The sequence below is a fragment of the Haematospirillum sp. H4485 genome (assembly GCF_012102745.1).
Lineage (GTDB): Bacteria > Pseudomonadota > Alphaproteobacteria > Rhodospirillales > Rhodospirillaceae > Haematospirillum.
Genome location: NZ_JAAVSY010000011.1, coordinates 56,039 through 97,975, shown reverse-complemented (window position 1 = coordinate 97,975; position 41,937 = coordinate 56,039). Strand labels below are relative to the sequence as shown.

At 57.3% G+C, this 41,937-nt stretch carries 40 protein-coding genes and 1 tRNA gene (1 of these 41 running past the window's edge); 23 read left to right on the top strand and 18 right to left on the bottom strand.

From position 1 onward, the window contains the following. Window positions 1-8: 8 nt before the first annotated feature. Entirely contained in the window at window positions 9-89 is an 81-nt protein-coding gene (locus HEQ61_RS09050; protein WP_415877248.1) for a hypothetical protein, read from the top strand. A gap of 375 nt (window positions 90-464) precedes the next feature. Then, window positions 465-1,226, top strand: coding sequence for an FkbM family methyltransferase (locus HEQ61_RS09045; RefSeq protein ID WP_168020858.1), 762 nt, complete (start codon window positions 465-467; stop codon window positions 1,224-1,226). 74 nt (window positions 1,227-1,300) lie between these two features. On the opposite strand, the gene HEQ61_RS09040 is transcribed toward HEQ61_RS09045, so the two are convergent. The 5 genes from HEQ61_RS09040 to HEQ61_RS09020 all read right to left on the bottom strand — a co-directional run bounded on the left by HEQ61_RS09040 (window position 1,301) and on the right by HEQ61_RS09020 (window position 5,620). Further along, window positions 1,301-2,056 (bottom strand): M48 family metallopeptidase, encoded by a 756-nt coding sequence (locus HEQ61_RS09040; protein WP_168020857.1) that lies wholly within the window; start codon window positions 2,054-2,056, stop codon window positions 1,301-1,303. A gap of 3 nt (window positions 2,057-2,059) precedes the next feature. Continuing rightward, complete coding sequence (locus HEQ61_RS09035; RefSeq protein WP_322099235.1) at window positions 2,060-2,542, bottom strand: YcgN family cysteine cluster protein; 483 nt, start codon at window positions 2,540-2,542, stop codon at window positions 2,060-2,062. Continuing rightward, window positions 2,532-3,785 (bottom strand): polyhydroxyalkanoate depolymerase, encoded by a 1,254-nt coding sequence (locus tag HEQ61_RS09030; protein ID WP_168020874.1) that lies wholly within the window; start codon window positions 3,783-3,785, stop codon window positions 2,532-2,534. Before HEQ61_RS09030 ends, HEQ61_RS09035 begins: the two co-directional genes overlap by 11 nt. A 367-nt stretch (window positions 3,786-4,152) precedes the next feature. After that, complete coding sequence (locus HEQ61_RS09025) at window positions 4,153-4,743, bottom strand: SCO family protein (RefSeq protein WP_245183221.1); 591 nt, start codon at window positions 4,741-4,743, stop codon at window positions 4,153-4,155. A 31-nt stretch (window positions 4,744-4,774) separates the two neighbouring features. Then, on the bottom strand, window positions 4,775-5,620 hold the full coding sequence (locus HEQ61_RS09020; protein ID WP_322099234.1) for a sulfite exporter TauE/SafE family protein: 846 nt from the start codon (window positions 5,618-5,620) through the stop codon (window positions 4,775-4,777). 112 nt (window positions 5,621-5,732) lie between these two features. On the opposite strand from HEQ61_RS09020, the gene HEQ61_RS09015 reads away from it, so the two are divergent. Continuing rightward, a complete protein-coding gene (locus HEQ61_RS09015; RefSeq protein ID WP_168020853.1) occupies window positions 5,733-6,725 on the top strand; it encodes an ankyrin repeat domain-containing protein in 993 nt (330 codons plus the stop codon). 13 nt (window positions 6,726-6,738) lie between these two features. Here HEQ61_RS09015 and HEQ61_RS09010 read toward each other — a convergent pair whose 3' ends face one another. Then, window positions 6,739-7,284, bottom strand: a complete 546-nt coding sequence (locus tag HEQ61_RS09010; protein ID WP_322099233.1) for an HAD family hydrolase — start codon at window positions 7,282-7,284, stop codon at window positions 6,739-6,741. Window positions 7,285-7,440: 156 nt separating this feature from the next. On the opposite strand from HEQ61_RS09010, the gene HEQ61_RS09005 reads away from it, so the two are divergent. Both HEQ61_RS09005 and HEQ61_RS09000 read left to right on the top strand, forming a co-directional pair. After that, a tRNA-Thr gene (locus HEQ61_RS09005) sits at window positions 7,441-7,516 on the top strand. A 340-nt stretch (window positions 7,517-7,856) separates the two neighbouring features. After that, the gene (locus tag HEQ61_RS09000) at window positions 7,857-8,579 is read left to right on the top strand and encodes a J domain-containing protein (RefSeq protein ID WP_168020851.1); all 723 of its coding nucleotides are present in this window, start codon (window positions 7,857-7,859) and stop codon (window positions 8,577-8,579) included. Here the strand turns inward: HEQ61_RS09000 and HEQ61_RS08995 are convergent. After that, window positions 8,536-8,901: a 4a-hydroxytetrahydrobiopterin dehydratase gene (locus tag HEQ61_RS08995; protein ID WP_168020850.1), complete on the bottom strand. Its 366-nt coding sequence runs from the start codon at window positions 8,899-8,901 to the stop codon at window positions 8,536-8,538. The genes HEQ61_RS09000 and HEQ61_RS08995 overlap by 44 nt on opposite strands. Window positions 8,902-9,216: 315 nt before the next feature. Between HEQ61_RS08995 and HEQ61_RS08990 the strand changes: the two genes are divergently transcribed. The 3 genes from HEQ61_RS08990 (at window position 9,217) to HEQ61_RS08980 (ending at window position 15,823) form a co-directional block, all read left to right on the top strand. Beyond that, window positions 9,217-11,715 carry a Lon protease family protein gene (locus tag HEQ61_RS08990; protein WP_168020849.1) on the top strand — a complete coding sequence of 833 codons (2,499 nt, stop codon included), beginning with the start codon at window positions 9,217-9,219 and terminating at the stop codon, window positions 11,713-11,715. A 289-nt stretch (window positions 11,716-12,004) separates the two neighbouring features. Continuing rightward, the gene (locus HEQ61_RS08985) at window positions 12,005-14,479 is read left to right on the top strand and encodes a DNA translocase FtsK (protein ID WP_168020848.1); all 2,475 of its coding nucleotides are present in this window, start codon (window positions 12,005-12,007) and stop codon (window positions 14,477-14,479) included. Window positions 14,480-14,584: 105 nt separating this feature from the next. Beyond that, window positions 14,585-15,823, top strand: coding sequence for a UbiH/UbiF/VisC/COQ6 family ubiquinone biosynthesis hydroxylase (locus HEQ61_RS08980; RefSeq protein ID WP_168020847.1), 1,239 nt, complete (start codon window positions 14,585-14,587; stop codon window positions 15,821-15,823). Between the two features lie 4 nt (window positions 15,824-15,827). On the opposite strand, the gene HEQ61_RS08975 is transcribed toward HEQ61_RS08980, so the two are convergent. The 3 genes from HEQ61_RS08975 to HEQ61_RS08965 all read right to left on the bottom strand — a co-directional run bounded on the left by HEQ61_RS08975 (window position 15,828) and on the right by HEQ61_RS08965 (window position 17,727). Then, complete coding sequence (locus HEQ61_RS08975) at window positions 15,828-16,514, bottom strand: fumarylacetoacetate hydrolase family protein (protein ID WP_168020846.1); 687 nt, start codon at window positions 16,512-16,514, stop codon at window positions 15,828-15,830. A 327-nt stretch (window positions 16,515-16,841) separates the two neighbouring features. Then, window positions 16,842-17,492, bottom strand: a complete 651-nt coding sequence (locus HEQ61_RS08970) for a LolA family protein (protein WP_168020845.1) — start codon at window positions 17,490-17,492, stop codon at window positions 16,842-16,844. 61 nt (window positions 17,493-17,553) lie between these two features. After that, window positions 17,554-17,727: a hypothetical protein gene (locus HEQ61_RS08965; RefSeq protein WP_168020844.1), complete on the bottom strand. Its 174-nt coding sequence runs from the start codon at window positions 17,725-17,727 to the stop codon at window positions 17,554-17,556. A gap of 527 nt (window positions 17,728-18,254) precedes the next feature. On the opposite strand from HEQ61_RS08965, the gene HEQ61_RS08960 reads away from it, so the two are divergent. From HEQ61_RS08960 to HEQ61_RS08930, 7 genes are all read left to right on the top strand, one after another. Next, window positions 18,255-18,443, top strand: coding sequence for a bacterioferritin-associated ferredoxin (locus HEQ61_RS08960; protein ID WP_168020843.1), 189 nt, complete (start codon window positions 18,255-18,257; stop codon window positions 18,441-18,443). 91 nt (window positions 18,444-18,534) lie between these two features. Then, window positions 18,535-19,023 (top strand): bacterioferritin, encoded by a 489-nt coding sequence (gene bfr / locus HEQ61_RS08955; protein WP_168020842.1) that lies wholly within the window; start codon window positions 18,535-18,537, stop codon window positions 19,021-19,023. Between the two features lie 100 nt (window positions 19,024-19,123). Beyond that, complete coding sequence (gene gpmI / locus HEQ61_RS08950) at window positions 19,124-20,707, top strand: 2,3-bisphosphoglycerate-independent phosphoglycerate mutase (RefSeq protein WP_168020841.1); 1,584 nt, start codon at window positions 19,124-19,126, stop codon at window positions 20,705-20,707. 25 nt (window positions 20,708-20,732) lie between these two features. Then, window positions 20,733-21,923, top strand: coding sequence for a murein hydrolase activator EnvC family protein (locus HEQ61_RS08945; RefSeq protein ID WP_168020840.1), 1,191 nt, complete (start codon window positions 20,733-20,735; stop codon window positions 21,921-21,923). Between the two features lie 9 nt (window positions 21,924-21,932). Then, window positions 21,933-23,279, top strand: a complete 1,347-nt coding sequence (locus HEQ61_RS08940; RefSeq protein WP_168020839.1) for a S41 family peptidase — start codon at window positions 21,933-21,935, stop codon at window positions 23,277-23,279. 98 nt (window positions 23,280-23,377) lie between these two features. Next, complete coding sequence (locus HEQ61_RS11535; RefSeq protein WP_168020838.1) at window positions 23,378-25,345, top strand: divergent polysaccharide deacetylase family protein; 1,968 nt, start codon at window positions 23,378-23,380, stop codon at window positions 25,343-25,345. 44 nt (window positions 25,346-25,389) lie between these two features. Beyond that, window positions 25,390-25,869 carry an RNA pyrophosphohydrolase gene (locus HEQ61_RS08930; RefSeq protein WP_168020837.1) on the top strand — a complete coding sequence of 160 codons (480 nt, stop codon included), beginning with the start codon at window positions 25,390-25,392 and terminating at the stop codon, window positions 25,867-25,869. 13 nt (window positions 25,870-25,882) lie between these two features. Here HEQ61_RS08930 and HEQ61_RS08925 read toward each other — a convergent pair whose 3' ends face one another. After that, complete coding sequence (locus HEQ61_RS08925; RefSeq protein WP_168020836.1) at window positions 25,883-28,300, bottom strand: DUF4175 domain-containing protein; 2,418 nt, start codon at window positions 28,298-28,300, stop codon at window positions 25,883-25,885. Window positions 28,301-28,404: 104 nt separating this feature from the next. Beyond that, complete coding sequence (locus HEQ61_RS08920; protein ID WP_168020835.1) at window positions 28,405-29,097, bottom strand: response regulator transcription factor; 693 nt, start codon at window positions 29,095-29,097, stop codon at window positions 28,405-28,407. Between the two features lie 211 nt (window positions 29,098-29,308). On the opposite strand from HEQ61_RS08920, the gene ribA reads away from it, so the two are divergent. Together ribA and HEQ61_RS08910 are read left to right on the top strand one after the other, a co-directional pair. Further along, entirely contained in the window at window positions 29,309-30,454 is a 1,146-nt protein-coding gene (gene ribA / locus HEQ61_RS08915; RefSeq protein WP_168020834.1) for a GTP cyclohydrolase II, read from the top strand. Window positions 30,455-30,590: 136 nt separating this feature from the next. Then, window positions 30,591-31,571 (top strand): hypothetical protein, encoded by a 981-nt coding sequence (locus HEQ61_RS08910; RefSeq protein WP_168020833.1) that lies wholly within the window; start codon window positions 30,591-30,593, stop codon window positions 31,569-31,571. A 13-nt stretch (window positions 31,572-31,584) separates the two neighbouring features. Here the strand turns inward: HEQ61_RS08910 and HEQ61_RS08905 are convergent, their stop codons facing one another. Both HEQ61_RS08905 and HEQ61_RS08900 read right to left on the bottom strand, forming a co-directional pair. Continuing rightward, window positions 31,585-31,947, bottom strand: coding sequence for a histidine triad nucleotide-binding protein (locus HEQ61_RS08905; RefSeq protein WP_168020832.1), 363 nt, complete (start codon window positions 31,945-31,947; stop codon window positions 31,585-31,587). Between the two features lie 54 nt (window positions 31,948-32,001). Next, window positions 32,002-32,331, bottom strand: a complete 330-nt coding sequence (locus HEQ61_RS08900; RefSeq protein ID WP_168020831.1) for a phosphoribosyl-ATP diphosphatase — start codon at window positions 32,329-32,331, stop codon at window positions 32,002-32,004. Between the two features lie 214 nt (window positions 32,332-32,545). Between HEQ61_RS08900 and HEQ61_RS11530 the strand changes: the two genes are divergently transcribed. After that, window positions 32,546-33,895, top strand: a complete 1,350-nt coding sequence (locus HEQ61_RS11530) for a S1C family serine protease (RefSeq protein WP_168020830.1) — start codon at window positions 32,546-32,548, stop codon at window positions 33,893-33,895. On the opposite strand, the gene HEQ61_RS08890 is transcribed toward HEQ61_RS11530, so the two are convergent. From HEQ61_RS08890 to lptG, 3 genes are read right to left on the bottom strand one after another with little or no spacing between them, the layout of a single operon-like run. Continuing rightward, the gene (locus tag HEQ61_RS08890) at window positions 33,850-34,578 is read right to left on the bottom strand and encodes a phosphatase PAP2 family protein (RefSeq protein ID WP_168020829.1); all 729 of its coding nucleotides are present in this window, start codon (window positions 34,576-34,578) and stop codon (window positions 33,850-33,852) included. The genes HEQ61_RS11530 and HEQ61_RS08890 overlap by 46 nt on opposite strands. Then, window positions 34,575-36,098, bottom strand: a complete 1,524-nt coding sequence (locus HEQ61_RS08885) for an ArnT family glycosyltransferase (protein WP_168020828.1) — start codon at window positions 36,096-36,098, stop codon at window positions 34,575-34,577. Before HEQ61_RS08885 ends, HEQ61_RS08890 begins: the two co-directional genes overlap by 4 nt. Before the next feature lie 7 nt (window positions 36,099-36,105). Then, complete coding sequence (gene lptG, locus HEQ61_RS08880) at window positions 36,106-37,215, bottom strand: LPS export ABC transporter permease LptG (RefSeq protein ID WP_322099232.1); 1,110 nt, start codon at window positions 37,213-37,215, stop codon at window positions 36,106-36,108. Window positions 37,216-37,336: 121 nt separating this feature from the next. On the opposite strand from lptG, the gene HEQ61_RS08875 reads away from it, so the two are divergent. The 5 genes from HEQ61_RS08875 to HEQ61_RS08855 all read left to right on the top strand — a co-directional run bounded on the left by HEQ61_RS08875 (window position 37,337) and on the right by HEQ61_RS08855 (window position 41,764). After that, window positions 37,337-37,936, top strand: coding sequence for a cob(I)yrinic acid a,c-diamide adenosyltransferase (locus HEQ61_RS08875; RefSeq protein ID WP_168020827.1), 600 nt, complete (start codon window positions 37,337-37,339; stop codon window positions 37,934-37,936). Window positions 37,937-38,084: 148 nt separating this feature from the next. Continuing rightward, entirely contained in the window at window positions 38,085-38,834 is a 750-nt protein-coding gene (locus HEQ61_RS08870) for an electron transfer flavoprotein subunit beta/FixA family protein (protein WP_168020826.1), read from the top strand. A 1-nt stretch (window position 38,835) separates the two neighbouring features. Then, on the top strand, window positions 38,836-39,771 hold the full coding sequence (locus HEQ61_RS08865) for an electron transfer flavoprotein subunit alpha/FixB family protein (protein WP_168020825.1): 936 nt from the start codon (window positions 38,836-38,838) through the stop codon (window positions 39,769-39,771). A 201-nt stretch (window positions 39,772-39,972) separates the two neighbouring features. Next, window positions 39,973-40,842, top strand: coding sequence for a 3-hydroxybutyryl-CoA dehydrogenase (locus tag HEQ61_RS08860; protein ID WP_168020824.1), 870 nt, complete (start codon window positions 39,973-39,975; stop codon window positions 40,840-40,842). A gap of 223 nt (window positions 40,843-41,065) precedes the next feature. Beyond that, complete coding sequence (locus HEQ61_RS08855) at window positions 41,066-41,764, top strand: helix-turn-helix transcriptional regulator (RefSeq protein WP_168020823.1); 699 nt, start codon at window positions 41,066-41,068, stop codon at window positions 41,762-41,764. A gap of 127 nt (window positions 41,765-41,891) precedes the next feature. Here HEQ61_RS08855 and HEQ61_RS08850 read toward each other — a convergent pair whose 3' ends face one another. Beyond that, on the bottom strand, window positions 41,892-41,937 hold the 3' portion of the coding sequence (locus tag HEQ61_RS08850) for a helix-turn-helix transcriptional regulator (RefSeq protein ID WP_322099237.1). Its footprint extends 632 nt past the window's final position; the window shows 46 of its 678 coding nt (coding positions 633-678); its start codon lies beyond the right edge, outside the window; the stop codon is at window positions 41,892-41,894.

Below are 41,937 nucleotides of genomic sequence, written 5' to 3'. Positions count from 1 at the left end.
ACTACAGCATCAGCGATCTGGCCGAGCTGTTCTCCGTCTCCAGGCCAACCGTGTACCGCACCCTCACACGCACCGAGCACGCCAAATAGCAATCAAAATTCAAAGCCATTTAGCGATCAAGCTCACAGCCAACCTTCCTTAGCTTGTACTCTTTTGACCAAAGAGCATACATGTCGTCTAAAAACATCAATTACAACAAAATTTATTCATAAATATTAGTATTATTAAACGTATAGATAAGCACATGTTTAAGATTGACGATTATAAATAAATGAATTAAGTGTAAATGAAGTAAATTCTCACATATAAAGGTTAATAATACCATTGATACAGACGAATTATGTGAATATGAAATCAAAAATTATAATATATCTACAATAGCTACACATCACCCTATATTCAGACATTACAAAACGTGGTCTGGTCTCGTTGACATAAACTATTATCGATTTTTTTCCGGGAGTATGATGCGCAGATATTTTAAGGACCATTCATACAAACAAAAAACTGGTCAGGTCTTATTTCATGGTGGATTTCCTAGTATTGATGAGGATTATTTCGAGTGGATTGATGTGCTCGAAGCCGTTGAGGATGCAATCGATGAGTTGGTCGTTGTAGAACTAGGTGCCGGTTTCGGAAAGTGGTCCGTCGCAGCAGCATGCGCAGCGCGAACAAGAAGACCTGATCTCAAGGTGAAACTGGTCACTGTCGAGGCAGAACCAACACACTTTGAATGGATGAAACTCCATTTCTCTGATAACGGTCTTGACCCTACTTCTCATCGACTGATTGAATCTCCCGTAAATGGAACAGGAGGAAAGGTATCATTCGTGATTGGCCACCCCCAAGAGTGGTATGGACAATCTATCATACCTTCTGGATCAAGATTCGGGAACTGGCCAGAGGGAAAAGAGGTTCAAATGACGGCCATTACCTTGGAAGAAGCCGTAGACGGTGTGGGTACTATCGACCTCCTGGATATGGACGTACAAGGCGTGGAAGCCGAAATCATTACCGGGTCTGTGTCATTGCTGAATTCCAGGGTTCGACGCATCCACATCGGTACGCACGGTCATAACATTGAAGACACGATCTACCGGACATTAATCAACGAAGGCTGGTTTTGTACGCGCGCCTATCGGGCGTCCTCTACAGTCAGAACCGAGTTTGGCGATGTGTTCTTTCTGGACGGAGTTCAAAGCTGGCTCAACCCCAGACTCTTCTAGTATATCCGGGGCCATAGGACAGAAATAATCAACAGAATCTGGGGTATCTCTCCAGCACCAATACACACACTCAATCAGACAGGGCCACTATGGGACGGTCCATACCTGAGAAGGCTGGAGCCGTTGCGGCGCAGCCAGTCACGTTCGTCACGGCAGGAGCCGACCAGGCTATCAACCACGAACCAGAACTGCCGGGAATGATTCATTTCCACCAGATGCGCAACCTCGTGCGCAACAACGTAGGTCAGCACCTTTTCTGGTGCCAGGATCAGGCGCCATGAAAAAGACAGATCCCCCGTAACCGAGCAACTCCCCCAGCGCGTACGGGTATCACGCACCGTAACTGACCGGACACGCTGGCCCACACGCTCGGCCATGACACAGGCACGTGACCGAACCTCCCGAAGGGCATACTGGCGCAACCAGTCCCGAAGGCGGTTGGCGGGCGATACAACAGGGCCAGTCACAATAATCCGTCCTTCCTCCAGAATAACACTCCGCCGTCCTTCAGGGCGTATACACAGGGTCCGGGGAATTCCCAGCACCGGGATTACCTGCCCATCCGTAAAGGGGATAGAGGGGGAAACACAGCGCAATCTCTGCCGGATCCAGCCCACATGATCCGAAACAAAGCCCATAAGCTGGCGACGGGAGATCTGCGGGGGATGTGTTACCACAACAGTGGAATGATCCTGCTCTAGACGCAGGGTCAGATTGACCGCCCGAACCAAAGGGCGGAAGCGAACGGCCAGCCTGTCTCCGTCCACCTCAACAAAAGCCTCCGGACATTGCAGGGCCGAAGCACGCCCCTTCAGAGACACATGCCCCATGCCCTACAGATCCGGCCAGTCAACGATATGATGCTCCAAGGGACCCGCCCGCCGCTCCGACACCACACGACCCCGAACGCTGACGCCGGCTTCGTGCACGCTGTTGGGATCCCCCGATACCAGCGGATGCCACCAGGAGAGATCCTTCCCTTCGTGTATCAGGCGATAGGCACAGGAGCGTGGCAACCAGGTATGACGGCTGATGAACTGGGGAAACAGCTGAACGCAATCCGGCACAAAGTCAAAGCGTCGCTCGTAGTTTGAACACCGGCACGAACCCGGATCCAGAAGGTGGCACGCCACGTTGGTGTTATGAATAGCCCCTGGCGTTCCGTCAGCATCATCCTCATCCTGCAGCTTGTGCAGGCAACATTTACCGCAACCGTCACACAGGGATTCCCACTCTTCGCGGGTCATCTCCTCCAGTGACTTGCTCTTCCAGAATGGCTCGGACCCAACAACAGGGGATACCGCATCACAGGACACGGCGATGTGTCTGCTCTTTCTCTGCGAAACGGAAGAACTCTCGGACATGGGGCAAAATTTCCTCGCGCCAGCGGCGCCCGTTGAAAATACCATAATGCCCCACTTTGAGAGCATAATGATGAAGGTGCAAGCGTTCCGGAACATTACAGCACAGATCGTGGGCGGCCTTGGTCTGGCCGGCGCCGGTGATGTCGTCCTTCTCGCCCTCAACAGTCATCAGCGCCACATCGGTAATCGCCTCGGGCCGGACCGGACGTCCGGCAATGATCATCTGCCCCTGTGGCAAGGAATGCTTCTGGAAAACCTCGCGGATAGTCTCCAGATAAAACTCTGCCGGCAGATCCATAACGGACAGGTATTCATCATAAAACTCGCGATGCTTTTCCGCAGAATCCCCGTCACCACGGATCAAGTGACCAAAATAGGTCGCATGGGCGTCCGCGTGACGCTCCAGATTCATGGACAAAAAGCCCGAAAGCTGGAGGAAGCCCGGATACACCAAGCGGCCCCGGCCGGGATAACCAGCAGGAACGGCATGAACAACCTTTGTCTCGAACCAACTGATCTCGCGGGTTAATGCAAACGTGTTCACTTCTGTCGGGTTGCAGCGTGTATCGATAGGGCCACCCATCATTACCATCGATAGCGGACGGTTGGGATCATTATCCTCGGCCATCAACGACACAGCTGCCAGCATGGGTACACTGGGCTGACAAACTCCCATGGTATGAACCCCGGGCCCAAGATAGGCCAGAAAGCGACGCAGATAACTGACATAGTCACTTAAGGTGAACGGTCCCTCGGACAAGGGGATATCACGGGCATTGATCCAGTCCGTGATGTAAATATCGTGATCAGGCAGCATGGCTTCCACCGTGCCACGCAGCAAGGTGGCATAGTGACCGGACATCGGCGCGATAATCAGGACCTTGGGATCGTCCTTCCGTGCACAGTCGCGGGCAAAATGCAGCAAGTCGCAGAACGGCAGCCGCATGACGACTTCCTCGTGCACAGCCACCGTGCCGGCACAGTCGGTATGCGTTGTCAGCAGGCCAAATTCCGGCTTCAGGTACTGGCGGGTCATCCGTTCAAAAAGATCCGCCCCGGCGACCAGGGATTTTGCAGCATGGGTATAGGAAAAGGGCAAGAGAGGGTTGGAGAACAGCACATGCACGGCTTGCGCCACCATACGCATCGGAGCCAGGGCGGCATGCTGCATTTCATGAATCTGGTAGAGTGGCATGTTGCAAACACCCTCTGTCGAAGCCGGCAACCCTGCCCCGTCCCTGAATAAATGGAACCCAAATTCAGGCGGGACACGATCCTGCAGTACAATCCCGGACACAACGCCTGACCCGCAGGCCGCCCGGTAAAACTGCGTGGACCACCCAATGTTGGCCACTTGGACCCCGGATGCAAGCATACAAAAGCACCGGAACAAGAGGGTAAAACAAAAAAATGGCTGTATGCAGCACATTCAGCCTGGCATGGCCGGTTCAGCAAGGCCCGTCCCACAACAACAGACACCCGCCCGGAGGGAAAGAAGGGCGGGAACCGGGATTATAGGCCTCTCGTCCGTACAGACACATCACAGGGCATGCCTTGTCCTGTCAGAGAAGACGGGCAAGGCCGGCTGCCATCTCCTCTGCCGACAGGCCATGCGCGAACCACGTCACATAGCGCCCATCCGGCCCCATAAGCCAGGTCATGGCCGAGTGATCAACCAGATAATCATCCGCAGCCCGACCGGATTCCGGGGCCTTCCGATAATAAACCCGATAGGCTTTGGCAGCAGCAGCAACCTGCTCTTCCGTTCCTGTCAGCCCAATCATGGACGGATCGAATGCCTGAACATAGGCCCCCACCGCCTCGGGCGTGTCGCGCTGTGGATCAACGCTGATAAACAGGGGCTGGACCTTTTCAGCCTTTGCAGACGGCAAAAGCCGCAACGCCTGGCTTATAGTCTGCAGTCCTGTCGGGCATACATCAGGACAATAGGTATAGCCGAAATACACCAGCATCCACCGGCCCCGGAAATCCTGATCCGTTACAGCCTTCCCCTGTCCGTCAACCAAGGTAAAAGGCCCGCCGGGGGATGGTGGAGAAGTCTCTGGCTGTAAAAGCGCAAATCTGCCGACCAAAGCCAATACAACAGCAATCAGGACAACAGCCGTATAACGAACACCCTTTAACATACGCATCGCCCACTTCCCACAACACACAATACCAACCTTACAAAGGAAGCTGAATACCCTCGCCGGAAAGAGCACGAAAGGCCAGCCAGAACAGTACAACAGCATTCAGGATCATCAATACAGGAGCCCAGATCCGTACAAGCTGCTTCCAGCGCATGCCCGCGCAATATCCGGCCAAGCCCGTCACAAAAAGACCCGGAACCGTTCCCATGGCAAACAGAAACATGCCGGCAGCACCTGCCACAGGATCTGCTGTAGACAATGCCGCAGCCAAAGCCGCATACAGCAAGCCACATGGCATAAATCCAAGAACAACCCCCAAGGCATAGCCCCGCCACCCTTGTGGCGATGTAAACAGATCATCCAGAACACCGGACAAAGGCCCTGTGACCAAGGAGCCCGCAGAAGCCGGCATCAAGGATACACGCATCCGGGGCAATGCCTGACCAAGGAACAAAAAGCCCGCCACCATCAGAAGAACAGCAGATACCCAACCCGGAACAGAAGCCGGGACCACGTAGCCAGCCAAACCGGAGCCAGCAGCACCCAACGCTGTGTAGGTCGTCGCCCGCCCCAGATGATAGGGCAACAGCGCCGCACCGGTCAGACGGTGCCACTCGCGCATCTGTGATGCAGGGACCCGCTCAAGACTTGAGGCAACCTGCGACAAGACAAAAGGCCCGCACATGCCGATACAATGGGTCAGGCCGCCCCCCAACCCCGCCATGAACAACCCGCCCATAAGGCCGGCATGACCGGAAATCACGGCCGAACAATGCGCAACCCCACCATACAGGACAGACAGGATATCAGGTCCGCTCACAACCACCTCCAGCCCCGGCTTGCTGCCATCATCACAGCAGCGCAGGGTGTTGTGTCGCACAGCCTGTATCCGGCATCAACCCCCAAGGAATTGCCACATTCCTTGACAAAACCTCGTGCAGGAGGCATGCCCGAAGCCTGCAAGAACCACTTCTGTGGAGAGTACCCGAAACATGTTTCGTCGTCCTGTCATGACCGGAATACACGTTGCGCTTACTGCGGCCCTGATGCTCTGCCTGCTACAGATGCCTGTCCACGCCGAACGGTCGGCAAGCGAGAAAGCGATTCAAAAATGGCACGAGCGACAGGAACAAGACCGCTGGTTCCGGACGACCGAGCCAGGGAGCAACACGCTGCGGCTTGGCCTCCCGGAGACAGAAAACCATATTCCCAGCCCCGGCATAACCAACGAAAGCATGTTTGAAAGAACGATCCGGGAAAAGGAAGAACGGCGATTACAGGAACTCCGGAAAGAGTATCAGGAATACGTCGAACAGGAACGGGAGTATCGTGAACAACTGAAAAAAGAGAGCCGGACAGATGACACACGCCCCCTCTCTGGCTACACGCCCTCCTGGCCACCACAGGGCCTGCCACCTGATCCGGGAGCATGGGGGCCACAAGGGCATGAATTCCCGGGATCTTTACGGAACGAGAGCGCTCTCCCACTTCAGGTGGCTGACATAGACCTGCCACTGGAAGCACCAATTATTAGCGTCATGGTGTCCAGAAACTGGCCCGAGATGAAGCGGATGTTTCTTGGAGGAACCAGCCCGGATACCCTGAGCCGCAACAGAGAGCCCCTGATCGTACTGGCAACGCGTCGGGATCTGGACGCTGCGGTCGACCTTCTCCTCAAGCACAAGGCCCGGATCAATGCGACCGACTCCTTTGGCAACACAGCCCTGATGTGGGCCGCAGATCAGGGCAACCTGACCCTTGCCAAGAAATTGCTTGATGCCGGTGCCAACCCTGACTTGCAAAATCGCCAGGGGATGAGTGCCTTGATGCGGGCAGCACGCCGTGGGAACGCCCCCGTTGTCGAGCTTCTTCTGCAAAGGGGGGTGGACACAGGCATGACAGACTACACCGGTCGCGATGCCCTCGACATGGCCCGGGAAAGCGGCAACACCCGTACTCTCCGTGCCCTGGAGGGAGCATCCTGACACAACCCGGGGATCATGACGACTCGCGGGCCAGAATCAGGCGGGCTGCGTCAAGCAAATGATCTGCCACCAGGTCGGGCCGACAGGATTGTTCCGCCTCCGTCACAGTTCCCTTGCCGGTACGGACCAGAACTGTTCCGGCCCCGACAGCCTGACCAAGGCCAATATCGGCCGCCTTGTCGCCGATCATCCATGACACGGATAGATCAAATCCCAACGTGCGGGAAGCCTCCAGCGCCAAACCGGGCATGGGCTTCCGGCACGCACATCCATCTAACGGGCCGTGGGGGCAGAAGAAATACCCATCAATAACAATACTATCTGGGGCCAGGATTGCATCAAGACGGGCATGGATATCGGACAATAGGGCCGGGGTAAGTAACCCGCGGGCAATGCCGGACTGGTTGGTCAGCACAACAAAGCGGAAACCAGCCCCGGCAAGAGCCTTCAATCCGGCCACAGCGTGCTGTTCCAGACAAAGATCATCCGGATCGGACAGGTAATGAACGTCAACATTCAACGTTCCATCGCGGTCCAACATGATATAACGGGCAGCCACAGCGCGTCCTTTCGGAAAATCTCCACAACCAGCCCCTTGCAAAACCGGAATGGCGGCACTATTGTGCGCGCCTTGGCTATGCTTCGGGTCAAAATCCCGCATCCTGGGATGTATGGGATAGCCCATCCGCCCCGAAACAGGAAGCATGGAGCGTATGCCGCAGTAGCTCAGCTGGTAGAGCAACGCATTCGTAATGCGTGGGTCGGGGGTTCAAGTCCCTTCTGCGGCACCATCTTCCTCCTGCCAGTTCCGGAAACATACCCCTGAATTCATATGTAGTGACGGTGACAGGGATTGCCCGCGCCGAATCCAGGATAAGCACGCTCTGTCGAGCGGTACACCCGAACCATCACCAAGAACAAGCACCCAATCCACCTTGCGACCGGCATTGTTGACCTGTCGGCTACACATGGCCGCACGGTTCAACACATTTCTTGCGCGACCTTGACTACAAGGGCAGATTGCATAGAGCATGATAAAAATTTCTTTGGTTGCTGACCCTGACCATTGCCTCCTTGCTATTCCCATGTATGCGGCCCGGCGGGGCCATCCGAGCGCACCAGGATTAACCCATGCCCGAGATCAAGCAATCCTACACCCTGTCCTGCCCATCGGACTTCCGGGATTCCATTCTTGCCTTGGCCCACAGACGACGCGTCAATGCCGCCGACGTAGCCCGGTCCGTCATGCTGGTCGTTCCTGAACACGTTATTGAATCCTTTGCAGACCCAGGAGAACCTGTCCGGGATGACCGTGAAACGGTGGTGCTGAAGTCCGGACGGGCCGAAGGCCGCCCTTGGCGACGCAAGCCACGTTTACAGGTTCGCCTTCCATCGGGGCTGGAGATTCCTTTCATACGCAAGGCCCTCAATCTGGCACTTGCTCTGGACTATGGGGTTTTACAGCTGAAACTGGGACCGGCGGAAGAGGAAGCTCCGCCACCACCTCCTCCCTTTCCACCTCCCGAACCGGCGCCATCCATCAGCATCCTGCATAACGAGGCGTCGCGCGATTACGATGCTGAAATGCGCGAACTTCACGACGAGCTGGAGCAGCTTCGTGCAACGGTCAGCGTCCTCGCCTTCGACCCTATTCCCGGGGGCATCACATCACGGGCCGAGGCCCTGCACGTTCTGGGGTTCCCGCCTTACTCCGACCCTGACGCCCGCATGATCAGGCTGCGCTTCCGTATGCTGGCCACGGTCCACCACCCGGACAACCCGTACGGAAGTCATAGCCGGATGAGCCAGCTCAATGCAGCCATGGATCTCCTGCGCAAGGCACGCCCACATTGAAACATGTTGAGACACCGGAACGAACCCCGGATTCAAACGCCAGCTGGTCAATCCGGAGAGCAAGATCGACATCACGCTCGCTCAACCCACCGGCATCGTGGGTGGACAGGGTTATCTCGACACGGTTCCAGACATTGAACCACTCAGGATGATGGTTGATCGCCTCGGCAGCCAGAGCAACCCGGCTCATGAAACCAAAAGCCTGACTAAAGTCGGAAAACACAAGACTGCGGAACAGGGCATCGCGACCGGGCACCATACACCACAGCGGAAGCTGCTGCGCAAGCTCAGCCCTGCGGCTCGTTGTCAGGGGAACGACCATTTTTCTTCCCTCTCTTCGCCTGCCATGCCAAAGCCGGCATCACCCGGGCAAAATGGCAATAGCCCAAGAAACACACGAACCACGGCATGCTACAAGGATCTGCCTGTCCGTACAGGAACAAAAAAGCACAGCCTTATATTTCTCTGCCGTCGTCCCGGACCGGAATACTGATGCACAACCGGCAAAGATCCCGGAAACTTGGTCCACTATGTCACCGTTTGCACAGCCGGTTTCTGTCCTGGATTGTTCAACGATGACATGGGACGGGTCAAGTCAACACCCTGATCCGTCTGCCTGCTCCTCTCAAGGGATGCCATGATGCCGCCTGCCAGGACCCCCGTCATATCTCTTGATCCAGAGACACTGCGCCGTACAGTACACTCGGCGGAAATCCCCTTTGCGATTTCATCCGATCTTCCCCCCAGCCATGAAGAAACCCTCCACCCTGTTGGCCAATCGCGTGCCGTTGAGGCAGTACACTTTGCAATCAGCATGTCTGCCCTGGGCTATAATTTGTTCTGCATGGGGCCGGAAGGTACAGGAAAAGCCAGCCTGATCCGGCGATTTGTAGGAGAAGCCGCAGCGGCAAGGCCATCCGCACGGGACTGGTGTTATGTGTACAATTTTGAGGACAGTTACCGGCCAAAGGCACTGGGCCTGCCAGCGGGTCGGGCCAGGGCATTTTCAAAAGCCATGGCAGCCCTTGTAGAGGAACTCCGTCACGCCCTTCCCGCGGCCTTTGAAACCGAGGACTATCACAGCCGCCAGCGCAACATCGAAGAGGATTTCCGCCAGCGCCGTGAAACAGCCCTGGACGAACACCGCCGGGCCGCAGAGGCCGATGGCATTGCCCTGGTTCGCACACCGATGGGCCTGACCCTGGCACCAGAGCGAAACGGCGAGGCACTGGGGCCGGATGACTTCAGCCATCTGCCCGAAGATGAACAAAAAGCCCTGAAGGAAACAATCAGTCGCCTGCAGGATGCCCTGGAAGAAACCGTACGACGGATACCACAGTGGGAACGCGAAAAACGCGAGCAGGGCCGCATCCTGGACCACGAACTGACCGGATCTGTCCTGGACCGTGAGATGGCTTCCATCCGGGACGCGTTTTCCGGCGATGACTGCCATGAGGCCATGGAATATCTTGATGCCGTGCGGGCCGATATTCTGGAGAACAGCGTTCTGTTCCTCCCGGACGGTGACGAGGATGATGACGAGAACGTACCCGCCATGATCCGCAAGGCCGGTGATGATCTCCGTTTCCGGCGCTATCATGTCAACGTCCTGATTGACCACGGGGATGCCACCGGAGCTCCGCTGATCATCGAGGATCACCCGACACAGCCCGGCCTGGTGGGCCGTATTGAATACCGCCAACATCTGGGAACCCTGAGCACCGATTTCCACCTGCTGCGCCCCGGCGCCCTGCACCGGGCCAACGGTGGTTTCCTGGTCATGGAAGCACGGAAGCTGATGGCCAATCCCTTTGCCTGGGAAGACCTGAAACGATCCCTGCGCAACCGGGAAATCCGGATCGAAGCCCCCGGAACATCGTGGGGCATCATGTCAACGCAGAGCATGGAACCCGAACCCATTCCCCTGAACCTGAAGGTGGTCCTTCTGGGAGAACCGGCCCTTTATTACCTGCTGGCAGAAAGCGATCCTGATTTTCGTGAGCTGTTCAAGGTTGTGGCCGACTTTGATACCGTCTTCCCCCGCGAACCACGAACCATACGCGCCATGTCCCTCCTTCTGGCCGAAATAGGGCAACGCAAAAATCTTCCTCCCCTGGAAGCCGAAGCAGTAGCCTGCATCATCGAGCATGGAAGCCGTCTGGCAGAAGATGCCGGGAAGCTGACCGCCAGCGTGGGGGCGCTGACCGACTTGCTGCGTGAGGCGGCATGGGTTGCCGGGCAAGAGACATGCAAAACCGTACAGGCCAAACACGTCAGAAAAGCCATACAAGCCCAGCGACGGCGATCAGACCGTATTCCTGTTGCCATGCAGGAAGATATTACCCGCAACACCATTACCATCCAGACCGATGGATCGGCAGTCGGGCAAGTCAACGGCCTTGCTATCATCGGCATCGGAACGGAAGAATTCGGCAAGCCATCACGTATCACAGCCAGGGTTCGGGTGGGGCGCGGTGATTTTGATGATATCGAACGGGAAGTTGACCTGGGGGGACCAACCCACTCCAAGGGCGTGCTGATCCTGTCCTCATTCCTGCGCAGCCGATTCGGGAATGACGGGCCGATCCTGTTCTCGGCCAGCATTACCTTTGAGCAATCCTATGGCATGATCGACGGCGATTCCGCTTCCTCCACGGAACTGTATGCGCTTTTGTCCGCTCTGGCCGATACGCCCGTTGACCAGGGTAAAGCCGTAACCGGATCGGTTGACCAGTTCGGCGCTGTTCAGGCCGTTGGCGGCATCAACGAAAAAATCGAGGGCTTCTTTGACCTCTGCGAGGCCCGTGGCCTGACCGGACGACAGGGCGTGGTCATCCCGCAAACCAACGTTATCAACCTGATGCTGCGTGAAGATGTTGTCGATGCCTGCCGCCGGCAGATGTTCCATGTGTGGCCAATCACACATGTCGATGACGGCATTGCCCTTCTTACCGGACTCCCTGCCGGGGAACAGGACAGCACGACCGGCCAATGGACACCGGGCAGCATAAACCGCCGTATAGCGTCACGCCTGAAAACATTCGCACGGATTGCCGCACAGGAAGCCGATGGCAACAGTGACAGCACGGGATCATGGGGCGGAACACAGGGAACCGCCGGCGACCGGCGGCCCTGATAACAGCACAGCACGCACCATCATCACAATCAGCCCGGACACGGACAGCAAGACGGAGCACGTTCCGTATAAGCTGACTACGGCGACGGTCTTGCCATCCATACCGTCCCTATGGCAGGAAACATGCGTCCGTGTGCTTCCCCTCCACGACCGGAAGAGAGTAACATGCGACGCCGCTATCTGCGGCAACGCGGGTGCCTGATTGCCTGGATTCGTGGTCATCGAAAGGCAGAAGCACTCTGTCCCTGTTGTGTAGTTTTTGCCCTGCTGTACAAGGAATTCTTCCCTCATGGCCCGCGCCCAAGCAGACAACAACAGCCTCCTGCCTTCCGGGGCCCGGCAGGCATTGGCCCGGATCGGGCGTCGCCTTGGTGGCCTGATGCTGCTTGCAGGGTCCTTTGCCCTTGGAACGGCACTGGCCACGTATGCTCCAACAGATCCATCCCTGAACACAGCCGGACCTCATCTGGTCAACAACGCACTGGGAAAACCGGGCGCACTGTTTGCCGATTCCATGATACAGGGGCTGGGCATGGCCTCTGCCCTGCCAGTACTGATGCTGTCTGCCTGGGGCATCCGCATGATTCTGGCCGGGCGTATTACATGGGGCTGGCTACGCCTGGTCCTGTGCATACCAGGATCAATGATGATCAGCATTGTTCCCGCCTGGCTGCCACGACCTGACTCATGGACAGCTCCAACCGGAACAGGCGGCCTGACTGGATCACTGTTGCTGGACGGCGCATATCAGGGCCTGATGACCGGTACAGGATCTGTCTCCCTGATGTGGGTTGTGGTCCTGTTGTGCGGCCTGGCAGGTACAGCCCTGATCCTGTGGACCTCCATGCTGCGCTGGCGGGAATTTCAGGCTCTGGCAAAAGCCCTGTCTACCGCCGGCCGTCAAACGGGTCGGGCCATACAGGCTGTTGTCAGCTGGCGCCCGTTCCCTGCCAAGGATAGAGGGTACGAAGATACAAACGAGGAAGGTCTTGCATGGCATCCCTCCTCTGAGGGACCCGCCCAGCGCCGGGGTGCCGATCCGTACACAAGAATAGAACCCCGGATGGAGCCTGTTCCGGGACCATCACACACTCAGGATCCTGTGGTGCCACTGGAACAAACAACGGAGTACGAGGGAGATACGATCACCATTGTGCCTCCGACAACAACAAAAAGCGCACCAAACGTTCAGGCACGAGCCCGCCCCCCCCAACATATCCATGACTTGGCTCCTGCCCGGAACCAAGGCTTCCAGATCCCGCCCCTTGATCTCCTGTCCCTGCCTGTTGCCTTGCAAGGTGCCCTTCAGGATGACCGCCTCCTGTCCACCAACGCACGTCTTCTGGAAAGTGTCCTGCAGGACTTTGGTGTCAACGGGCGCATTGTGGAAATTCGCCCCGGCCCGGTTGTCACGCTGTATGCCCTTGATCCCGCACCGGGAACCAAGACAAGCCGGGTGATCAGTCTGGCAGATGATATCGCCCGGTCGATGAGTGCATTGAGTGTACGCATCGCTGTTGTACCGGGGCAGTCCACAATCGGGATCGAGCTACCCAACAGTACACGTGAAATGGTCAGCTTCCGGGCCCTCCTGTCCGATGACAGCTTCAATGAACATCCAGAGGGCCTGATCCTGGCGCTGGGCCGCGATATCGGCGGAAGCCCGGTACAGGTTGACCTGTCCCGGATGCCACACCTGTTGATCGCAGGAACAACGGGGTCCGGAAAATCAGTGGCTGTCAACACCATGATCTGCTCCCTGCTGTTCCGGATGACCCCGGACCAGGTGCGCTTCATCATGATAGATCCCAAGATGCTGGAGCTGTCTGTCTATGATGGTATTCCACACCTTCTGTCCCCGGTTGTAACCGACCCCGGGAAAGCTGTGGTTGCCCTGAAATGGGCCGTGCGGGAAATGGAAACCCGCTACCGTGCCATGAGTCAGATGGGTGTCCGCAATATCGGGGGCTATAACCAGAAACTGCGCGAGGGCAGCACCCGTGGCGAGCCTCTGACACGAACGGTTCAGACCGGCTTTGACCCCGAGACCGGCAAACCTGTTTTCGAGGAACAGCAGCTGGATACCACGCCTCTCCCCTACATCGTGGTGATTGTCGACGAAATGGCCGATCTGATGCTGGTTGCAGGCAAGGATGTGGAAGCGGCCATCCAGCGCCTTGCACAGATGGCCAGAGCAGCAGGGATCCATCTGATCATGGCCACCCAGCGCCCCAGCGTCGATGTGATCACCGGCACCATCAAGGCCAATTTCCCGACCCGCATTTCATTCCAGGTCACCAGCAAGATCGACAGCCGCACCATTCTGGGCGAACAAGGCGCTGAACAGCTTCTGGGCCAGGGCGATATGCTGTACATGGCAGCAGGCGGACGGATCACCCGTGTACATGGACCCTTTGTATCGGATGCCGAGGTAGAAGAGGTCGCCACGTTCCTGCGTGCCCAGGGGATACCGGATTATGTGGGGGCCATCCTTGAGGACACAACGGAAACCCAGGCTCTTCCGGGAACGGAGGGCCTGGACGCGGGAAGCGACAGCCCGGGTGGATTATTTGACCAGGCGGTTGCCCTGGTCGCACGGGAACGGAAGGCATCAACCAGCTTCATCCAGCGCCACCTGCAGATCGGTTATAACCGTGCCGCCCGCATCATTGAACAAATGGAAAAGGAAGGCATGGTGTCGCGGGCCAATCACGTCGGAAAGCGCGAGGTTCTTCTTCCTCCCCCACATGATGAAGCAGGATAGAGGCGTCCTGTCCACAGGGCCGAAGGACAACCGGTTTCTCTGGACAACGCAGCCGGTTGCCGACAGAGTCCGCACCAAGAATACCCTGCCCGGCGGAGAGTCCTCATGAACACAACTGTCCTTTCCGATACCACCCTGAAAGCAGACGTTGTTGTGGTCGGGGGAGGACTGGTTGGTGGAACGCTGGCGTGCGCGCTGGCTACACACGGCATACCGGTCCTGTGTGTTGATACCGAGCAACCCGCCACGCTGACAGCACCCACACAGGATGGTCGCTGCTCTGCCATTGCGCTGGCTTGCCAGAAAGTTCTGGACACCGTCGGCATCTGGAAACATATGCGTGAGTCCGTACAGCCCATACTGGATATCAGGGTCACGGACAGCAACAGCCCCTTGCACCTGCACTATGATCACCGCGAGATCGGAAGCCCCATGGGCTATATGGCAGGAAACACGGTCATCCGTCAGGCTGTTCTGACCCGCCTGAAAGAGCTGAAACTGGCAACATTGGCTGCACCGGCCCGTGTTGTGGAAACCAGCCGGAGCATAGACACCGTTCTGGTCAAGCTGGATGACGGTCGCGTTATCCGGACATCGCTGCTGGTGGCGGCCGACGGGCGCAACAGCCGGATCCGGGATATGGCCGGCATACCTGTTGCACAGGGCCTTCCCTATCATCAGACCGGTATTGTACTGACGGTGCGCCATGAGAAGCATCATCGTGGCATTGCGCACGAACGTTTCCTTCCCGCAGGCCCATTTGCCATCCTGCCGTTGGTGGGTGGGTATCATTCCTCACTCGTCTGGACCGAGAGCAGTACAACAGCCAAAAGCCTTCTCGCTTTGCCTGATGACGCATTCCAGGAGGAGCTGGTCCAGCGCTTTGGCCCCTTCCTGGGGGAGATTGATGTTGTCAGTCCCCGGTTCTCCTACCCGCTATCCCTGCAACACGCCCTTCGCTATACAGACCGGAGGCTGGTTCTGGTTGGCGATGCAGCCCACGGCATGCACCCGGTTGCCGGGCAGGGCATGAACTTTGGCCTGCGGGACGTCGCCGCCCTGGTGGAAGAGATTGTCAAGGCCCGCAGGCTTGGGCTGGATGTCGGAACCGGCACTGTCCTTGAGGCCTATCAACGCTGGCGCCGTTTCGATAATGTCCTGATGCTGGGCATGACCGACGCCCTGGTGCGGCTGTTCTCCAATGACAACGCCCCGCTTCGACTGGCCCGTACCATGGGACTGGCCGCCGTGAACCAGATGCCGGGTCTCCGTCGTTTCTTCATGCGCCATGCCATGGGCGAAGTTGGTGATCTGCCCCGCCTGATGCGCGGTCTGCCGGTCTAGGTGATCAGCGGGAAGCCAGCGTAATCTCAAGCGCCGGAAGCCCCTCTATGCTCGCATGCACCGTATCACCGGGCTGCAAGGCGGCGACACCTTGGGGCGTACCGGTAAAGATCAAATCCCCGGGAGAAAGACGGACCAGGCGCGACAGATGAACCAGAATGCCAACCGGCCCCAGAATCATGTCTTCCAGCTTCCCGTCCTGACGAACACGGCCATTGACAGCCAGCTGTATAGAACCGCGCAATGGCGCCGTTTCCATGGGCATGATGGTTCCCACAGGGGCGGACAAGTCAAATCCCTTGGCCATATCCCAAGGGCGCCCCATACTCTTGGCTTCAGCCTGTAGATCCCGTCGCGTCAGGTCAAGACCGACAGCGCACCCGAACAAGCATGCCCCGGCAGCTTGTTCATCAAGATTCTCACCTCCGGCCTTCAGGGCAAGAACCAGCTCGACCTCGTGATGAAGGTTGGAGGTGACAGACGGAAATGGAATGGAAGACCCGCTTTCACAGACCGCATCAGCTGGTTTTGAGAAGAAAAATGGTGCCTCTGCGGCTGGGTCACGCCCCATCTCACGGGCATGGGCGGCATAATTGCTCCCGACACAGAAAATACGGCGAACCGGAAAGCGGTCGCTTGTTCCATGCACAGCAACAGACGAGGGAGGACATTCCGGAATGACAAAACCCACCGCACTTTCCTTACCTGAAGCAGGACGCCAAGACGCGCCGTACGCAAGGACATTAAAGCCGTACGATGCGGTAGACAACAGGATCTATATTTTTGGGGAGGGGTGAGCGCCCGGTCAGGGGGGGAACCGGGCGCTCTGCTCCTGTAAAGGAGCTCGGAAGGGGCAGGGGAGGCCACCTTCCGGGGGGAAGGACGGGCACAAGTTGCGCCCTGTCCGTGACGAAAGGATCTATGGCATAGCCCGCAGCAACACCAGCATCGGTGTCGCATAACAGACCCCTGCAATTTGCATGGCACACCAACAATAGGCATGCAGTGCATTGAAATATCACCTGTATCGTGCTGGCAAATTGCTCCAGGAGAACAGGCCTTGGTCAAAAGACAACCCCGTGCGTACGGAAAACAAGGACACCGCTGTTTCCAGATCGCGGGCATCACGAACCCGCCACTGGCGCAGCTCGAAGGGGTGTTCAGTAAAGACCAGCATCAAGGACCCGGCAGCAGGATCATCCGCCATCACCAGCTCGATCTCCGCAACACCGGCAGCGCGGCGTATATCTGTCAGAACAATATCAGGATCAGAAAAGCGCGGGTTCTTGCGCAGCAAAATGCCAGCCGGCGTTGAACCAAGGGGAAGATTGCTGACCTGCCCCACAGCATTATCAATAAAGACCAGCCACGTCCCGTCCGCGACAACCTTGATCTTTGACGGTGGGTCATAGGTAAGGTTCATCTTGCCCGGTCGCTGAATGGACACGGTGCCCTCACTGGAAGATCCATCACTGCTGATTTGAAGAAAGCGGGCCTGCATCGTGCGTACAGTCCCGAGCGTCTCCTCGGCTCGCTTCAGGAGTGCCGTCTCTTCCGCATTCGGACGATAGGGAACCAAACCGGATGAGGAAGCAGCAGCCAGGGCAGGGCACATGAAAACCAGAAAAGAAGCAACCAGAATACAGCGCCTAAAAAACAGCAGGGTCAAAGCCGGAAACTCCACGTTGCCTGTACAGCAGCCAAGAATTGACTTCACAGGTAACGGAGCATCAAGCCCGAGGCAAGGTATTCCGGAAGGACGAATGATCTGGAGACGAGCGTGTCTGTGGTGCAACACAAGACTGATCATCGGGAACGCTTTCGTCAGACCCACGACGCCGTTCCGCCAGTGCCACCATCAATGTTCCCAGTGTACGGGGATCAAGCCCCCTGCATATAACCATATTCGCGTCCCCCGAACGGGCCGGGACATCCCTGATCCCGGACTTTGAGCGGATATCAAACCAACGCATGCAGTGTAATTTTGGCCCAAAAAAATTGCAAACGATTTGCAATTGCATTTATCGGCAAGGAACGATACAGTCGCCTCGTTCATGATTCAGATGGGCCCATGTGGTGCGGACCGGTGCGGGTTTGAAAGGGCTGATCTGGATTGCTGAACCGGGTGATTATCAACCCGTCTCCTGTACCCCGGGTTCCGGCCCCTGCCTGTTGCCTCTCCTGCCGATGTGTCGCTCTCTCCCGACATTCCCGACATCGGCTCCCTGCAAGAAGCGAACGGCAGGACCGGAACCCGGATATAACGCAGAAAAACCGGCCACCCCGACAATGTGACCAAGGCGCCAGATAGACGCATGTTGTACTTGAGGATGATAATGGATTGCATTAGATTCCAAGTAGGCGGTTTTCCCGATATCCATTGCGGATTGTCCTGAGATCAGTTGGTTAATGGGTATGGAGCGTCCCATTCATGTATGTGTGCCTTTGTAATGACCTGAAATGTCGCGATGTGCGGACCGCACGGGATTCAGGTGCCAGAACCCCCTCCCAGGTCTTCCGCGCACACGGGCTGCAACCCCGGTGCGGCAAGTGCATAGACTGCATGAGAGTGATCCTGGACGAAGGAAAGCAACAAACGCCGATGCCAAGGGCATCATGAGAACGCTTCTCAAGTTATTCCAAAAACTGGAAAAACATGTTCTCCGGCAGTAGTATTCGCGGCGACGGGAATCTTTGCTGTGGAGAGCACCATGAAGGGCGACAAAGAGATCATCAAGCACCTGAACAAGGTCTTGAGAAACGAACTGACAGCCATCAACCAGTACTTCCTTCACGCACGCATGCTACAGGACCAGGGGCTGGAGCGCCTGGGGCAGCATGAGTACCAGGAGTCGGTGGAGGAAATGCACCATGCCGACTGGATGGTAAAGCGGATCCTTTTTCTGGAAGGACTTCCGAACCTGCAGGACCTGGGCAAGTTGATGATCGGGGAGAATGTTGCGGAGATTCTTGCAAATGACCTGAAACTGGAGCACGGCGCCCGCAACGATGTTGTGGATGCCATTGTCGCCTGCGAGAAAGCGCGTGACTTCATTTCGCGTGAGAAGCTGAAAGAAATCCTCGATGCCACCGAAGAGCATATAGACTATCTGGAGACCCAGATTTCCCTTCTGGAAAAGGTCGGTCTACAGAACTATATCCAGTCACAAATGGCCCCGGCAGACGGCGCAACATCCTGATCCTTTAATACAGATTGTCTCAGGAATATTCGCTTTCTGCACACTTTGGCCTATAGTCCCGGCGTGTCCTCAGTTGATCCGGAAAGTACGAGTTTCTGCCATGACATCTCCCTCTCGCCCCGGCCGTCCTGTTGTTCTATGCATCCTTGATGGCTGGGGGTACCGGCCCGAGCGTGACAACAATGCCATCGCCCTGGCTCATACGCCGGTATGGGACCGGATGCTGGCGGAATGTCCCGGCAGTCTTCTGGAAACTTCGGGGCTTGATGTTGGCCTGCCGGACGGCCAGATGGGCAACTCGGAAGTCGGGCATATGAACATTGGTGCCGGGCGGATCGTGATGCAGGATCTGCCCCGCATTGATGCCTGTGTTGCAGACAACGGCCTTGGCCACATGGAGTCTTTCGGTCGCTTTGTCAGCAAGGTTCGCCAGGGGAGTGGAACCGTTCACCTGATGGGGCTTCTCTCTCCCGGCGGTGTGCACAGCCATCAGGATCACATGGCAGCCCTTGCCGCAACACTGGGAGCAGAAGGACTGAAGGTCTGCCTGCACATTTTCACGGATGGAAGGGATACGCCACCCCGTTCCGCACGCGGTTTCATCGAAGCATTCCTGACCAAAACCCGTGACGTCCCCAACCTTTCCCTTGCAACACTGGGCGGGCGTTACTACGCCATGGACCGCGACAACCGCTGGGACCGTGTACAGCTGGCATACGACGCGATGGTATACGCAAAGGGCGAGCGTGCTCCCAATGCTGTCGCCGCGCTGGATGCATCGTATGCCGCCGCTGTCGGTGACGAGTTTGTGCGCCCGTGTGTTCTGGGCAACTATGCAGGCATGAAGGATGGCGACGGGATTCTGGTGGCCAATTTCCGGGCTGACCGGGCACGGGAGATAACGCGGGCCCTTCTGGATCCGGGGTTTGATGGTTTCAGCCGCGGGAATGGCCCCGCTTTCTCGGCTGCACTGGGTATGACCGAATATTCCAGGGCCCATACCGCCTTCATGGATACCCTGTTCCCGCCCGAACCCCTGTCCGACATCCTTGGGGAGGTCATTTCGCGCGCCGGGTTGGCACAGCTCCGCATTGCCGAAACGGAGAAATATGCCCACGTGACGTTCTTCCTCAACGGGGGCGAAGAAACCGTGTATCCCGGTGAGGACCGTATCCTGGTTCCCAGCCCCAAGGTTGCCACCTATGACCTGCAGCCGGAAATGTCTGCACCGGAGGTCACACGTCATCTGGAAGAGGCCATCCGTTCAGGACGCTATGACCTGATCGTCGTCAATTATGCCAATGGAGACATGGTGGGACATACAGGTATCCTGGAAGCCGCCATCAAAGCTGCCGAAGCTGTTGATGACGGGCTGGGCCGCCTGGAGCAGGCCATCCGTGACAGCGGGGGAACCATGATTGTCACGGCTGATCACGGTAACGCAGAATTGATGAAAGATCCTGAAACCGGAGAGCCTTATACCCAGCATACTGTCGGCAAGGTTCACGCTCTCTTGGTGAACGGGCCAAAGGCTGTGACCCGGCTTCGTGATGGCAGGCTGTCCGACCTGGCTCCCACGGTCCTTGCGTTGATGGGGCTACCCCAACCCGCTGCCATGACCGGACGCTGCCTGCTTGACCAGGAGGCAACCAACGCGACACGGGGCTCTGTGGCTTTTGGCTGAGAGACATAGCCCGGTCCGGGAGGTCATGCTGGTTTTTCGTATACTGCTCGTCTTTGCTGTCCTGTGCGCAACAGCCCCGCCGACCGGGGCTGCATCGCCTTCTGCATCCGAAAAAGAACTGAAGAAGCTGGAAAAACAGCTTCAGGAAAGCCGGGATCGTGAAAAACAGTTGGGCGAAAAAGCCAGCGGACTGGGAAAGGAACTGGAAACGCTGCGCGAAGAAATCGTTGCCGCCGCCCGTTCGGCACAGGACAACGAAGAACTGCTCTCGGCTCTGGAACGGCGCGTTCGTGACCTGGGTCAGAAAGAGAAAGATCTTCAGGCACACTTGGGAGACCGCGAAAGCCAGATGGCAACCGTTCTGGGCGGCCTGGAACGTCTGGCCATACGCCCACCGGAAGTTCTGGTCCTGCAACCCGGCCACCATGACGATACGATTCGAAGCGCTATCCTGCTGCGCGCCGTTATTCCCGAACTCCAGAAAAAAGCGGGGTCCCTGCGGAAAGAACTTGCAGGTCTGTCGACCATCCGGCGTGAATTGTCTACCCGACGCGCCGAACTGGCCACAGCACTGACCAAGCTGGACCGTCAACATGCCCGACTGGCAACACTCTACGCACGCAAGGCAAAACTGGCCGAAAGCACTGAAGCCGAGCGCAAGGCTGCCGCCAGTCGCGCCGAGCAACTGGCCCGGAATGCCGGGGATCTGAGAGATCTTCTGGCAAAACTGGAGGAAGACCGGCGCAAACGGGAAGCGGAAACAAAACGGCTGGCCCGGCTGGCCATGCCAAAACCGCCCGCACCGTCACCTGAACCCGGCCCGTCACTGGAAAGTCAGCGCGGCACAATGGCCTTGCCGGCGCGCGGACAAATTGTGATGCGCTACGGCGAAGAAACAGAAGAAGGTCTGAGTGCACGTGGTGTGACCATCCGGACACGCCCCGGAGCACAGGTAACTGCCCCGGCTACAGGAACAGTTGCCTTTGCCGGACCGTTCAGGGGATACGGGCTCCTCTTGATCATGGAGCATAGCGGTGGCTATCATGTCCTTCTGTCCGGTATGTCCCGTATCGATGCCGTTGTTGGTCAGAGCCTGCGCTCGGGAGAACCGGTCGGTATCATGGGGCCGGGTGACGGTACGCGGCTTTATGTGGAATTACGCCGGGATGGGCAACCGGTAAACCCCCTCCCCTGGCTCTCTGCTCGTAAAGGTTAGAACTGGCTGATGATGCGGAAGTCCCTTATTGCGGCGTTGGCCGTCCTGGTTCTGTCCCTGCCTGTGGGGGTGACGCTGGTCTTCCCCTCGTTGCAGGCACAGGCTAAAGCCGACGCATCAACCTATCGTCTGCTTGATCTGTTCGGCACCGTCTTCGAACGTGTACGACGCGATTACGTCGAGGATGTCACTGACCAGCAGCTGGTGGAATCCGCCATCAACGGTATGCTGACCAGCCTTGACCCTCATTCGTCCTACCTGAATGCCGAAAGCTTCCGTGACATGCAGACCCAGACACGGGGGGAATTTGGCGGCCTAGGAATCGAGGTATCGATGGAGAATGGCCTGGTCAAGGTTGTCTCTCCCATTGATGACACACCGGCTTTCCGGGCGGGGTTGAAGCCGGGTGACTATATCATACGCCTTGATGACAAACAGGTCCTGGGCATGACTCTTCAGGATGCTGTCGAGCATATGCGCGGCAAGGCAGGCAGTGAAATTGTGCTGACCATACGCCGGGAGGGACGTGACCCATTCGAGGTCAAACTGGTTCGTGATGTTATCAAGATCCGTTCGGCTCGCGCCAAGGCAGAAGGTGATATTGGCTACATTCGCCTGACAGCCTTCAACGAAAAAACATTTGATGCCATGCGGGATGGGATCGAGAAACTTAACAAGGATATCGGCCCGGACAAAATCCGTGGCTTTGTGCTGGATCTTCGCAATAACCCTGGCGGCCTTTTTGACCAGGCTATCGCCGTATCGGATGCTTTCCTTGATTCCGGCGAAATTGTCTCTACCCGGTCGCGCCGGAGTGATGATACCCAACGCTATAATGCGCAGAAGGGCGACCTGACCGGGGGGCTTCCCATGGTGGTCCTGATCAATGATGGCTCTGCCTCATCCTCGGAAATCGTTGCCGGGGCCCTGCAGGACCATCACAGGGCCATCGTGGTCGGAACCCGCAGCTTCGGAAAGGGATCGGTCCAGACGGTCATTCCGCTGGCCGGGCACGGCGCCATGCGCCTGACAACCGCGCGTTACTTTACCCCCTCCGGCCGTTCGATCCAGGCCGTCGGGATCGAGCCTGATATCGAGGTCAACGCCAGCTCCCACCCGGTTCGCAGCCGCAGTGAGGCCGATCTGCCCAATGCACTCAGCAACCCGGATGAGAAGGTCAACAGAAGCAAGCGCTCGACATCACAGCCGGACCTGGCGGATGAGAAAGCAGGGCAGGCAGCTCCCCACGTCGGCGTAGCCCAAGGCAAACCCGAGGAAGACCTGCAGCTGGCACGGGCCCTGGATATCCTGAGAGGGGTTGCACTCGAACGTCAGAAACAAACACGGCTCCAATAGCCTGTAATGCCGGGCAGTAAGGATTTCGTTAGGGGTTATCTGATTACTGTTTGACGTCGGGCTACTCTTGCCCGGAGTCCTGACTTCTGGGGAATGGCGTGGCGTTTTCGTTGAAATCGCTGTTCGGCGGCAAAAAGGAATCGGCAGACAGTTCTGGCGAGGAGGATCTGCCATTTCGCCCGGAGCCGGAAGAAATACCGGAGTCAGAAGTACGGCGTATCGAAGAGGAAAAGAAGCCGAAGCCTGGCCTTCTGGACAAAATTCTGGGTAAGGGAAAAAAGAAAAAAAAGGGAAAAAAGGGCAGCAAGGGGGATGAGGCCAACACAGCGGGTGAAGGGGCTGATCCCCTTGACAACCCTGCCCTTCTGGCCCTGATTGCCTCGGAAGTTGCTGATCTCCCCCCTCCGGAAACATCCGGGGATGATGGAGCCGCAGCAGCACCGGGTTCTGCTGCGGCTCCTGGTCCATCTCCAGCTGATGCCGTGATGCCTGACGACGAAGCCGCAGGCATGGATGATGGCGCCGGCATTGAGGATGAAGGTGGCGGCCCCGATCTGGATGACTTTGATTTACCACCGGTCCTGTCTGGCCCGGACAGGGCAGAGCAGGACTGGCGCAATCGCCAGAGGAAGCAGGCCCTGGTCGGGTCCGTTCTGGCCATACTGCTTCTAGGCGGGGGAGGTGGAGCTTTGTGGTGGTTCATGCAGCCAAAACCACTTCCGCCGGAGGTTGACCCCGGGCTGGTTGTCATCAATGAAAAGGGTGAAGCTGTTGCTGTCCCTGCGCCAGAGCCTATGGCATCGGGCGACAAGATCAGCCTCATGATGCCTCCCCCTCCACCAGCCAATCCGGAACCGCTTCCAGAGCCAAAACTGGCCGAGGGCGCATCGGATCCATCCGCAGAACGCTCCAAGAACCGACGTCCATGGCTGGCCGGGGACGGAACACAACCGCTGCCGACAGATCAGGCTGCGCCCCCACCCCCTGCACAGACAACAGAGGCTGGAAAGACTGAGTCTGCCGATAAACCAGCCGAACCCACACCTCCACCCCCGAACGAAACAGCCGCCGCACCGGCTGTTGAAACAGCACAGCCCCCTCCTGCTGCACCAAAAGCACCCGAGCCCGCAAAGACTACGGTTATTGCCGGACTGCCTCCATTCCGGGACCCGGTTCTTCCGGAACCCCGCAAACCAGGACAGGCGATGCCAAGCTATGCGGCCATTCCGGTAAACAAGGGCGATCCGAAAGGACTGGAACCCGCACCGGATCCAAGCCTGATCAGGACATCCCGCTTCGGCTCCCTCCCCATGATCAGCAGCGAGGGAAAAATGCCGTGGAAGGTTTATCGCAGACCTGCACCCGACACCAAGGGACCCAAGATCGGGGTTGTGATCGGGGGGCTTGGCCTACACCCGGAAGCGACGGAAACAGCCATCACCAAACTGCCGCCTGACATTACGCTCTCGTTCAGCCCCTATGCCCCGCAGCTTGAGAACCTGGTGCAGCGGGCTCGCTCCTATGGGCACGAGGTCATGCTGGATCTCCCCATGGAAGAGCAGACCTTTCCTTCGGCAGACCCCGGTCCCCTTGGTCTGCTGACAGCGCTGCCACCGTCCGAAAACCTGACGCGTCTGGAGATGGTCATGGGCAAGGCTGGGGGATACGTCGGGCTTCTGGGACGTCCCGGTCACTTTACCGGCTCGGGCCTGCCGATGCAGGCCGTTCTCGATGCTCTGGGGAAATCCGGGATCCTGTACATTCAGGCTGGCATGCCCCCTGCCACAGACGGCGCTGACAAGAAGGGCAATCTGTCCGGCTATCGCAAGGATACAGGCCCTGTAGCGGTCTCTGACCTGACCATAGAAGCCCGTTCCTGGCGTTCTTCTGTCGATGCACGCCTTGAATATGCCGCCCACATGGCCAAGACACGCGGCACGGCGCTGGTTGTCCTGTTCCCGTCCCCCCTGACCTTCGAACGCCTGATGGCTTGGAACAAAGGGCTGGCAACCAACGGAACCCGGCTGGTTCCCGCAACCGCTGTGGTCAACACGTCGGCAAGCTGATAGGGTCGTCCATCTTTTGCCCCCCTTAAGGGTGTTGACCACTGATGACCCCGTCCCTGAAAACAGATCTCCCCTGGCGTCCCTGTGCGGGCATCATGCTTGTAAACCAGCGCAACGAGGTTTTTGTCGCACGGCGCCTGGATACGGAGCAAAACGCTTGGCAAATGCCGCAGGGAGGCATAGATCGCGGTGAAGACCCACGGGACGCAGCCCTGCGCGAACTGAAGGAAGAAATTAGTACCAACAAGGCGGAAATCATTGCGGAGATGGAAGAGTGGGTACGCTATGACCTACCCGATGACTTGATCGGAAAGGTCTGGAAAGGGCGCTGGCGGGGGCAGGAACAAAAATGGTTCCTGATGCGCTTCACAGGACACGACCGTGACATTTGTCTGGATACGGAACACCCTGAATTTTCAGACTGGCGATGGGTGCCGCTTCGCGATGTCCCCGACCTTGTTGTACCCTTCAAGCAAGCCATCTATCGCCAAGTCTGCGCCGCATTTGCCCCGCACCTGGCCTGATCCCGGAGAGACGTCAGAACATCCGGATCAGGCGCTGCAGATAATCCTGCTCCTGACGATCCAGATTGCCCTCGGCAGCACGCCGTCGCAGCTCCTGCAGAAGGTCACGCGCCCGGGTGCGTTCCGGTTTGGTCGGGACCTTCTCACCATGAAGGGTCATGCCTTCACCGGGACGTCCTGCCGGATCCAGCCCCCCTGCCCCCGCAGGAGCCGGCAAGAGGCCAATTGTCTGCCCCAGGTTCTGCATCATGGTTTGTGAAACATCACGACGGGCCTGACGCAGGGCATCCAATGCCTCCCCCTGAGCCTGCTGTCCCAGATCAGGACGGGATTCACCCAGCGCACGGGATGCCGTATCCATATGATCCCCGGCAACACCGAACCATTCCGGAACCGAACCGGTTTTCCGACCGACCTGCCCGCCCAGTGCCCGCAACTGACCACGCAAGCTTTCCTGCCGCCCCGCCAACTCTGCAGCAGGGAAAGTCCAGAACCCGGAATGGCGTGCTACAGACGGCAGGGCTGTCCCCTCTGCCATTGTGGAAAAGGTATCTTCCAGAAGTTGCTCCTGGCCCCGGACAAGACGGTCAAACCCGGTCATGATATCCCTCATGTCCCGCAGCTCGCCGGATGCCGACGAAAAGCGCGCATTCCGTAATCCGGAGAGCACAGCATCAACATGCTCGGCCAGGGCACGTGCCGCATCCTGTGCCCCCAGGCGGGTCAGCTCTTCCAGTTCAGCCAGCATTTTCTCCAGGGCAAGGTCACCGGCCTGAATATTTGGGCCAAGGGAGTCCGCCAGTGCATCAAGCTCATCCAGAGACAATCCACCACCACGACCGACGATATCCTGTAACAAGGATACCAAGGCACGACGGACCGCGTTTATAGCATCCGCCACCGCCTTGGGATCCCCTGTCGCATTAAGAAGATCCAGCCTGGCTTGTTCCAGCTGGGTTCGTGCATTGTCGATGGTGCCATCCTCTATCCGCAAAGCCAGGTTCCAGAGAAGATCAGCCACAGACCCAGGTGGATGCACAGCAAAAGAAGGTGACAAACGCAACGCAGCAATCCGCAACCCAAGAAAGACTACAGGATCATGACCAAAATCATCCGGCCTGAGGGACAAGTCATCAAGGCGTCTCCAGACCTCTGCTTTCTGTGCAGGTGACCCCGTGAAAAGAACCTTGCGGGCCGACGCCAGAAGGGCCGCGACCGGATGCGTGAACTGCCGCTCTGGCAAATGCGTTGCATACCAGTCTGAAGCTGCTGTGTGGCTGGCCCCGTCAGAAACCAACACCCTGACCTCAACATCCTGACCGGCCCAGGGGTGCCCAGCAAGATCCAACAGAACGGTGGTATCAACATGGGGCGAAGGCAAACCGGGAACAGGAAGCGGATAGGAACGGGAAACAAAGTCCACATCCCTTTCCTGCTCCCCCGGACGACGCAACTCAAGGCGGGCCTCTGTCACGCCGTAGTCATCAGACGCAGCAACATGCAATGAAAGACGGGGGTCCGGACCATCCGGTGTCGTGGCCGCGATAAGGGGTCCTCCTGCAACAGACGGCGGCGCATCCGGAATAATGGCCAGCTGCTGCCTGGCGCTATACCACAGCCCGCGCCGTATCCGGAGTTCAACACCAGATCCGGCATCATCCGTTACAAGAGCAGTCATGCGCGCTGTATCATGACCACTGTCCTCAAAAGGAACAGGGGTATCACCAAGATATCCGGTCGGCAGACCGGGGCCATGAACCAGGACCAGAAGGGAACTTCCATCCGGAACATCAAGCCTGCCCCCATCCATAACCCGGCGAACAGAGGGCAACCGGGTATACTCCGGGGGGGTTATCCAGATCTCGGCACTCATGGATCCGGTCAAGGATGGTGTCAGAGCCGCAGACAGACGGTCTGCGAACTGGTGGCCAGAGACAAACAGACCAACCGCCAGGGCCAGGACAGGAACCGCCCGGACAGCAAGCGGATCACGGTCAGCGATATGGGGGGCAGGCCAGGATACCTGCAAGAACCCGGCTTCAAACAGCATCTGCCGGTGATGCCTCTGCCAAAGTTCATGTGTTGCGGGATCAAGCACAACAAACGGGCGATCACACAGGGCGGTCAGAGGCCGGGCTTTATGCCCACGCTCCAGGCGATGCAAGGCATCCCATATGTCTGGACAGCAAAAACTGGACAGCCCGTACCACAAGGCAAACACAAGAATGACCAGAAACAGGATGAACGACACCAGATGCCAACCGGTTCCGGAGGCCGGTATCCCCCCCAGAAGGGACAGGGCGATAAATCCGAGAACGACAGACCAGGGTATCCACAAGGCCTGCCACAGACGTTCCCAAAGCAGGAAGAGCCAGGACAGGAACAGCCGCCATTGCAGGATGCGGGGCAGAATCAGCAGGGGCATCATCATGCCCCCAGTTTACGGGGCCATCCATCAAGGACGAAGACAGCGTAGGCACGCTGTCACAAACAAGGCCATCACAAGGGGCCTGGATCCTGAAAAATAGCGGAATATCAGGGACTGAGCCGATATCCCCCTTCTTCGGTCAGTAACAGGGTTGTCTCGCCGCTGACAGGTTCAATCTTTTGACGCAGCCGGTAGATATGAGTCTCAAGCGTATGAGTACTGACAGCGGCATTATATCCCCACACCTCATGCAGCAGGGTTTCCCGGTCCACCGCCCGCCCCTGCCGGTATAGATATTTGAGGATTGCAGCTTCTTTTTCTGTCAGGCGAATCTTCCGCCCTGAAGCTTCTTCCAACATCTTTGACGCAGGCACAAAACGATAAGGGCCAACAGCAAACACAGCATCATCAGACTGACGGTGCTGACGCATATGCGCCCTGAGACGGGCCAGCAACACAGCCATACGGAACGGCTTGGTCACGTAGTCGTTGGCTCCGGCTTCCAGGCCCGTTACCGTGTCGTATTCACTATCAAGACTTGTCAGCATAATAATGGGGCAGCGCACACCTTCTGCCCTCAACTGGCGACAGACATCACGCCCGTCCATATCCGGAAGGCCCAGGTCCAGCAAAATAAGATCCAGCGGAACGGGGGAGGATGTCGCGGCACAGATCGCCTCACCCCCTGAAGCCGCTTCGGTTACAGTGGCAATATCGTCCTGGTCCTGAAGCTGCATCGCAAGAGTGCGCCGCAGAACCACATCATCATCAACAAGGAGTATAAAACGGCCATCGGCCATGGGCGGACACTCCTCTGCCTCAAGACAACACGCTACAAATACGGGGGTAACCGGGGAAAAATTCCCGCCAGTGCAAAAACACTGTCTTTTCACAACGCCAATACTGTCCTATCTACCATCGGGAAGCGCGGACGCCAAGCCCGTGACACTTTCTTCTACGAACCGGGTCATCCATGACCGGACCCGATAGTCAGGATTCCGACATTCCAGCATGACCAGACCCGTCCCACCCGCCAGCTCCCCACCACCATCTGCCCTTGTAGCGGTGGATCGTGTTGTTGCCGAATTCCGGCGTGGTGGCACTGTTGTCCTGACAGACCTTACGGGGAAGGGTCTGCTGATCCAGTCAGCCGAAACCCTTACAGAAGAAAGCCTGGAACGCTTTGGTCATCTGACAAACACAGCGCCAGCTCTTCTGATGACAGGCCGGCGGGCAGAAGCTCTTGGATACGAGGCAACAGACGCGCCGGTCATAGCGTTCCGGCCCCCCGTCCCTCTTACGGTCGATCAGGTGACCATGCTTGGTGATCCCGTACACGGAACAGACCGTACCGGGCCGGCAATGGCATGTACTGCGGACTCCATGCGTCCAGGTGCCCCGGAAGGTCTGGAACACGCTGCCGTCCTTCTGGCCAAGATTGCACGCCTGCTGCCTGTCGTGGTGGCCACATCTCTGCCCGGGCATACTGACATACGACACTGGGCTGCCGAGCGCGACCTTCTGACCGTTGATAGTGCCCACATCCTGTCCTACCTGCCGACAGCAGCCCGTAGTCTGCGCCCGGTCGGGGATGCCCGGGTTCCGCTGCAGGGTGCCGAGAACACCCGTATCGTAGCCTTCCGCCCGGCTGATGGTGGAATCGAGCATCTGGCCATCATCATAGGAAACCCGGATCCGGAGCAACCAGTACTGGTCCGTCTGCACTCGGAATGTTTCACCGGAGATCTGCTGGGGTCGCTGCGTTGTGACTGTGGCGACCAACTGCGCGGGGCTATCGATGTTATCGCCCGCGAGGGGAGCGGGGTTCTTCTGTACCTGGCACAGGAAGGCCGGGGTATTGGCCTGGTCAACAAGCTGCGTGCCTATCATTTGCAGGACCGTGGGTTTGACACCATGGATGCCAACGGGCAGCTGGGATTCCATGATGATGAGCGCCTGTTCCTGCCTGCCGCCGAAATGCTTCTGCAACTGGGCTTCAGCCGTGTTCGCCTGTTGACAAACAATCCCGACAAGGTTGCCGCACTGGCCCGTCATGGCATCCGTATTGATGAACGTGTGGCCCATGTCTTTGCCAGCAACGTGCACAACCTGTCCTATCTGCGAACCAAAGCCGAAAAAGGTGGGCACATCCTCTAGAACCGGGCGGCACATTTTGCCGACTGACACGAACAGTCCACGACGCGACGCCGCGCGGCAAGGCGATCTGAGCAAAATGGCATAATCGTTGCATTGCCCAAGGGCAGAATACTGTCAGGACAAGGCAAACAGGACCATGCCCGTCAGTCCGTATGAAGGATGGAACAACGCCCCCTATCTGCCGGGTATCAGCATGGAACCCGGGGGGGGAACTGTCGCCACAAGCGCCTCAGCCGAGACGGACGAGAATCCTCTGTCTTTCTGGGATTTCCTGGACGTCGTGAATCCGCTGCAGCACATACCAATTGTTGGAAGTCTTTACCGGGAATTGACCGGAGATACAATTCGGGGTGAAGCAAAACTGGCCGGTGGGGCCTTGTTCTTCGGCCCGATCGGGCTTGGTCTTGCCGCCCTTGATGTCGGGGTAGAAGAAATTACAGGTGCCCCGATCGATGAACACGTCGTGGCCATGTTCAATGGCGAAGATGCGGGGCAAAACGCCATCAGGAACAAGAAGAAAGCAGAGACCCGGGTTGCATCTGTCACGGAAGAGACTGTACCCCCGGCCGAGGCAGGAAATGAAGCGGTCTCTTCATCCACCCCAATCCCGGAGCCTGCAGCAACACAGACCGTCACCGAACCATCAATGGCCGCAGCCGATGCAACCGCAATCATCACCCCCCTGCGCATGTTTCCTGCCCATCCAGCCACAGCCGTCATGCCAAAAGCATCCAGACCGATTACACCATCACGGATTCCGGCATCGACCATCCGACCGATGGGTGAGGTTTCCTCCATGACGGCCCTGGAGCAATTGGTACGCGAATCATCACACCTTGCACCAACACCAGAACGGCAAACCATACCCCAACACAACACGGACCAGAAAGAGACGTCAGCCACAAAGCACGAAGACAATAATGGAGACAAGGGAGACAACAAGGCCCAGCAGCGCAAAGCCCTTGAAGCCCAGGGCCTTGTATCCTTGCCCACAACGCCTCCTGTACCGGTCAGCCTGCTACAATCGGGAATCCCCGCGCATGGAACGGGCACTGAAATACCCGCCCTGCACAAGGCCAGCGAGGCCTACCGGAAGGCAAACCAACTCCCCCGATAAAAACAAAACGGTATCAGTCGCGCTTTACCATCGGACCAACCGGCCCACCGCCAAGGACATGGAAATGCAGATGCGGTACCTCCTGATGCCCATTCGCACCAACATTCGAAACCACACGATAACCGCTGTCACGAACCTTGGTCAGGGCTGCCACTTTCTCGATGGCACGAAACAGGGCGGCGATTTCCACATCCTTGCCATCGGCAGCCATTTCGTTGACGGATCGATAGGCACCCTTGGGGATGACCAGTACATGAACCGGGCGGGCTGGATTGACATCGTGGAAGGCCAGAACATGATCATCTTCATAGACCCGGTTGCAGGGAACCTCGCCACGCAGGATACGGGCAAAAATATTACCGGAATCGTAACTCATCGTTGTCTCCTTGCGTCACCGGAACAAACATGAAAAGCATGGCACCAAGTGCGCTTATAACGGGCGTGCCTTCTTCCCGTCGATGCCATCTTCACCGAAACGATCCTGCATGGCCTGCCATACATCGGACGGAACAATACCGCAGTCTGACCACAGGACCAAAAGGTGATACAGCAGATCCGCACTCTCACCGACAACGTCCTCACGGCTTTCCACCAGTGATGCGATAGCAATTTCCACTGCTTCTTCACCGACTTTTTGGGCTATTTTCTTGCGACCCTTCGCATAAAGCCTTGCTGTGTGGGAACATTCCGGATCAGCATCCTTCCGGCTGTTGATCAGGGCAAACAAGTTCTCCAGAATATCCGGGCTGCCTTCAGCCATTGCACGCATGTCCTTGTATACATATCCCGAACCCTGCACACCGCCCGGGCAGCAGGGCTCTATCACGAAGCCGCAATGTTATACGTACCGTACCGGAAAAGCGAGAACCGGCAGATCGTATCCACCGCTCTGGCACTATAGCCCTGCAAAAGATCCTTGAGATTGTTTGTGAAAGACGATACTTCTATCATCAATTATAGATACGGGGCATAACGTGCGATACAAACTGCTGGCAATGATCGCAGTGGCCGGTCTTGCTGGCTGCGTGGACGGGATCAAGGTTGACAAGGTTCCCTACGCCAACGCTCCCCCTTTTCCTGAAGATGCGGTCCTGGCTCCCATTCGTTTCCACAAGGGAACAATCCGTGTGCGCCGGGGCAGCCTGATCGGGGGATACCGCATGGGGTTGGAATGCGTGGACGGTGGACGACAGATCCACTGGACTGGTGATGCAACAAGCCGCAAAATAAAAAGCCTTGAATTCAACGATATGTTCCATGAACAGTTCAGCATGGCCGGCTATACCGTAACCGGCGATCCTGCAAACCTGTTCGGGGATCGGATCGGCAACATGCCCCAGGCTGCCTATCTGGTATCCGCACAGATCGAGGACATTCGCTTCAACCTGTGTGACACCCTCAATCTATGGACAGGCAGCAGGCTGGACGCACAAAGCGGATCCGGAACTGTTCGCGTGTACTGGCAAGTCCTTTCCGTTGTGGAACGAAAAATCGTGCACGAGGACAGGACATCCGGGTTCTTTTCATTAAGGGCACCCGTTGTTGACGCGGCTGCCGTTCTGGTGGCAGAGGCGTTTGCACAGGCTGCCGGCAACTTTGCCGCCAGTGAAGGGATGCGTCGTCTGGTGATGGCTCCGCGACCAACCCGCAGCAGCACACTGGCTGCAAAAACCGGGGACGAGATATGGCTGCCATCGGTTTCTCTCTTTGATACACCGCTGGATCAGCATGTCGAGGGCGTACGCCGGTCTGTTGTCACGGTCGACAACGGGACTGACCATGGATCAGGCTTTTTTATCGCCCCGGATCTGATCCTGACCAATTACCACGTTGTGGAAGGAATGGACGTTGTACGTATTACACTGAACACCGGACGAACATTCTCCGGTGATATCGTCCGTTATGACGAAGCACGGGACGTCGCCCTGATACAGGTCGAAAAAGCGGGGCATCTGCCCCTGCCAATCCGGCAAAGCCAAGCCCGTATAGCAGAGGCTGTTTATGCCATTGGCACCCCCCGCAGCCGGTCCATGGCCGGAACCATCAGCCGCGGAATCATCAACCGGTTTGGGAATAATACCCATGGTCTCCAGCGCATTCAGGCCGATGCGAATATTCATGGTGGTCATGCCGGCGGCCCATTGCTTGATGCCTCTGGCAATGTCATCGGCATCAGTGAAAAACCGGGAAAACTGTCAAGCGGACTGAATTTCTTCATTCCCATCCGGGATGCCCTGCAACACCTGAACCTGAAAATTCGTCACCCCAATGATACGCGTCAAGATGGGTGGGACGACGGAGACCTGCAGGTACCAGATTTCTGACAGGAGAGACCCTTGATTCCCAGAATCCAGCGCGCAAGAAGATAATTAACCCCGATGACCAGAACAGCAGCATAAAAAACATCGGAGAAAAAGTGCCCACCCTGCAGGATCCGCACCAGGCCTACAACCGATCCGGCCAAAAAGGTCGTCAGGAAAACCCGCCCTCTCCACCGCAGGGGAACCACAAAGGTCAGTGCCGTCATCCAGAATCCAAGTGCGCCATGACCAGAGACAAAGGAACAGTTTGAAATACACTGGTCTGTCACTAGGAACGGCGGGGTAAACACACTGTCACCACCAAATTCCATAATCTGGCGAGGACGGGCACGACCCCAGTTCTCCTTGAACAGAACATTGGCCAGAAGCCCCGGACCGGTTGCCAGACTGATCACCAGATAGGCGCAGACCCGCCCGGTCAACCAAGACAAAGGGCGGTGACACAGACGCAAAATACCCCATAAGCACACAAGAAAAACAACCCCACCAATCAGAAGGCGGGGAAAATCCTTGCGAACAAACTCGGGTACGGGATCGTGGGCCAGGAACCACCCGTCGGACGGTGTCCAGAACAGCCCGCTGATGCCCAGATCAATGCCCGGAAAAGTCCAGAAAACAGCTGCGGACAACAGAAGCCAGGACAGGTGCATCCCAGCGCGCCAAACGTATGACGCCCGCACCTTCATGGCCCATATCCCAGAAAATGGTCCACATACCAAGCCGACAGCTCCAGCGTCCCTCCAGCCACCCCGGCAGAGCGGAACACAGCCACAGGCTCAACAGATTGGAACCGCTGGTACAGCACGCTCGGATCATGGCGGGTCACATACAGGAAGCGACCACCCGGCACATCAGGAAGCGGCATGGTCAGTTCATAGTGATTGTGCACAACATCACCGGGGTGCCACATGAAGCTGTCCCAGGCCAAGGGACGGGCGTAATACAAAAGTGTTGCCATAGTCTTGCGGTCATCAAACAACAACGGACGCTCGGGGTTCTGTGCCTTCAGTTCACGAACCCAGCGACCGGCATCGTCCCACCCACGCACGCGCTTCTGGAGATCCAGGGCCGGGGGAACCCTCACACCAAAGGCTGCTGCCAGACTGTCTGCGTTATAGACCAGGGACGCGACCAGAACATGGAGCACAATCGATGCCCGCAGGACCCACGCGCGGGATCCTGTCCCCAGGCACCAGGACACAACAAGAGGAACCGCAGCAACAAAAGCCGGGGCAGCCCAATTTGCATTGGCCCGCGATATCAGGGCCTGCACAGACATGATCACAAGAACCGGCACAACGAAAGCCGCCAGGAAGCGAAAACGCCAATCCACGTGCAAGCGTGACCGTGCGGGAACACAAAGGGCAAGCACCAGAACCGCCAGCAGGAGCGGACCAAAAACCCCTGCCTGGGAAGCCAGGAATGCAACCATGTTCAAAGGATTGAAGACATCGACACCAAGGTTCACATTATCCCCGGTATGCCGATAGCTGGCCATCCCGTGCGCCAGATTCCACCAGATGTTCGGCGCATAAAAAGCCGCCCCGAGAACCAGAGCACCCCACAATCCGGGAGACCTCAGGAACCGACGCCAAGGCGCATGCCACAGCAGGGCCAGGACAACCGAGACAATGAAAAAGACCATCGCGTACTTGGACAAAAGGCCAAAGCCAAGACCAAGACCGACAGCCAGCCACCACCAGGCAGACCCGCCCGTTACAATGCAAGCCAACCCCAGAAGAGACAGCGCCCAGAACATCAACAGGAATGCATCGGTTGATACCAGCATCGATGACAGGGAAACCGCCGGCAGAGTGATATAGATCACCGCACTCCAGACACCAACTACACGACGTCCGGCATTGTCATCCGCATGGTCGCGGTCAAACAGGACAAACCCGACTCCATACACCAGAAGCGCGGTCACGGCATGGGCCAATGTCGCCCCGATCCGGACCCATGGCTCGGAATCGCCGCCAAGGCTGGTCGTCAGGGCAATAACCCAGGCAATAAACGGCGGTTTGGAGAAATAACCAAATGCCGGATCAGTTGACCAGCTCCAATACTGGGCTTCGTCAAACGACAGGTTAACCGGCGTCCCGAACAACTGGAACAAACGCCACACGGTAACAGCCAGAACAACCGTCAACGCAACCCGGAATGCAGGGGAAGACCAGCCGTTCCGACAACAGGACTCACGTGTCATGACAGGTTCAACCATCTTCCTGATGCAACAGGGTTGCTGTCCCAAGCAAAAGCGTCACCAGCGTTGGTGTCCAGGCTGAAAGCCACAGGGGCACCGCTGATGACAACCCCAGCGCAAGGGACAACCTGGTGAAAAAGTAAAGGACAAAGCCAACCCCGACAGCACCAAGAATACGGGACAAACCCCGACCGGAGCGTAAATCAGGGTCCAGCGAGAATACAGCCGCCACAATGACCATGGCGCACAGCAAAACCGGCGATGCCAATAGGCCATGCAGGTGCATCCAGTGACGCTGGGCCGAGAACCCCGATGTTTCAAAGAAGCGTATAAAACCCGGCAAATCCCAGAACGACAGGGTTTCCGGGCTGGCAAAGTTTTCCTGGACACGGGCAAGGGTCATCCCCGTCGGCAGGCGCACCTCATCCATGCGGACACCGGGATGATTGGGCTCCATGATCCAGGCATCCCGGAGGATGAAGGCACGGTCCTTCATCGCGCCCTGACCTGCATCGATGCGACGGTACAGGACCCCATTGGAGTCAAGCATGATGAACATCAGATCGCGCATATGCAAAACATCGCCATCCTGACGGACGTGCCCGGCATGCACAACCGTCTGCCCTCCGTCCGTGACAGGTTCACGCAGCCACATGCCTGATTCTGAAAGATTGAATGCACCAGCCCGGGCAGGCATCCAGACCTCGTCAAGGCGCTTCTCATAACTTCGGTAAAGAGCGGACGAAAGCGGATTGACCGCTGTTACATCCAGGACTCCGACAACAGCAGCACATAGAACCATCGGGGCCAGAAACTGCCAGACCGAAACACCCGATGCGCGAATAATGATCAGCTCATGGCTGCGGCTGAGCCGCCACATGGCAATCATACCTCCCACCAGAACGGCAAAAGGCAGAACCTGATGGGCCATGGTCGGCAGTTTCATGAGGGACAGGCTGAACAAAACGGTCGCCCCCGCATCGCGCCCGGCAGCACGCCGCAAAAGCTCCACAAAATCAAGCATCAGGACCAGCGCAAGAATAACAGTCAGCGTCCCCAGCAACGCCATTGCAAAATGGCGCCCGATATACAGGGACAATGTGGTATGGAGACGCAGCACTGACTTCCTTTCCCGTGACAAGAATGCGGGGTTGGCAATAAGTTTGTCTAAAACCAACCGGACCGGGTCCACCGTGGCCCTTGGCCGTTATACCCTCTCACAGCCCCCGGGGACATGACGAATGGTACAGCTTACGTGCATCTATACCCGTAGCGGCGACAAGGGCAAGACCTCACTTGGAAACGGGACACGGGTTCCCAAGACCGACGCACGGGTCGATGTATGCGGAACCATCGACGAGGCCAACTCTGCGCTCGGGATTGCCCGCCTGTATTCCTCAGGGAATCAGGCCGCATTTTTTGACAGCATACTGGGCCGGATTCAGAACGACCTGTTCGATCTTGGGGCTGACCTGTGCATGCCTGAAAGTGATCCGCCAATACAAGCCCTGCGCATAACCGATGAACACGTAGAGCGACTGGAGCGAGAAATCGACCAGATCAATGCAGGGCTTGTCCCCCTGCAATCTTTTGTCCTGCCCGGTGGATCACCAATGGCCGCGCACCTTCACATGGCCCGAACCATTGTGCGAAGGGCAGAGCGACTTATCGTTGGCCTGTCCCTGCGCGAGACCATCAACCCATGCACCCTGTCCTATACAAACCGCCTGTCCGATCATCTCTTCGTCCTGGCCCGCCACGCGAATGTGGAGAAAAATGGCGATGTCCTGTGGATCCCCGGGGCCAATCGCCAAAATGAAACAGATCACAAGGACCGTTGAGCGGGGAGCACGGAACAAACCCTTGGCGCGTGGACAGAACAGGCGATAGAGTGTCTGGCCCTGCAAGGAAATACCGGACATCGTGTGCCCGGCATGTTCCAGGCAGAGGGGGCAGAAAACAGACCGAAGGCGGAGCAGGGAAGAGCAGATGAAAGTCCTTGTGGCAGTAAAGCGGGTCGTGGACTACAACGTGAAGGTTCGCGTCAAGACAGATGAAACCGGCGTTGAGTTGGCCAACGTTAAAATGTCGATGAACCCCTTCGACGAAATTGCGGTGGAAGAAGCAATCCGGATGAAGGAGGCTGGCACCGTGACCGAGATTGTTGCCGTCTCTCTCGGGGTTGCCGCCTGCCAGGAAACGCTGCGCACCGCCATGGCCATGGGGGCAGATCGCGCCATCTTGGTTCAGACAGACGTCGATCTTCAGCCCTTGGCCGTTGCCAGGGCATTGAAGGCTATCGTTGATCGTGAAAAACCGGATCTTGTGCTGGTCGGGAAACAGGCCATCGATGACGACAGTAACCAGACCGGACAAATGCTGGCCGCCATGACCGGGTGGCCGCAAGCAACCTTTGCATCAAAAGTAGAGCTTACCGGCAAAAAGGCCAAGATCACGCGGGAAATTGATGGCGGACTGCAGACCATTGAAACAGCCCTGCCTGCCGTGATCAGCGTTGACCTGCGACTCAACGAGCCGCGCTACGCCTCTCTTCCCAACATCATGAAGGCCAAGAAGAAGCCGCTTGAAACCCTGACGCCCGAAGATCTTGGCATTGATGTTTCTCCCCGGCTGAAAGTGCTGAAAGTAACCGAGCCTCCCAAGCGCCAGGCTGGCATAAAGGTTGCGGATGTGGCCGAGCTTGTCGGCAAGTTGAAGACCGAAGCAAAGGTGATCTGACATGGCGGTCCTAGTTATTGCCGAACACAACAACACTACCCTGAAGGACGCAACCCTGCACACCGTCTCTGCCGCCACGAAGGCTGGCGGTGATATCCATGTTCTGGTTGCAGGCGCGGGATGTGCCGCAGTCGCACAGGCAGCATCCCGTATTGCAGGCGTCACAAAGGTTCTGATAGCCGATGCCCCCTGCTACGCCCATGCGATGGCTGAACCGCTTGCGACGCTGATCCATTCCTTGGCCGGGGGATACACCCACATTTTGGCACCCGCCACCACATCGGGGAAAAACATCATGCCACGGGTCGCCGGCCTGAGTGACGTGGCAATGCTGTCTGATATATCTGCCGTCATCAGCCCGGATACCTTTGAACGACCCATCTATGCCGGCAATGCCATGGCAACCGTGCAAAGCAGCGATGCGCTGAAGATCATAACCGTCCGCACCACATCTTTCGACGCAGCGTCCCCGGAAGGCGGAAGCGCCAGCATCGAAGCCTTAGCGCCGGGTGACGATCCCAATCTGTCCACATTCTTGGGGGAAGAGCTGTCCATCTCGGCTCGGCCGGAATTGACATCGGCCCGCGTGATTGTTTCGGGCGGACGCGGCATGAAATCAGGCGAGAACTTCAAACTCATTGAAGCTGTAGCCGATCGACTGGGCGCCGCAATCGGGGCATCACGTGCTGCGGTCGATGCCGGATTTGTCCCCAACGATCTTCAAATCGGTCAGACCGGGAAAATTGTGGCACCAGAGCTTTACATAGCCGTTGGCATTTCCGGGGCCATCCAGCACTTGGCCGGCATGAAAGATTCCAAGGTTATTGTCGCCATCAACAAGGACGAGGATGCACCCATTTTCCAGGTTGCTGATTACGGCTTGGTGGCAGACTTGTTCCAGGCGCTGCCCGAGCTTGAGAAAGAGCTGTCCCGCTGAACACAGCGCCCGTCAACAACAAGCCACAGGAGGGGGGAGCAGACAGCTCCCCTTTTCTTGTGTCATCACGACCACACGCAGCCCCGGCACCATAGGCAAACACGCATAAGCGGCATTGGTCATTGCTCCACATGCCTGGTTTGATATGATGCAGGCGCCGGCAGCGGGTACGGCACTACAGACCGGAAGGGGAGCCTGGTCATGATCAAGACCGTTGGTGTTGTCGGGGCAGGGCAAATGGGAAACGGCATTGCCCACGTTTGCGCCGTGGCAGGCTATACCGTCAAGCTGGTTGACCTGAGCCAAGAGCAACTGGACAAGGCGGTGGACCTGATTGAACGCAATCTTGGACGCCAGCAGAAAAAAGGGAATCTGACCGAGGACGAGGTCAAGGCCGCCATGGCACGCATCAGCACGTCCACCACCACCGCATTCCCGGACGCTGATCTGGTCATCGAAGCTGCAACGGAAGACGAGTCCATCAAGCGAAAGATTTTTGCCGCCGTCTGCGCCACCCTCAAGCCCGATGCCATCTTGTGTACCAACACATCGTCGATTTCGGTCACACGACTTGGTGCCACAACCGACCGCCCCGGCCGTTTCATGGGCATGCACTTCATGAATCCGGTCCCGGTTATGCAGCTGGTGGAGCTGATTCGTGGCATTGCCACAGATGAAGAAACCTTTCGCAAGGTGCACGAATTTACCGGAAGAATCGGCAAGACCGCCGTTTCTGCCGAAGATTTTCCGGCATTTATCGTCAACCGTATCCTACTGCCCATGATCAATGAAGCAGTCTATACACTGTATGAAGGAGTGGGGTCGGTCACGTCCATTGACAACGCCCTGCGCCTTGGAGCCAACCACCCGATGGGGCCGCTGGAACTGGCAGACTTTATCGGCCTGGATACCTGCCTGGCTATCATGCATGTCCTGCACGAGGGACTTGCCGACACCAAATACCGCCCCTGCCCACTGCTGGTGAAGTATGTAGAAGCGGGATGGCTTGGCCGCAAGACCGGCCGCGGGTTCTATGACTATTCAGGGGAGAAACCAGTCCCGACCCGCTAAGAGGCACAAGGGCCTTACATCCTTTATCTGGTTCAGTCTGGACGAAAAGTGTACGCGGTACACAAACACTCTATAGGGGTATTTTAAATATTTTTCTGGAATTCATAACGCATACTGGTATTTTTTGTGTTGAGAACACACAAAAATACCAGCCGGAGCATTTGACCCGCGCTACAGTCAGCGCTATGCGTCCAGTCGGCTGTCAGGACAGGGGACAACAGTTGTGGAAGCAGTCAAGCGGTTTGAGATCGTAAACTCCTACAAAGATATTAGCCCGTTGTTCCAGGATCTGTTGAGCGACTGTTCGGCCTTGGGGTTCGAGTTTGCTGCCTTTGGCGGTATCGAGGGCGAAGAGACCGTGATGAAAGAGACAGGCTGTCCCCTCATCGCGGGATCCTATCCACGGGAATGGGTGCAGAGGTATGTGGAAAGAGCCTATCATGAAATTGATCCCGTAGTTTATCTGGCTCCGGCCAGCGATACCACCATGGACTGGAAAGCCGTCAGCACACTGAATACCGATTTCTTCAACGAGGCATCGACTTTTGGCTTACGTGCTGGTCTGACAATTCCCATCCATGTCTCCCAGCGTCTCTATGTTGTGAGTTTTGCAACAGCTAGGGACACATTGATCGAGGCAGATACCCGATCAACCCTTGAGCGCATGGCCTTCCGTTTTCTGCAGGACTACATGCATGCTGATCAACATGCAGCGAAGCGGGACAGAGAGCAGGAAAAAAACACAAAAATACTAGAGATGGCCCTGTCTGGATTCTCAAGTGGTGATATCGCCTATGCTTTGGGAATGACCGAACATCAAGTCTCAAGACACCTTCAGAACGCAGTCAAACGACACCGTGCTCCGGCATTGATACAAGAATCTGATCGCAAGAGCGCAGGCCTTATAACGATCTTTACTTGAATATTAACCTGCGGAGCATGAGAGTCTGACGACAAGCGCAACGCCGCAAGAATGGTCCCATCTTCCAGGCAAAAGCGTGACTTCTTGCAGCGTTGCCTAAGCCGGACGCAGTGTCTGCATAACAAAATTACAGATCTATCAAGCCAAGAGACAACGCCTTGCCACATGCGTGC

Coding starts and splice junctions, on each gene's coding strand:
- HEQ61_RS09045 (WP_168020858.1), top strand. CDS start 465: ATGATGCGCAGATATTTTAAGGACCATTCATACAAACAAAAAACTGGT.
- HEQ61_RS09040 (WP_168020857.1), bottom strand. CDS start 2,056: ATGGGGCATGTGTCTCTGAAGGGGCGTGCTTCGGCCCTGCAATGTCCG.
- HEQ61_RS09030 (WP_168020874.1), bottom strand. CDS start 3,785: ATGCCACTCTACCAGATTCATGAAATGCAGCATGCCGCCCTGGCTCCG.
- HEQ61_RS09025 (WP_245183221.1), bottom strand. CDS start 4,743: ATGCGTATGTTAAAGGGTGTTCGTTATACGGCTGTTGTCCTGATTGCT.
- HEQ61_RS09015 (WP_168020853.1), top strand. CDS start 5,733: ATGTTTCGTCGTCCTGTCATGACCGGAATACACGTTGCGCTTACTGCG.
- HEQ61_RS09000 (WP_168020851.1), top strand. CDS start 7,857: ATGCCCGAGATCAAGCAATCCTACACCCTGTCCTGCCCATCGGACTTC.
- HEQ61_RS08995 (WP_168020850.1), bottom strand. CDS start 8,901: ATGGTCGTTCCCCTGACAACGAGCCGCAGGGCTGAGCTTGCGCAGCAG.
- HEQ61_RS08990 (WP_168020849.1), top strand. CDS start 9,217: ATGATGCCGCCTGCCAGGACCCCCGTCATATCTCTTGATCCAGAGACA.
- HEQ61_RS08985 (WP_168020848.1), top strand. CDS start 12,005: ATGGCCCGCGCCCAAGCAGACAACAACAGCCTCCTGCCTTCCGGGGCC.
- HEQ61_RS08980 (WP_168020847.1), top strand. CDS start 14,585: ATGAACACAACTGTCCTTTCCGATACCACCCTGAAAGCAGACGTTGTT.
- HEQ61_RS08965 (WP_168020844.1), bottom strand. CDS start 17,727: ATGGTTATATGCAGGGGGCTTGATCCCCGTACACTGGGAACATTGATG.
- HEQ61_RS08960 (WP_168020843.1), top strand. CDS start 18,255: ATGTATGTGTGCCTTTGTAATGACCTGAAATGTCGCGATGTGCGGACC.
- bfr (WP_168020842.1), top strand. CDS start 18,535: ATGAAGGGCGACAAAGAGATCATCAAGCACCTGAACAAGGTCTTGAGA.
- gpmI (WP_168020841.1), top strand. CDS start 19,124: ATGACATCTCCCTCTCGCCCCGGCCGTCCTGTTGTTCTATGCATCCTT.
- HEQ61_RS08945 (WP_168020840.1), top strand. CDS start 20,733: ATGCTGGTTTTTCGTATACTGCTCGTCTTTGCTGTCCTGTGCGCAACA.
- HEQ61_RS08940 (WP_168020839.1), top strand. CDS start 21,933: ATGATGCGGAAGTCCCTTATTGCGGCGTTGGCCGTCCTGGTTCTGTCC.
- HEQ61_RS08930 (WP_168020837.1), top strand. CDS start 25,390: ATGACCCCGTCCCTGAAAACAGATCTCCCCTGGCGTCCCTGTGCGGGC.
- HEQ61_RS08925 (WP_168020836.1), bottom strand. CDS start 28,300: ATGATGATGCCCCTGCTGATTCTGCCCCGCATCCTGCAATGGCGGCTG.
- HEQ61_RS08920 (WP_168020835.1), bottom strand. CDS start 29,097: ATGGCCGATGGCCGTTTTATACTCCTTGTTGATGATGATGTGGTTCTG.
- ribA (WP_168020834.1), top strand. CDS start 29,309: ATGACCAGACCCGTCCCACCCGCCAGCTCCCCACCACCATCTGCCCTT.
- HEQ61_RS08910 (WP_168020833.1), top strand. CDS start 30,591: ATGCCCGTCAGTCCGTATGAAGGATGGAACAACGCCCCCTATCTGCCG.
- HEQ61_RS08905 (WP_168020832.1), bottom strand. CDS start 31,947: ATGAGTTACGATTCCGGTAATATTTTTGCCCGTATCCTGCGTGGCGAG.
- HEQ61_RS08900 (WP_168020831.1), bottom strand. CDS start 32,331: ATGGCTGAAGGCAGCCCGGATATTCTGGAGAACTTGTTTGCCCTGATC.
- HEQ61_RS08890 (WP_168020829.1), bottom strand. CDS start 34,578: ATGAAGGTGCGGGCGTCATACGTTTGGCGCGCTGGGATGCACCTGTCC.
- HEQ61_RS08885 (WP_168020828.1), bottom strand. CDS start 36,098: ATGACACGTGAGTCCTGTTGTCGGAACGGCTGGTCTTCCCCTGCATTC.
- HEQ61_RS08875 (WP_168020827.1), top strand. CDS start 37,337: ATGGTACAGCTTACGTGCATCTATACCCGTAGCGGCGACAAGGGCAAG.
- HEQ61_RS08870 (WP_168020826.1), top strand. CDS start 38,085: ATGAAAGTCCTTGTGGCAGTAAAGCGGGTCGTGGACTACAACGTGAAG.
- HEQ61_RS08865 (WP_168020825.1), top strand. CDS start 38,836: ATGGCGGTCCTAGTTATTGCCGAACACAACAACACTACCCTGAAGGAC.
- HEQ61_RS08860 (WP_168020824.1), top strand. CDS start 39,973: ATGATCAAGACCGTTGGTGTTGTCGGGGCAGGGCAAATGGGAAACGGC.